At 38.2% G+C, this 57,671-nt stretch carries 51 protein-coding genes (2 of these 51 cut by a window edge); 19 read left to right on the top strand and 32 right to left on the bottom strand.

Features of this window, described 5'->3' with window-relative positions:
* Positions 1-278, top strand: partial view of a hypothetical protein gene (locus tag EZ444_RS03745; RefSeq protein WP_131607395.1) — the 3' portion only. 142 nt of this gene lie to the left of the window's left edge; 278 of the gene's 420 nt are visible here — the last part of the coding sequence; the start codon falls outside the window, past its left edge; it ends in the stop codon at positions 276-278.
* Between the two features lie 58 nt (positions 279-336).
* Here the strand turns inward: EZ444_RS03745 and EZ444_RS03740 are convergent, their stop codons facing one another.
* From EZ444_RS03740 to hemA, 11 genes are all read right to left on the bottom strand, one after another.
* Positions 337-2,907, bottom strand: a complete 2,571-nt coding sequence (locus EZ444_RS03740; protein WP_131607394.1) for a DUF5686 and carboxypeptidase-like regulatory domain-containing protein — start codon at positions 2,905-2,907, stop codon at positions 337-339.
* A gap of 161 nt (positions 2,908-3,068) precedes the next feature.
* The gene (locus EZ444_RS03735) at positions 3,069-4,061 is read right to left on the bottom strand and encodes an ABC transporter ATP-binding protein (RefSeq protein ID WP_131607393.1); all 993 of its coding nucleotides are present in this window, start codon (positions 4,059-4,061) and stop codon (positions 3,069-3,071) included.
* 22 nt (positions 4,062-4,083) lie between these two features.
* Positions 4,084-4,632: a protoporphyrinogen oxidase HemJ gene (gene hemJ, locus EZ444_RS03730; RefSeq protein WP_131607392.1), complete on the bottom strand. Its 549-nt coding sequence runs from the start codon at positions 4,630-4,632 to the stop codon at positions 4,084-4,086.
* A gap of 7 nt (positions 4,633-4,639) precedes the next feature.
* The gene (gene hemE, locus EZ444_RS03725) at positions 4,640-5,662 is read right to left on the bottom strand and encodes a uroporphyrinogen decarboxylase (protein ID WP_131607391.1); all 1,023 of its coding nucleotides are present in this window, start codon (positions 5,660-5,662) and stop codon (positions 4,640-4,642) included.
* A 27-nt stretch (positions 5,663-5,689) separates the two neighbouring features.
* A complete protein-coding gene (locus tag EZ444_RS03720; protein ID WP_131607390.1) occupies positions 5,690-6,205 on the bottom strand; it encodes a tetratricopeptide repeat protein in 516 nt (171 codons plus the stop codon).
* On the bottom strand, positions 6,205-6,909 hold the full coding sequence (locus EZ444_RS03715; RefSeq protein WP_015809248.1) for a response regulator transcription factor: 705 nt from the start codon (positions 6,907-6,909) through the stop codon (positions 6,205-6,207). The genes EZ444_RS03720 and EZ444_RS03715 overlap by 1 nt, the downstream gene beginning before the upstream one ends.
* Positions 6,910-6,911: 2 nt before the next feature.
* On the bottom strand, positions 6,912-7,778 hold the full coding sequence (locus EZ444_RS03710; RefSeq protein ID WP_131607389.1) for a sensor histidine kinase: 867 nt from the start codon (positions 7,776-7,778) through the stop codon (positions 6,912-6,914).
* A 37-nt stretch (positions 7,779-7,815) separates the two neighbouring features.
* Positions 7,816-9,189 (bottom strand): glutamate-1-semialdehyde 2,1-aminomutase, encoded by a 1,374-nt coding sequence (gene hemL, locus EZ444_RS03705; protein ID WP_131607388.1) that lies wholly within the window; start codon positions 9,187-9,189, stop codon positions 7,816-7,818.
* Positions 9,190-9,237: 48 nt separating this feature from the next.
* Positions 9,238-10,206: a porphobilinogen synthase gene (gene hemB, locus EZ444_RS03700; protein WP_131607387.1), complete on the bottom strand. Its 969-nt coding sequence runs from the start codon at positions 10,204-10,206 to the stop codon at positions 9,238-9,240.
* 12 nt (positions 10,207-10,218) lie between these two features.
* Positions 10,219-11,796 (bottom strand): hydroxymethylbilane synthase, encoded by a 1,578-nt coding sequence (gene hemC / locus EZ444_RS03695; RefSeq protein ID WP_205945204.1) that lies wholly within the window; start codon positions 11,794-11,796, stop codon positions 10,219-10,221.
* Positions 11,797-11,821: 25 nt separating this feature from the next.
* Positions 11,822-13,048 carry a glutamyl-tRNA reductase gene (gene hemA, locus EZ444_RS03690; protein WP_131607385.1) on the bottom strand — a complete coding sequence of 409 codons (1,227 nt, stop codon included), beginning with the start codon at positions 13,046-13,048 and terminating at the stop codon, positions 11,822-11,824.
* Between the two features lie 173 nt (positions 13,049-13,221).
* Here hemA and EZ444_RS03685 point away from each other — a divergent pair, with 173 nt between their 5' ends.
* Positions 13,222-14,076, top strand: a complete 855-nt coding sequence (locus EZ444_RS03685) for an alpha/beta hydrolase family protein (RefSeq protein ID WP_131607384.1) — start codon at positions 13,222-13,224, stop codon at positions 14,074-14,076.
* Here the strand turns inward: EZ444_RS03685 and EZ444_RS03680 are convergent.
* The 4 genes from EZ444_RS03680 to EZ444_RS03665 form a co-directional block, all read right to left on the bottom strand.
* Positions 14,039-14,683, bottom strand: coding sequence for a hypothetical protein (locus tag EZ444_RS03680; protein WP_131607383.1), 645 nt, complete (start codon positions 14,681-14,683; stop codon positions 14,039-14,041). The two genes, EZ444_RS03685 and EZ444_RS03680, sit on opposite strands and share 38 nt — an antisense overlap.
* A gap of 70 nt (positions 14,684-14,753) precedes the next feature.
* A complete protein-coding gene (locus tag EZ444_RS03675; RefSeq protein WP_131607382.1) occupies positions 14,754-15,986 on the bottom strand; it encodes an MFS transporter in 1,233 nt (410 codons plus the stop codon).
* A gap of 31 nt (positions 15,987-16,017) precedes the next feature.
* Positions 16,018-16,242: a hypothetical protein gene (locus EZ444_RS03670; RefSeq protein WP_131607381.1), complete on the bottom strand. Its 225-nt coding sequence runs from the start codon at positions 16,240-16,242 to the stop codon at positions 16,018-16,020.
* A gap of 42 nt (positions 16,243-16,284) precedes the next feature.
* Positions 16,285-16,875 carry a TetR/AcrR family transcriptional regulator gene (locus tag EZ444_RS03665; protein ID WP_131607380.1) on the bottom strand — a complete coding sequence of 197 codons (591 nt, stop codon included), beginning with the start codon at positions 16,873-16,875 and terminating at the stop codon, positions 16,285-16,287.
* Positions 16,876-17,064: 189 nt separating this feature from the next.
* Here EZ444_RS03665 and EZ444_RS03660 point away from each other — a divergent pair, with 189 nt between their 5' ends.
* The 4 genes from EZ444_RS03660 to EZ444_RS03645 all read left to right on the top strand — a co-directional run bounded on the left by EZ444_RS03660 (position 17,065) and on the right by EZ444_RS03645 (position 20,432).
* A complete protein-coding gene (locus EZ444_RS03660; protein ID WP_131607379.1) occupies positions 17,065-18,081 on the top strand; it encodes a lipid A deacylase LpxR family protein in 1,017 nt (338 codons plus the stop codon).
* 212 nt (positions 18,082-18,293) lie between these two features.
* A complete protein-coding gene (locus EZ444_RS03655) occupies positions 18,294-19,103 on the top strand; it encodes an outer membrane beta-barrel protein (RefSeq protein ID WP_131607378.1) in 810 nt (269 codons plus the stop codon).
* Positions 19,104-19,159: 56 nt separating this feature from the next.
* On the top strand, positions 19,160-19,450 hold the full coding sequence (locus EZ444_RS03650) for a hypothetical protein (RefSeq protein ID WP_131607377.1): 291 nt from the start codon (positions 19,160-19,162) through the stop codon (positions 19,448-19,450).
* Positions 19,451-19,667: 217 nt separating this feature from the next.
* Positions 19,668-20,432 carry a LuxR C-terminal-related transcriptional regulator gene (locus EZ444_RS03645; RefSeq protein ID WP_131607376.1) on the top strand — a complete coding sequence of 255 codons (765 nt, stop codon included), beginning with the start codon at positions 19,668-19,670 and terminating at the stop codon, positions 20,430-20,432.
* On the opposite strand, the gene ispG is transcribed toward EZ444_RS03645, so the two are convergent.
* Genes ispG through EZ444_RS03620 form a run of 5 tightly spaced genes read right to left on the bottom strand, consistent with a single transcriptional unit; the run spans position 20,429 to position 25,515 of the window.
* Entirely contained in the window at positions 20,429-22,423 is a 1,995-nt protein-coding gene (gene ispG / locus EZ444_RS03640) for a (E)-4-hydroxy-3-methylbut-2-enyl-diphosphate synthase (RefSeq protein WP_394365946.1), read from the bottom strand. The two genes, EZ444_RS03645 and ispG, sit on opposite strands and share 4 nt — an antisense overlap.
* Before the next feature lie 46 nt (positions 22,424-22,469).
* A complete protein-coding gene (locus tag EZ444_RS03635) occupies positions 22,470-23,087 on the bottom strand; it encodes an RDD family protein (protein WP_131607375.1) in 618 nt (205 codons plus the stop codon).
* Between the two features lie 44 nt (positions 23,088-23,131).
* Positions 23,132-24,073 (bottom strand): LiaF transmembrane domain-containing protein, encoded by a 942-nt coding sequence (locus EZ444_RS03630; RefSeq protein ID WP_131607374.1) that lies wholly within the window; start codon positions 24,071-24,073, stop codon positions 23,132-23,134.
* Between the two features lie 2 nt (positions 24,074-24,075).
* A complete protein-coding gene (locus tag EZ444_RS03625) occupies positions 24,076-24,804 on the bottom strand; it encodes a PspC domain-containing protein (RefSeq protein WP_131607373.1) in 729 nt (242 codons plus the stop codon).
* A gap of 21 nt (positions 24,805-24,825) precedes the next feature.
* Complete coding sequence (locus EZ444_RS03620; RefSeq protein WP_131607372.1) at positions 24,826-25,515, bottom strand: SDR family oxidoreductase; 690 nt, start codon at positions 25,513-25,515, stop codon at positions 24,826-24,828.
* Positions 25,516-25,694: 179 nt separating this feature from the next.
* Between EZ444_RS03620 and EZ444_RS03615 the strand changes: the two genes are divergently transcribed.
* Genes EZ444_RS03615 through EZ444_RS03600 form a run of 4 tightly spaced genes read left to right on the top strand, consistent with a single transcriptional unit; the run spans position 25,695 to position 29,159 of the window.
* Entirely contained in the window at positions 25,695-26,429 is a 735-nt protein-coding gene (locus EZ444_RS03615) for an MlaE family ABC transporter permease (protein ID WP_131607371.1), read from the top strand.
* Positions 26,426-27,178, top strand: coding sequence for an ABC transporter ATP-binding protein (locus tag EZ444_RS03610; protein ID WP_131607370.1), 753 nt, complete (start codon positions 26,426-26,428; stop codon positions 27,176-27,178). The genes EZ444_RS03615 and EZ444_RS03610 overlap by 4 nt, the downstream gene beginning before the upstream one ends.
* A gap of 12 nt (positions 27,179-27,190) precedes the next feature.
* Complete coding sequence (locus EZ444_RS03605; RefSeq protein WP_131607369.1) at positions 27,191-28,075, top strand: class I SAM-dependent methyltransferase; 885 nt, start codon at positions 27,191-27,193, stop codon at positions 28,073-28,075.
* Positions 28,076-28,100: 25 nt separating this feature from the next.
* Positions 28,101-29,159: a hypothetical protein gene (locus EZ444_RS03600; protein ID WP_131607368.1), complete on the top strand. Its 1,059-nt coding sequence runs from the start codon at positions 28,101-28,103 to the stop codon at positions 29,157-29,159.
* A gap of 217 nt (positions 29,160-29,376) precedes the next feature.
* Here the strand turns inward: EZ444_RS03600 and EZ444_RS03595 are convergent, their stop codons facing one another.
* The gene (locus EZ444_RS03595) at positions 29,377-29,853 is read right to left on the bottom strand and encodes a DUF6702 family protein (RefSeq protein ID WP_131607367.1); all 477 of its coding nucleotides are present in this window, start codon (positions 29,851-29,853) and stop codon (positions 29,377-29,379) included.
* Between the two features lie 66 nt (positions 29,854-29,919).
* On the opposite strand from EZ444_RS03595, the gene EZ444_RS03590 reads away from it, so the two are divergent.
* Positions 29,920-30,507: a HupE/UreJ family protein gene (locus EZ444_RS03590; RefSeq protein WP_131607366.1), complete on the top strand. Its 588-nt coding sequence runs from the start codon at positions 29,920-29,922 to the stop codon at positions 30,505-30,507.
* 21 nt (positions 30,508-30,528) lie between these two features.
* The gene (locus EZ444_RS03585) at positions 30,529-32,856 is read left to right on the top strand and encodes a M1 family metallopeptidase (RefSeq protein WP_131607365.1); all 2,328 of its coding nucleotides are present in this window, start codon (positions 30,529-30,531) and stop codon (positions 32,854-32,856) included.
* A gap of 5 nt (positions 32,857-32,861) precedes the next feature.
* Here the strand turns inward: EZ444_RS03585 and EZ444_RS03580 are convergent, their stop codons facing one another.
* Positions 32,862-36,014: a DNA gyrase/topoisomerase IV subunit A gene (locus EZ444_RS03580; RefSeq protein ID WP_131607364.1), complete on the bottom strand. Its 3,153-nt coding sequence runs from the start codon at positions 36,012-36,014 to the stop codon at positions 32,862-32,864.
* 265 nt (positions 36,015-36,279) lie between these two features.
* On the opposite strand from EZ444_RS03580, the gene EZ444_RS03575 reads away from it, so the two are divergent.
* The 3 genes from EZ444_RS03575 to EZ444_RS03565 are packed head-to-tail and all read left to right on the top strand — an operon-like array spanning position 36,280 to position 44,783.
* The gene (locus tag EZ444_RS03575; RefSeq protein WP_131607363.1) at positions 36,280-41,421 is read left to right on the top strand and encodes a translocation/assembly module TamB domain-containing protein; all 5,142 of its coding nucleotides are present in this window, start codon (positions 36,280-36,282) and stop codon (positions 41,419-41,421) included.
* Entirely contained in the window at positions 41,405-43,756 is a 2,352-nt protein-coding gene (tamL, locus tag EZ444_RS03570; protein ID WP_131607362.1) for a translocation and assembly module lipoprotein TamL, read from the top strand. The genes EZ444_RS03575 and tamL overlap by 17 nt, the downstream gene beginning before the upstream one ends.
* Position 43,757: 1 nt before the next feature.
* Complete coding sequence (locus EZ444_RS03565) at positions 43,758-44,783, top strand: YihY/virulence factor BrkB family protein (protein WP_131607361.1); 1,026 nt, start codon at positions 43,758-43,760, stop codon at positions 44,781-44,783.
* 2 nt (positions 44,784-44,785) lie between these two features.
* Here the strand turns inward: EZ444_RS03565 and EZ444_RS03560 are convergent, their stop codons facing one another.
* Positions 44,786-46,795 carry an ATP-binding protein gene (locus EZ444_RS03560; protein WP_165503516.1) on the bottom strand — a complete coding sequence of 670 codons (2,010 nt, stop codon included), beginning with the start codon at positions 46,793-46,795 and terminating at the stop codon, positions 44,786-44,788.
* Positions 46,796-47,023: 228 nt separating this feature from the next.
* A complete protein-coding gene (locus EZ444_RS03555; RefSeq protein ID WP_131607359.1) occupies positions 47,024-48,925 on the bottom strand; it encodes a DNA topoisomerase IV subunit B in 1,902 nt (633 codons plus the stop codon).
* Between the two features lie 181 nt (positions 48,926-49,106).
* On the opposite strand from EZ444_RS03555, the gene EZ444_RS03550 reads away from it, so the two are divergent.
* Complete coding sequence (locus EZ444_RS03550; RefSeq protein WP_131607358.1) at positions 49,107-50,417, top strand: DEAD/DEAH box helicase; 1,311 nt, start codon at positions 49,107-49,109, stop codon at positions 50,415-50,417.
* A 130-nt stretch (positions 50,418-50,547) separates the two neighbouring features.
* Here the strand turns inward: EZ444_RS03550 and EZ444_RS03545 are convergent, their stop codons facing one another.
* A complete protein-coding gene (locus EZ444_RS03545; protein WP_131607357.1) occupies positions 50,548-51,420 on the bottom strand; it encodes a sigma-70 family RNA polymerase sigma factor in 873 nt (290 codons plus the stop codon).
* A gap of 335 nt (positions 51,421-51,755) precedes the next feature.
* Between EZ444_RS03545 and EZ444_RS03540 the strand changes: the two genes are divergently transcribed.
* Together EZ444_RS03540 and EZ444_RS03535 are read left to right on the top strand one after the other, a co-directional pair.
* Positions 51,756-52,259, top strand: coding sequence for a BON domain-containing protein (locus EZ444_RS03540; protein WP_131607356.1), 504 nt, complete (start codon positions 51,756-51,758; stop codon positions 52,257-52,259).
* 15 nt (positions 52,260-52,274) lie between these two features.
* The gene (locus EZ444_RS03535) at positions 52,275-52,697 is read left to right on the top strand and encodes an SH3 domain-containing protein (protein WP_131607355.1); all 423 of its coding nucleotides are present in this window, start codon (positions 52,275-52,277) and stop codon (positions 52,695-52,697) included.
* A 183-nt stretch (positions 52,698-52,880) separates the two neighbouring features.
* On the opposite strand, the gene EZ444_RS03530 is transcribed toward EZ444_RS03535, so the two are convergent.
* The 6 genes from EZ444_RS03530 to EZ444_RS03505 all read right to left on the bottom strand — a co-directional run bounded on the left by EZ444_RS03530 (position 52,881) and on the right by EZ444_RS03505 (position 56,900).
* The gene (locus EZ444_RS03530) at positions 52,881-53,612 is read right to left on the bottom strand and encodes an acyl-CoA desaturase (RefSeq protein WP_131607354.1); all 732 of its coding nucleotides are present in this window, start codon (positions 53,610-53,612) and stop codon (positions 52,881-52,883) included.
* Positions 53,613-53,677: 65 nt separating this feature from the next.
* On the bottom strand, positions 53,678-54,175 hold the full coding sequence (locus tag EZ444_RS03525; RefSeq protein WP_131607353.1) for a cupin domain-containing protein: 498 nt from the start codon (positions 54,173-54,175) through the stop codon (positions 53,678-53,680).
* Between the two features lie 57 nt (positions 54,176-54,232).
* Positions 54,233-54,829, bottom strand: coding sequence for a hypothetical protein (locus tag EZ444_RS03520; RefSeq protein WP_131607352.1), 597 nt, complete (start codon positions 54,827-54,829; stop codon positions 54,233-54,235).
* Between the two features lie 82 nt (positions 54,830-54,911).
* Positions 54,912-55,595, bottom strand: coding sequence for a GNAT family N-acetyltransferase (locus tag EZ444_RS03515; protein WP_131607351.1), 684 nt, complete (start codon positions 55,593-55,595; stop codon positions 54,912-54,914).
* On the bottom strand, positions 55,579-56,061 hold the full coding sequence (locus EZ444_RS03510) for a MarR family winged helix-turn-helix transcriptional regulator (protein ID WP_131607350.1): 483 nt from the start codon (positions 56,059-56,061) through the stop codon (positions 55,579-55,581). The genes EZ444_RS03515 and EZ444_RS03510 overlap by 17 nt, the downstream gene beginning before the upstream one ends.
* Before the next feature lie 149 nt (positions 56,062-56,210).
* A complete protein-coding gene (locus EZ444_RS03505; protein WP_165503515.1) occupies positions 56,211-56,900 on the bottom strand; it encodes a DUF4377 domain-containing protein in 690 nt (229 codons plus the stop codon).
* A gap of 121 nt (positions 56,901-57,021) precedes the next feature.
* Between EZ444_RS03505 and EZ444_RS03500 the strand changes: the two genes are divergently transcribed.
* The gene (locus tag EZ444_RS03500; protein ID WP_131607347.1) at positions 57,022-57,270 is read left to right on the top strand and encodes a hypothetical protein; all 249 of its coding nucleotides are present in this window, start codon (positions 57,022-57,024) and stop codon (positions 57,268-57,270) included.
* A 42-nt stretch (positions 57,271-57,312) separates the two neighbouring features.
* On the opposite strand, the gene EZ444_RS03495 is transcribed toward EZ444_RS03500, so the two are convergent.
* A protein-coding gene (locus tag EZ444_RS03495) for a glycerophosphodiester phosphodiesterase family protein (protein WP_225874620.1) crosses the window boundary here: on the bottom strand, positions 57,313-57,671 show its final stretch. The gene runs 559 nt beyond the window's last position; 359 of the gene's 918 nt are visible here — the last part of the coding sequence; its start codon lies off the right edge, out of view; it ends in the stop codon at positions 57,313-57,315.

The following is a 57,671-nucleotide window of genomic DNA, read 5'->3' as shown; positions in this document are numbered from 1 at the left end:
TGGGTGCCGAGGTTAAAGACTTTAGTGTGGTAAACCAAAGAACCGGAGAAAAAGTGTATGCAAATTCTGCTGCAGCATCCAATCTAATAAAAGGTTCTTTTATAATAGTGGATGACGGGAATACCAAAAGTCTGTCTGAAGCTGGAGATGATTTAAAAATCACTGGTACATCTGTGGAGACTAATCAGACAAAATCTGCTATTATTAAAGTAAAAGGTGGTAAATGCGCCTGTCATATCGAAAAAGTATCCGGACCAGAACAGATTGCTTTCGATTAATCATAAAAAAAGCAGGGTGACTAAACTTTATGCTTAGTCACCCTGCTTTCTATTTTGACTAAAAATCAAATTTTACCCTGGCACGGAATCCCCAGCTCGAAACACCTGGATTATCCAGGTAATTGAAACGCTTTACAGCGTCAACCCTTAGTACTTTAAAGATGTTCCCAATACCAACACTTCCTTCGATATAAGGCTCGCTACTTAAGCCGTGAGTAATTGGCAAGCCGTCCTGATTACGCACAAACTGCATCGCATTAGGATTTTTATCTGGATTGTTCTCATCACGTAAACCACCATATAAAGCTTTAAACGACATTACCTCCCTTAATTTTAATTTTTGAAGCAATGGGATCTTGTTAAAAAAGAATCCATTAAAATTCTGGTCGATATTAATGCTGGCATAATGATCACTCACAAATTCAAGGAAGTTCATCAAATTATACGATTGCAATTGATAAGCATAAGTTTGATTGGCTCGATGAATAGACAATAGTGGAAAAGGCAACTTACCCACATTATAACCGCCTTCTAAAGTCACATCAGTATAGCCCAATTGCGACAAATAAAAACGCTTTTCAGCACTAGCCATAAAGTTATGGTAATTGTATTCACCTCCTAAAACACCTTTCAAACCCGCCGTATAGCGTAGGTTAAATATTGGATATTTATCAACGAAAGGTGTACGATATAATTTACCCTGATAAAATTTCTCATGCGGTGCATACCTTAGTCCTACAGTAATCTCTGAAGTATTGATTTGATTGGTCCTTGAAAAAAGAGTTTGTCCCGAGTTGTTAAAATATAAACCTCCACCTGGAGTCTGACTCCATTTACGCAAACCTAAACTATAAGAGAAGTGATTTTCATATTCATGAACATAATCCAACCTATAAATATCATTATACGTCATCATGCTGTTGTCCCCCCTTTTAAATGATAAAAGAAAATTGTCTTCCTGAACAAACTCTAACTCCTGGCCTGGAATCTTAGTATCCCGCTGAAAACTTGCCCTTAAGTAATTTTGCGGAAAAGAATAAATTGACTTGTTGTTTAATGAATAAGTACTACTTAGGAAATATTTCCATTTTTGGTCATCAAAGCCATAAGCAGCATAGGTCTCAAAATAATATCTTTTACTTAACGCAGTTGTTGATCTACCCCCTAAACGTAAACGAAAACCTTCTACACTGTTAAAGCTGTAAAAAGTATTTACAGGTCCCATTTCAAAGGGGCCAAAATCCTTGTAGCCCGCAAAAAATAGCGTTACAATATCCATGGTTCGCTTAAAAGATGGAATAGTTTGTAACGTATCTAAATTCCGATATATTTTGGAGCTGTTAAGATTCAAGGCTTCAGGCCTGTTATCTATCCAAAACTGATCAGACTTCTTAGTTGCATCCGGTGCAACAGCCAATGCAGCTGAGCCTTTATAAACGTCTTCTGCTGGTGGCTGGTTAATTTCGTAGTCCTTATAAGTAACCGTACGTTCACCCGTAAATCCAGTACCATTTTTTTTAGTGATTCCAAAATCTACAATCAAGTTACTTTTACTCAGATGATATCGCTTATCAGGGTTCTGATCAAACTCAAGTTTCACTTCAAGTCCTCTAACAAAATTCAGGTTAATATCTTTATTAACGGTAAGATATGCGTTTTGAACAGCATAATTTCCATCCATAGTAACATACAACTTACCTTCAAACAACATATCCATTTTACCTCGTGGTGTAAAAGAAAGCTCTATCAATTGAGGTTGCTGGGTTTTGATCGTATCTGTAATAAAAAACTTATAGAAAGTTGGAGCACCCTCGGCTATCGGACTTAACAACAGGTTACTAATGATAGAAATATTATTATCGTAAATATCAATATCCTGATACATCCTATCGAAATAAGCAGTAAGACCTTGATTATCAACAAAAAGCGGATCAAAATTCACTTGCTTATCAGCAACTACTACAGTTTTCATCTTTTCGGGGCTTTTACGGAAATAATTCTCCGAAAGCTTTTCCTGCTGAAAAACCGGCAATAGATTTTTACCCCCAATTTTATTAGAATCCTGTTCCTGAAACAAGAACTGATAATTGCGGAATATCTTTTTATTTTTAAACTTATCAGAAAGATTGCTCATAGAAAACAGCATCCTTTCATATTTTTTATAATTCACATAGTCGTAACTTTCCATACGGTTCTTCGACTTATTGGCGATTACCTTACGAATCAGTTCTACAGCGGGGTTCTCTTTGTTGCGATACTTTGGCTTTTTACCGCCCTTGATCACCACTTCATTCATCTGCATCGCCTCGCTTTGCAATTGAATATTAATTGTCTGGATAGTCCCCGGCTTAATAGTCCTTACCTGTGACTTATAACCCACATAACTAAATTTAAGCTGGGTATAATTACCATCTATGGTGATGTTATATCGACCATCGGCATCCGTACGCCCGCCTTTACCGCTACCTACAACGATATAAGAAGCATAAGGGATAGTTTCTTTAGTACCTACATCGGTAACAATTCCCTTTACAGCTGTTTCTTGTGCAAAAGACGACAAGCTGCACAAGATTATGGTGAACAAAAAAATGATTCTTACTATTATGGATTGAGGTTGTCCCTTCTGCATCTGCTTTTATACTTTAAGATGTATCGCTTAAACTGATTAAGCGCTGCAAAGTTAACACTCAACTCCTGAATATTTTAGTAAAAAAGTCAGGATGACTCCACAAACAGATGTTATGACACGAAAATGAAAAATGAAATTTTAGCAGATTGATTTTTATGGCTTTACAAAGTCAAAAAACGAGTGATGTTGGCCTGAACATGATCGTTCTTTTTATGTTCGCCCCGGTTTAGCTGGATAGCTCTGATCACTACTCCGTTCCGCTCCAGCAACAACTCTTCATAAAAACCTTTATAGTACACATCTTTCACTTCAAAGCGTTTGCTGTTCCAGGAGTTCTTTAACTCTACCCATTCCGGATAAAAAACAGCTTGCCCTGTTTTTATTTCTAAACCTAGCTTTGCTGCATCTTCCGCATTTAAAACAACGGCATTACCTAGTAGCTGTGCAGTATAAATGTGATCAGGATGATTATATACATAAGCAGGATTGCCCAGTTGCAATAACTTTCCATCCTTAAGGATAAGTAATTCATCAGCAAGAAATAAGCCGTCAGCGGGATCATGGGACACCATAACTACCGTAACACCAGTTTCAGCAGCTACTCTTTTAATATCAGCGCGCAACTGGTTTTTCAATAAGGCATCAACCTGACTAAAAGGCTCGTCCAATAACAATACAGCGGTATCGCTTACCATTGCCTTTGCTATAGCTACACGTTGCTGCTCTCCCCCACTTAATTGCGTAATTTTCTTGTCTTTAAGATGCTCGATGTGCAGGTGTTGCATCATCTCCATGGTCTTTTCTTGCTTTGCTTGTATATTGGTATTGGAAAGCATGGATGCTATATTATCATATACCTTAGCGTATATGTTTAAAGAAAAGTCCTGCGTAACCATTTTCATTTCCTTATGACCAGGGATAAGCTGCTCATCAGGTCCAAAAATACGTTTACCTTTAAAAGACACCTCGCCACTATCTACCTTCAGCAAACCGTAAATACATTTCAGTAATGTCGATTTGCCACTCCCACTTTCACCTAGAATAGCGATAATATTTCCTTTTTTGATGTCGAAACTGACATCACTAACACCAGATGATTGTCCAGCTTGATGCTGCTTTGTTAAGTTTTTAACGGTAATGATAGGTTCTTCCACAGCTACAAAGATAAAAGCAATTTTAGCAATCGTGCTTTTTCCGATAGTGTTTATACCATTTTACAGCCATCATAATTACAACAGCAAAAACGATTAAACCAATAAGCCCATAAACCCAGTCTACAGCGCTTTTTAAAACTACGGTAAATACAATGGCAACCAACAAAATAGTGGCTACCTCATTCCACAAACGAAGCTTAAAAGAGCTATGCTTAAATTTACCAAGCTTTAGCTGTTTCATGATGTTCTGGCAAATAAAATGATAAACCAGTAATGCCGCTACAAAGCCTAGCTTTACATGAAACCAAGGCGTAGTTAACAGATATGGTCGTATGCAAACCATGCCTACACCAGCAAGTACCGTAAGGGCCATAGCAGGTGTAGTAATGATGTGCCAGAGCTTATGCTCTATTTTTTCGTATTCTTTTTGGAGGATATTGCGTTCAACTTCAGGCCGATCATTAGCTTCAGTATGATAGATGAATAAACGCACACTATAAAACAATCCAGCCATCCAACTAACCACAAAGATGATGTGAACGGACATGATGTAGTAATAGTATTTCTCCATTTTTAACCTAGTATTTGAACTCCTTAATAACCTCTATCGCATATTTTACATTGTCAAAAGGAATATCAGGCATAATACCATGACCAAGGTTACATATAAAGCCCTTCTCCCCACGCATACGCTCAAACAATCTAAGGATCTCTCTTTTGATCACAGGTTTGTTTGCATATAAAATATGCGGATCAAGATTTCCCTGAACTGCAATACCTGCAGGTAGGCTATTTTTAATGTTTAAAAGATCCGCATTCCAGTCTACAGAAATTACATCTGGTTTAGCAGTTGCCATAATTGGAGCAAACACAGAACTTCCTTTACAGAAAGAAATTACTGGAATATCCTTTCTATTTAAATTGGCAATAATTTCCTGAATATAACGGTGAGAGAATTCCTGATAGTCGTTCCAAGATAAAGCTAAAGCCCAGCTGTCAAAAATTTGTACAGCATTAACACCAGCAGCAATTTGCAAGTTCAGATAATCAGCAGTAACCTTTGCGATTTTAGCCAATAATTTATGTGCAACCTCTGGCTCATTATGCATCAACAATTTAGTTAATTTAAAATCTTTTGATGAACCACCTTCTACTAAGTAACTCATCACTGTAAAAGGCGCACCTGCAAAACCAATCAGTGGAATACTACCATTTAAGCGTTGTTGTATCACTTTAATTGCATCGGCAACATACTGTAACCTATCCAATACATCTACTTCCAAAGCATCCACATCTTTCAATGTACGTACTGGATTCGCAAACCTTGGTCCAACACCTTGTGTAAAACTCAGGTCCCCCCCCATAGCCTCTCCGGTAACCAGGATATCAGAAAATAAAATAGCAGCATCAATACCCAGCAAATCAACTGGCAACATCGTTACATCAGCAGCAATTTCTGGTGTTTTGCACATTTCAAGAAAGGAGTACTTGTTTTTAATCTCCCAATACTCTGGCATAAAACGACCTGCCTGGCGCATCATCCATACCGGTGGACGTTCTGTTTGCTTTGAAAATGCTGCATCTAAAAATAACGTGTTCATTTGTTCTTAATTTATCCTCTATTTCTTTTATAAACTGTTTACTTCTTTCTCTATTTTACTAATTATGTCAAGTGCTTTTGGCGTTACCGCCAGCTCTTTTGCTTTTTCAAGGTAAGCACTACTGCGTACTTTATCCTTCTTCCTTAAGGCTAGATTGGCCAAATGGATCATCACAAAAGCCTTGTCATTCTTTCCTCCTAATGGAAAACGGCTGGCGATCTGAAAATGATGCTCTGCAGCCTCATAATCTTCCTTTTTTAAGGCAATATTAGCTCGCATAAACTCATAGTACCCACGTCTGTTTCGGGCTAACCGATCAGCATTAGGTACCTCATTCAGTAATTTCTCAGCACGTGTATGGTCGCCATTTTTAAAATGCTTTGAAGCCAGCAATATAGAACTGTGCTTAAAGTGGCTCCACAAAACAAAGGCAAACAAAAAGCCGGCAATTGCTGCCAGCTGATATTGATCATAAAAAAGGCATACCAAACTAGCGATAGCAAAAACTGCCATCAGGGCATACCTGCCTTTTGAATTATACATTAATGAATATCAGTGAATTTATAACCTACACCTCTGATGGAATGAAAATAAACCGGATTCTTTTGGTCTGGCTCAAAATACTTACGGAAAGTTAAAATGAAGTTATCTATCGTTCTTGTAGACGGATAAACGTCATAATTCCAAACCGTTTCCAAAATCTGCTCGCGGGATACAGCTTCATTCTTACGCTCTATCAGCAATTTCAAAAGCATGGTTTCCTTTTTGGTTAAAGGAACAATAACACCATCATCTTGTTTCAATTCAAATGAATTAAAATAGATAGTTTTATCACCAATTTTATAAGAATTTATTTCTTTTAAATCGTCAGCTTTCATGCTGCGTTTCACCAGGATGCCTACTCTTAAGATTAGCTCTTCCAGGTTAAAAGGTTTTACCAAATAATCATCGGCTCCTTTTTTAAGTCCCATTACTCTGTCTTCACTGGTGTTTTTAGCAGTTAAGAAAAGAATAGGCACTTCAGTATTTTCTAATCTAATGGTTTCACATACCTGGAATCCATCCATTTCTGGAAGCATTACATCTAGAATGATTAGGTTAAAACGTTCTTCCTTAAAAACCTTCAAGGCCGTTTTACCGTCTTTTACGGCATGTACTTTATAACCTTCAAGCTCAAGGTTTAATTTTATCGCATCTAATAAATGGTCTTCATCTTCAACCAGCAGTATTCTTAATTTCTGTTGCATAATCAACTAAATGTTATTTCAAAAATAGCACCTTGCGGTACGTTATCTCTAACGCTGATATCAGCGTCGTGGCTTTGTAATACTTCCTTAACAATAAACAGGCCTAAACCTGTTCCTTTTGATTTTCTGACATTCTCATCACCAACACGGTAAAATTTATCGAAAATAAGCATCTTTTCTGCATCAGGAATACCTGGCCCTTTGTCAGACACTCTTAAAAACGCATGACCATCTTTCTCCGTCAATTCGACCGATACATCCGCACAAGGCCCCGAATACTTCACCGCATTTTCAACAAGGTTAGTGACTACCGAAGAAAGTGCAAACTGATCCCCCATTACTTTAATGCCGGGTTTAATTACAGGTGTAATCAATTGCTCACATCCACAGGAATGCACCTGCAGCCTGTCAGTAATCTTAGTTACCAGTTCAGAAAAGTCAAATTCCTCCTTTGGGAAGGAATAGGAGCGGTTTTCAATCTTAGTAGCCAACAACATATTCTCCACAAGATCATCCAAACGCTCAATATCCTTTAGGGAATTATTCAACAATGAAGTCTGCCTTGCTTTATCCAGATCGCGCTTCACGATCGTTTGTATAGACAACTTTATAGCTGCCAATGGCGATTTTAACTCATGCGTTACAGACAATAAAAAGTTCTGTTGTTGCTCACGTAAGCGTTCTTCTTTTTTAATAGACTGGTGTAAAAAATAGGCACCTATACACAGTAAAAATAAAAACACCGATCCTTCTCCCATGACCATTGCCATTCTGGCAGGTTCCAACCTTACCACCAATGAGCCCCATGAAATCAGTTGCACCATTGCGTAAAGCAACATGAAATAAAATATAATGATCGATTTTTTCAAGATTACCAGCGTTTTACTTTATAAATATACTATTTAATTACTTGTTCCTGAAAACAACATCAAGACTATCAAAGATGGCCCTTTTAGCTTTTTCAAGTTCTATTTTTGAATGCGCAGCAGAAACAAAACCTACCTCATATCCTGAAGGACCTAAATAAATTCCTCTATTCAGTAATTCTCTGTGCATTATTTTGAATTTCTCCATGCTATTGTGGTCAATATCTTCTGCAGACTGAATCTTGTCCTTATCTGTAAAAGCAATCCAGAAGATAGAGCCCACATAAAATACTTTTACCTTATAATTTCTGGCAGTTGCAAAACGCTGTATGCTCTCTGCAAACTCGCTTGTTTTATTGTTCAGGTCTTTATAAAACCCAGAACGCAGCAATTCTGTCAGTTGAGCTATTCCAGCAGCCATAGCTACAGGATTACCAGAAAGTGTTCCTGCCTGGTAAACGCCTCCATCAGGAGAAATGTGTCCCATAATTTCAGCAGAAGCGCCATACATACCCACAGGTAAACCACCACCTATAATTTTACCATAAGTAACAATATCAGGTTTCACGCCATAGTAAGCAGCAGCACCTTCAAAGCCTATCCTAAAACCAGTAATTACCTCATCAAATATCAATAAAGCATTATTTTCCTCACAAATGCCCTGCAAAAACTCGATGTAAGCGGCATCCTGCATCAACAAACCGTTATTTGCCGGAATGCCTTCAATAATTACCGCAGCCACCTCATCTTTAAACTGATCAAAAGCCTGTTTCAAAGCTTCTGTATCATTTAAAGGCACTACGATAGTTTCTTGTGCAAAAGCTTTAGGTACACCCGCAGATGAAGTTTCGCCGAAAGTAACCAAACCAGAACCAGCTTTCACCAATAAAGAATCACTGTGACCGTGGTAACAACCTTCAAACTTGATGATCTTATCTTTACCTGTATATCCACGAGCCAACCTAATGGCCGACATCACTGCCTCTGTGCCAGAGCTCGTAAAACGTATTTTTTCAACAAATTTATTGTTCTTAATGATCAGCTCTGCCAATTCGTTTTCCAAAGCAGTTGGTGCACCGAAGCTCATGCCACTTTGCATCACCTCAGTCACTTTCTCCCTCACCTTAGCATTGTTATGCCCAAGAATTAATGGCCCCCAGCTAGCACAAAAATCTATAAATTGATTACCATCTGCATCCCATACAAAACAGCCATCCCCTTTTTGAATAAAAAGTGGAGTACCATAAACCGACTTAAAAGCCCTAACTGGAGAGTTTACACCACCCGGGAAATAGTTTTTCGCCTTTTCGTATAACTCTGCAGATTTTTCTCTGGAAATATCCGGTTTGCTCCCTGTATTTACAGGTACTTCGCCTTCATTTCCTGAAAACATTTTTTTTAAAGATTCTAACATATGCTTATTTCAATTCTGTGTGTCCTATTGTTTCCAGCAAACCACAACTTACATCCAATTATTCTCTACAATATCCCTAATGTGGTAAGTTGTAATAATGCTTGCCCCAGCACGCGCAAAAGCATGCATGGTTTCCATTACCACTTTTTGTTCGTCTATCCAGCCCCTTTGTGCTGCTGCTTTAACCATCGAGTACTCACCTGATACATTATAGCAAGCAATCGGTAAATCAGTATGCTGTTTTAAGTTATGCATAATATCAAGGTAAGCCAACGCGGGTTTTACCATTAACACATCTGCACCTTCACTTTCATCCAGCAAAGCCTCTCTTAAAGCTTCGTTAGGGTTTCTGAAATCCATTTGGTAAGCTTTCCTGTCACCTTTACTCGGCGCACAATCTGCCGCTTCCCTAAACGGACCGTAATAGGCGGATGCAAATTTGGTTGCGTGCGACATAATAGCTGCGTTCACATAACCAGCTCCATCTAACACACTCCTCATTGCAGCTACACGTCCATCCATCATATCAGATGGAGCCAACATATCTGCGCCAGCCTGTACATGTGTAAGTGCCATTTTTGCGATAACCTCAACGGTTTCATCATTTTGTACGTAATCGTTCTTTAATATACCACAATGCCCATGCGATGTATAAGAACACACACAAACATCAGTAACAATATAAAGGTCGTCACCAAAGTTTTTCTTCAATAAACGTACTGCCGAAGGAACTAAAGAATGATCATGATAAGCAGATGCAGCATTGTCACTTTTCTCATCGCCCACGCCGAAAAGCATAATCTTGTTTACGCCAAGTTTTAATCCCTTCTCTACATCCTTGATCAGCGTATCCTCTGAAAAATGACTGATGCCCGGCATTGCATCCAGGGGATGAACAACATTATTTCCAGGAACAACAAAGTACGGATAAATGAACATGTCTTTAGATAACCGAGTTTCGGCTATCATCTCTCTCACAACAGGATTTTTCCTTAATCTACGTGGACGTTGTAACATAGTAACCTTTTTTTATATATCAATTCCGAAAACGGCTTCAGCTAAACCGATTTCATCAGGAGAATAAGGTAAAATCACCTTCACTCCCATTTCTTCAAACTTTTTAGCGGTAGAGTTGCCTATAGCAATTACCTTTTGTCCCGGATCCAATAGGTTATCCACAAAATACGCATCCACATTTGATGGACTTGTAAATATGAGTACCTCAGCATAAGTCTGATCTATATTTTCTTCAATAACCGTTTCGTAAATCGGCAGATCAACTACTTTTGTATCGGACTTTAATGCCTTTTGAATGCTCAACAATGAATCCTGCGCCCTTGGAAACAATACAGTTTTTCCAGCAACAGCCTCAGCAAACAATTCAGCAACCTCTTCTATATCTCCACCTTCACCAACATAATCAGCCACATGGCCCATTCGTCTCAATGAATCCTCAGACCCACGACCTGCTACACCAAACTTTACATGTTTAGGCAACATCGGTTTCAGGTTAAAGAAATAATCCACACTATTCCTACTGCTAAAGAAAATCCATTCTATATGCTTTAGATAAAACGGATCCAATACAGTTACAATCGGAAAAGTACGGATCAATGATCTGGCATCTATTTCAATATTGTGTTTTTCAAGCGCTTTTCTAAAGTAATTGTGCTCGCCAACTTCTCTCGAAATGAATACCTTGGCGGGGAATTTTCTTTCCCCACTAAACTTAGCAACAATTTTTTCGGCCAGTCCATCCAGGTTTTCCACACGGTAGAACAAACGGTCAGGAAAGTCTTCATCAGTTTCAGCCTTTGAAGTCCATACCTCATATTGCTCCTCTTCCTTTTTGCAATAACAGCCTAAAGGCATATGGCAGCCACCTTCGAAAAGGTTTAAGACCTTACGTTCCACAGCAATCTCATCTGCAGTTTCCTTGTGATGTATTTGCTGAAGCGTATCAAACAATTCGCTATCATTTTCCCTGATCTGAATAGCAAGAGCACCTTGCGCAGGAGCAGGAACTATATCCGTAGGATCTATCACCTCGACATGAAATTCAGAAAGATCTATATTTAGACGATTCACTCCAGCCTTAGCGATCATGATGGCATCATAATCCTCGTCCCTTAACTTTTGGATACGAGTAGGTACGTTACCTCTTAAATCTTCTATATTTAAATCCGGGCGAAGCGCAAGCAATTGAGCTTTACGTCTGTTTGATGAAGTTCCAACCATTGCTCCCGTTTTTAGAGAGAGCTTATGAGTGATGTTTACACAATCCTTAAGGATTAGCAACAACTCCGATGGATCTTCGCGCTCGGTTACCGCAGCAATAGTTAATCCATCAGGATGTACAGTTGGTAAATCTTTATGCGAGTGTACGGCAATGTCAATAGTGCCACCTAAAAGTTCCTCTTCCAGTTCTTTGGTAAAAAAGCCTTTCCCCTCCAGTTTATCCAATCTAAGATTTAAAATCTTGTCACCCTGAGTTTTAATAATTTTCAGTTCAGCTTCAACACCGATAGCTGCTAATTTATCTTTAATGAAATTGGCTTGCCATAAAGCCAGGTCGCTACCTCTTGTACCTATAATAAGTCTTTTCACGTTGATTGCTAATTTTTTGGCAAATTTAGCTATTCTTTACCAATATCTCCTTTGCCATTACCATTGGAACGCTGATGTATTTTTTTTCCATATAATTCATCACCTTTTCCAATACTAATCTTGAATTCTCATCCAGATTACTGATCTCTTCGGCAAAGATCCCATTGATAGCAGTATGCTTAATTTCCTTAATTTTCTCGGGAACGCAGCTCATAGCGATTTCAATTTTGCGTTGGCGTAATACCAATCCAAAATCTTTGATGTTTTCATCGATAATGTGCTCGGCATTTACCAGCTCATCATAGCGCTCCTGAATATTTTTACGGGCAGTCTCTTTTAAAGACTCAACCTCGATATAGTGCATTGGGAAGTCCCTAACCACTTCTGGCGCGACATCGTTAGGAATAGCCAAATCAACGATTACCTTTTTACTGGTATCGCCATTCAGCAATTTTTTATAAATCTCTTCTGTAATGATTGGCTCAGTGGCTCCGGTACAAGTAATAATCACATCAAATCCCTGATTGTAATTTTCAAGTTCTGTAAGCGGGTAAGCAGTACCATTCAAATCTTTAGCTAATACTTCTGCATTTGCAAGTGTTCTGTTGAAAATAGAGAAGTTCGAGTATTTATGTTTTTTAAGATATTGAGCTAAGTTTTTATTCGTTTCGCCCGCACCAATAATCAGCAGCCTTGAGTTGGCACACATCTTAAGGTCGCGCAGCTTACGGTAGGCCAAAGAAACAACAGAAACAGGGTTTTTAGAAATATTGGTATGTGTATAAACTTCCTTAGCAGTTTTCACTACCCTGTTCATAATCATCCGCATATAATCTCCGGTAAATCCGGCAACGCGACAAGCTTCATAAGCCTTACGAATCTGTGCAAGAATTTCTTTTTCCCCGACCACCAAGCTTTCCAATGAGCAAGAAGTACGTAACAGATGATTAAAAGCTTCCAGCTGTTCGTATACAGAAACGTTTTCAATAAACTGCTCCATATACTCCGGCGGCAATCCCATATCCAGGACAGTTAAAAAGCGAAGAATAAAATCTCTATCTAAATTCCCTGAGGCGGTGAATACAAATTCTACCCTATTGCAGGTTCCTACATAGAATATTTCCTTAACACCTAACTCTGATTGAATGTTTCTCAACCTATCGTCCAATGTCTGCTCACATATTACCAATTTACCTAAGGACTTTAGGTCAATCTGTTTATGCGTGAAAGCAATGATCTTTAAATATTCCAAAATTATAGTATCCTGTTTGTTTTTAGCGTAACAAAAGTAATAACACAAGGCTGTTCCACTGTCATTATGCTGTAATTAAGAGCTATTTAGAAAGATTTTAAATAACCAACATCACCGAAACAACCCGATTTTAATTTTGTTATATTGCTTAAACACCATACAGGTAGCTATATATGATCAAAAAGGAACACTTTACATTAAGCGGAGCCGCAGGAAAAATGATTCTTGGCGATTGGACTTATGACGATAAAAACACAAATCCTGACACTATAATTTTCATCCATGGCTTTAAAGGCTTTAAAGATTGGGGAGCTCACAACTTAACCGCGGCATTTTTCGCTTCAAACGGTTACAGATATCTAAAATTTAACCTGTCCCACAGTGGAGTTACCATCCAAAATCAAAATGACGTAACGGATATGGAGGCCTTTGCGGCCAATACCATAAGTATAGAACTATCAGATGTGAATACAGTAATTGATTATGTCAGCATTACGTTTCCATCTACCTCCATTTATCTGGTAGGCCATAGCAGAGGTGGCGGTTTAGCAATTATTCAGGCCGCAAGAGATAAGCGAATCAGTAAACTCATTACCTGGTCTGCCATTGCAGATTTCTCCAGCCTTTGGAAAAAGGAGCAGGAAAAAGAATGGATCCTCACAGGGAGAATCTTTGTAGAGAATGCACGTACTAAAGAAAAAATGCCTTTAAATAGTACATTATTGGATGACTTCAATAAACACAAAGCTCATTTCAATATCCTAAATGCTGCAAAACAAGTCCAAATCCCTTGGTTAATTTTGCATGGAGATGATGACGTTAATGTCAAATTTAGTGTTGCTCAAGAGTTAGCACAAAACCAATTAAACGCCGAAATTCAAAAAATTGAGGGGGCCAATCATGTGTATGGTGCTTCGCATCCATATACATCAGATCAATTACCCCCACATTTATATCAAGTTGCTGAAAAAAGCTTAGTATTTCTACAATCTACATCGGCAATAAACCATCTTTTGCCATCTGGTTAATCAAAATTTTAGGGTAGCTATTTACAAAAGCATCAATTGATCCAGGATTAACAGTTTCTGTCTGTGCTGACCAAACCAACTTACTATTGGCCATATCATACAAATTCGTTTCCATGAAATAGGTTTTGTCAGTTACATAATATCCCGGCTCATAAAACATAGGACGCCAGTAATTATAGTAGCTATAAAATCCACCATACCATCCATAATAAGGGTAAGGTGCATAGCCGGCCGATCCCGGAACATACCTGGTTTCACTCTGCTTGTTAATCAATGAAATAGTAAGGATATAATTGGCACCTGAATTCTGAATTTTCGACATCAATGTGGTCTCTGTTGGCGATTTTTGATAAAAATCCGGACTAAAAAAATCCGTACTCTTCACTACCTTAACGTTTTTTAACGCAGCTTCTGACGCAAGCGCATTTTCCAGTTTGGTCCTGACTTCCATATTTCTAGTCAGTGAGGCGATAAAGACAGTCTTTCCGCTTAACATTGTTCCTCTTGCAGAAGAGTTAACCCAAGATCCCGTTACTCTTGTCGTTGGGCTGCAAGACCAAAGTACTCCACTTATCAGTAGAATAGCAAAGAATTTTACTTGTTTCATAATCTAGATTTTTAAACTTACAACATTTGAAAACAAAAAATGTTTCTAACTTATTAAGCTTACACCCTGATTATTTAGCCTTTACTAACTCACTGACCCTATAAACGAAAAATATACAAATCACAATCATTACCGAAACTACTATCCCCAAAATGTCATAATTCTCTAGCGGACTCGTTTTCGTTTCCTGGGTCACAATTAAACCGGCGCTTAATGCAGCTATCCCTCCTGCCATTTGTTGTAATGAAGCATTCACGCTCATAAATGCACCCCGGTCCTTCACATCAGGAACACTCATGGTAAGTGTCGTAGCCGGTATCATCCGGCTCATGATCCCCATAAACAATACCATATTAACCACCACCACTTGCCATAACGGAATCGGGCCAAGGTTTGTATAGATCAAAATAAGTATGATGGCCAAAACTGAGCCGCCTGTAAACAACATAAACTTATCTACTTTATCACTTAATTTCCCAACTAAAGGCATAATAACAATAGAGGCCAAACCAGTAAACATAAATACCAACGGCAGTTCTTGCTGTGTGATGTTAATGTTATTGATCAGGTATGCGCTTCCAAAAGGCATCAACATAAAACCACCTACGCTCATTGTAGCAGTTGCAATAAAGCCCATTTGATAAGAACGATTAGATAGTGCATGCCATAGATGTAAAAACGGGCTCTTGTCTGATTGCAAGGCAAGATGTTTGTCAATAGGCTTCATCATAAACAAAATCGTTAGCCCAATCATAATAGCCAAGATAACGATCATTAAAAATGACGAATGCCAACCCCAGATATTGGCTAGATAAAGACCTATTGGAATACCCAAAACCTGACTTGCAGCAAAGCCCATTTGCACAACGCCCATCACACGGCCACGCTGATGAACAGCAAAAATATCAGTAACAATTGTCATGGATATCGCACCAATTACTCCACCAAATAATCCAGTTACAATCCTTGCTCCTAAAAGCATCTCGTAATTAGTAGAAAGTGCGCAACATAATGTGCCGACAATAAATCCCGCGTAAAAAAATAAAAGCAGCTTTTTACGATCAAACTTATCAGCAAAACCAGCTGCCAAAATACCGGAAGCTCCGGCACTAAAAGCATAGGAAGAAACCACAAGTCCAAACCCTTTAGGCGTCATGGACAAAGATTTCATTAAAAAATCGCCAAGTGGCGCAAGTACCATAAAATCCAGTACTATAGTAAACTGTAATAAAGCCAATAAAGCAATTACCAGAATCTGATAAGAACTAAAAGGTTCGGCTATAGGCTTTGTAGATTGTTCCATTATTAAATATGTAATTAGATCTTATTCATTTTTAAGTTAACACCTCGCAGGTGTAACCATTTTTCATCACCAAGGTAATGACGTCTTGGTGCTTAAGCACAGGTGATACAATGCGTAATACACAATCTACATCATGCAAATCTACCGTCCACTGCCCAATTTTATGCTCCTCCATAATTTTACCAATATGCTTTTTATCATCTTCGGTTCGTATATTGGTTTTAAAAAGCAGGATCTCGTTAATATTAATTTCCATTTCTTAATTTTTAGTTTTTATGAGTCCACCAATAGACTCTTTTTATTTTTTAAATCCCTTTAATACCAAATCAAAAGCGCTCCAAAGTACCTCATCTGTTAAAACAAACGGTTTTCCACTTAAGCTTTTTCCCTCGTTATGAAAACGCAATAGACTATACAAAGGCCCAAAAGCCACACTCCAGTAAGTCTCCAAGGGCATAGCAGCGATTTCGCCTCTTTCAATCGCATTGTGCATAAACTTTCCAAGTGGCTCCTTAAAAATCTCCCCGAAAGTTTCAAAAATCTTCTCCTGATAAGTAGAACTACGCAACTGCTCTATCATCTGTGCAGTTAAGGGATTTTCGAGGATACATTTTGCACGGTTTTTCCACTGTTGTCTCAACCCCTCTGCAAAAGAACTTTCAGGATCAAAATCTTCCAACATAATTGCACTCATCCGATGCACCTCTTCCGTACCAATATTAAGAATCAAATCGTCCTTATCCTTGTAATAAATGTAAAGGGTAGCTACGGATATCCTACAAGCCTTAGCCAGCTTATTCATCGTAAAGCCTTCAAATCCAACCTCGACTAGCAACTCAATAGCCTTTTGTTTTACCAGCTCTACTTTATTTATATCCCTTGCACGCATAAGATCTTTAATTATCCGTCAAATATAAATGAATATTCATTCACTAATAGAATTAATTTGAAAAAATAGTTTTTAGCATCAAACGCAGTCGATTGCTATCTGTAAAACACATTTAATAAAATGGTAAGAAATTAGTAAAACTATTTCCACAAGCGTTGGTTATAGCCTCAGTTTTGAACACTATGGTTTATGAAAAAGCTATTGTACATACTCCTCCTGCTTGGGTTCAAGACATTCAATAGCTCCTTGGCCCAACAAGAAACTCCCAGTCGGCTGTTACAAGCTTATTTCGACGACGATTATATAAATTTTTACGGAAATGGCACTGATAAGGCTTACACCAATGGTACACGTTATACCTTATTTTACACCAAAAAGAAGCCTTCCCAGTTTCTAATCGACCGCCTTCTTCCCAAAGCAGGAAGCAACAGTCGAAATGTATTTGGCATTGGGCTGGCACAAATGATTTTCACGCCCAACAATATCTCTAACCCAAACTTCCAGCCAAATGATTATCCCTGGTCTGGAACCTTGTACCTTACACATAGCCTTTATTCTTATAATGAAGAGCAGAAATATGATTTCCAAACAGAATTAAATCTTGGTGTCAGCGGCCCTGCTGCTTTGGCCCGACAAGTACAGCAAACAGCCCATCGTATTGTTCGTTATCAACAACCAGAGGGATGGAGCAATCAATTCGGAAATAGCTTAATCATAAACCTCAATTTTACTGCAGAGAAACAACTGCTTCATTCTGGCAAATCCCTGGAAATGATTGGTGGCGGACAGGCACAAGTTGGAACAGAAATAAATGCCATGTCGGCATATTCCATGATCCGAATTGGAAAAATGAATCCTTATTTTCAAGGGTTAATGACACAATTCAATCGTTCGGAAACAGGAAGCAAAATACAGTTTTATTTCGTTTTCAAATTTAGGGTACAATGGATGTTGAGTAATGCGATATTACAAGGCGGAATTAACGCTTCCCGCCCAGCCCCAATCCTCGTCCCCGGAAAAAATGGCGCTACTCCCAATCTGGAATATTATCACCCGATCAATAATCTTATAGCCAGCTATGCTTATGGACCTGTCTTTGTCATTAACCGATTCAGCGTCTCCTCAATTCAGACCACCACAACTCCATGGATGAAAGACCTATATGGTCATACCTGGGGAAACTTTACGTTTACCTATAAATTTTAAAATCTATCACACCAATAAACATCAAAAAAAATTGGCGGCAAAGAAATTAAAACTCAGATAATGAGAAATATACCCATTTATAGGTATTGAATATTAAAACAACAGCAAATACATTTGCTTACTGTAAAAGTATATTATTCGAAAGACATATTGGATTTCGACAGGAATTACATTATTCACAATTAAATTAAAAAACAAACTTTAACCAAAAAATGAAAATCATTAAATCCTTGATTATTGGAATGTGTCTTATTACAGGTATTAACTTGAAAGCACAAGACGTAATTGTCAAAACAAACAAAGAAGAAGTCAAAGCGAAAGTTTTGGACGTGGAAGAATCAGTAATTAAATACAAAAAAATTGACTTTCAAGACGGTCCAACCTATAGTATTAAAAAATCAGATGTCTTTATGATCATCTATAAAAATGGGAAACGCGAAACATTTGAAGCTGAGGCACCAACTAAACCGCAACAAAAAAACGGTTTACAAAAAGTCCTGGCAAGCAATACTACAGCTGCCGCTAATGAGGACCTCGCATTTCACAAAGGCTCAAAATTTCTTCAAATAGGATTCGGTCTTGGTGGTGGTTATTATGCCTCTGGACTTAAAACATCGATACCCGCAATACAAGCTAGATATGAATTTTCTGTAACGGATAAAATTTCAGCAGGTGTTGTTTTAGGCTATTCATCAGCTAAATACGATTACCCGGGCATAGAATACGATGATGAGATGATCGGTTCATCAAGCTTGAGCTATAATTACTTGCTTGCCGGCGTAAGAGGTAATTATCATTTCAGCACGAGCGAAAAATTTGACCCTTACGTTGGAGCAACTCTTGGATACAACGCCGTTAGCGTAAGCGAGGATGACGACGACGAAATAAGTGGCGCGGATGGAAAAGTACTATTTGGAGCTCAAGTAGGTGCAAACTATTACTTCAGCAAAAAAATTGGGGCATGGGCCGATGTAGGCTATGGTTTAGGATATATTAACCTTGGTATCGTATTTAAATTTTAAAATAATTTAATGCTCTTAAAAACCAATAACAGCTTTAGAACCATAATCAAATACATATGAGAAAATCAACTACTATCCTTTTCATGCTTCTGCTAGGTATCATGACTTTTGTTTCCTGTAAAAAAGATGAAAAATCAAATGAATGTGATCTTACCGCCGAAACTGAAATGTATCAAAAGAAGCTAAACGCATTTATAGAGAATTCTACAGTAGCGAATTGCAACGCACTTAGACAGTATGGTCTCGAGGTAACAAAAAAAGCAGAAAAATGTACCGGCCATAGTAAAGATGCATTTCTTAAGGTTTATGAAATCTATGAAGAAATGGACTGTAGTCCATTTAAATAAAATTAATTAATAAGGGGGCGCTATATACTTTATGAATGCCCCCTTATTCACGAATTGTTTAAATTTTAATTTGTACCCGTATTAAAAATACATCTTTTGGCGTATTTTTTCATCAAATCCAGACCATTACATTTGCTTTCAATTAGTGCTTTCTGCGCCTAACGGTATTATATACCCAACTGCAGAGGCTCATCATAAACATTGTAATTAAGGTAAAATGGGATGCGTTGAATACAATAAGGCCATAGAAATATGGCACAAAATAGCAAAATACAATAAAAGTGAGAAGCCCTCATTTGAGATAGAATTGTATAAAAAAATGCTAAACATCTTCCATGTAGGCGATTTTTACTATTTCATTTTCAACTGCCCAACTGCCCAGATAGAATGGGCAAGTAATTCAATTACAAAGATACTGGGATTAGTTTGCCCTAAGGATTTTACCATTGAGTTTATCCTTAACCATATACATCCAGATGATCTACCTTATTTCATTGACTTTGAAAATAAGGTGACCACCTTTTTCAACCAATTGCCACCGGAAAAAGTATTAAAATATAAAGTAAGCTATGATTATCGGATAAGGCGCCTCGATGGAAAATATATACGCATTTTACAACAAGCCATAACCATACAAACAAATGAAAACGGTGCCGTTTTAAGGGTTATAGATGTGCATACAGACATTAGCCACTTGAAAAAAGAGAATGGCTCTACGCTATCTTTTATTGGTTTGGATGGTGAACCTTCCTACCATAATTTCGCTACCAGCAACGAACCATCAGTCCCAAAAGACAAATTAACCAACAAGGAGAAAGAAATATTAAATTTACTATCAGCAGGGAAAACCAGCATTGAAGTTGCCGATACTTTATTCATAAGTAAACACACCGTAGACACCCACCGCAAGAATATGCTTAAAAAAACAAAATCCAGATCAATGATTGAGTTGATGATGAACCGTATGGGAGATAATTATTAAGCAGTCACTTCAACCCAATTGCCATCTTCCTTAATCAGGTCAATCAGATCATCCAACGCCCGTGCAGCGTTCACATTTTTCTTTACCACCTCTTTACCACGGTATAAAGTAATTTTATCGGGTCCAGTGCCAACATAACCATAATCGGCATCAGCCATTTCACCGGGACCGTTTACAATACAACCCATAATACCTATTTTAATACCTTTCAAGTGATCAGTACGAGAGCGGATCAATTGCGTAGTTTCCTGCAAATCAAACAGCGTACGGCCACAACTGGGGCAAGAGATATATTCCGTTTTAGAAATGCGAGTTCGTGTAGCTTGTAGAATTCCAAAACTAGTTGCATTCATTAAAGGCAAGCCGACAGAAGCATCAGCATCCATCCATATACCATCCCCCAATCCATCTGTAAATAATGCCCCTATATCGGTTGCAGCATACAACATCAGGTCATCGGCTTTTACACCAGGATATGTCCTTTTGATGATCACAGGTACCTGAATATTTAATTTCATCAATGAAATAAAAAAGCTCCTTTGTTCAGCCATTCCATGTATAGCCGAGGTTTCCACAACCAACACCACATTATCTTTTAAAATAGAAAAATCTTGTTCCGTCAATCCGGCAGCATCTACTTTAACCAGATTCAGCAGCTCGTCTTTAAGTGTCGCAGTCTTATACTCCTCAAATGATAAAAGTGGGTGACAATTATTCTTATCCTTCAATAAAAGCCAGGTATTGTAATTATATACTTGTTTTAAATTCCCCGGAAAAGAGAAAGAAGGTAGCTGGTCTCCCAGATAAACCATATCGCAAGCCTGATCGGCAAGGTTATATTTATCCAATCCAGCACTATATTTATACCCAACAGCAGTTAAAAAGTAAGGATCTTTTAAGTTCTCCGCACTTACATCCAACATCACTATAGGGTGGTGGTGTCCACCAATATGTTGCACTGCAGTAGTGTGTCTTCTATTGTATTCGTAAAGACTATAAGGTAATTCTTTGGAGCTGATTTTCTTCTCTGGATTAAGACGCTCATTTTGCACAGTTGCAATAACCCTTTTCTCATACCGCAAAGCCATAGCCTTTGCAACAGGAGCTTCAAACTCAGGATCCTCCGTTAAAGACACTCTAATGGTATCACCAAGACCATCTTCCAATAAAGTCCCTATACCAACAGCAGATTTAATACGGCCGTCTTCGCCATCACCAGCCTCAGTTACGCCCAAATGCAAAGGATAATTCATCCCTTCTTTCACCATGGTTTCAACAAGTAAGCGATAAGCCTGCACCATCACCTGTGTATTGCTGGCCTTCATAGAGATCACCAGGTTATAGTAATTCAAATCTTCGCACATACGGATAAACTCCATTGCCGATTCGACCATCCCACGTGGGGTATCACCATAATGACTCATGATGCGATCTGACAAAGAACCATGGTTGGTGCCAATACGCATGGCCGTACCATACTCTTTACAGATTTTTACAAGAGGAGTAAATTTCTTGTATATACGTTCCAGTTCGGCCTGATAAGCCTGCTGCGTATATTCAATGTTTTCAAAACGTTTTTTATCGGCATAGTTACCTGGATTTACCCTTACCTTTTCAACAATTCGGGCTGCCGCCTCTGCTGCATTTGGCGTAAAATGAATATCAGCGACCAAGGGAACGGTATAACCACGTAACCTAAGCTCCTTTTTAATATTAGCCAGGTTCTCTGCTTCCTTCATACTCGGTGCAGTAATGCGCACATATTCGCAACCAGAATTTACCATCCTGATGGTTTGCTCAACAGTCCCCAATGTATCCATGGTATCTGTAGTCGTCATAGATTGAATACGTATTGGATTCAAGCCACCCATGGGAACATCACCAATGGCAACCTCCCGGGTCAAAAATCTTGAGTATTGTGTTAAACTATTGCAATACCCACCATCTAAAGTGCTCAATAACGTATGTTGACCTAATACTTCTTCCATCATTTATAAATCTGACACAAAGATAAAGATTAAGTTTATAACTGTAATGTCAGATCAGCCGCTCTTTTATTACCAGCGTATTTGCAATCAAGTCGTGCAGGCATTGTTGCTTTTTATTTAGAAACGAAGCCAAATAACCTGTGAATAAAGGAATGATAGATATAACCTTCGCAGCATTACGCGCAAATGACTTCTCCATACTCAACCTCTGCCCTTCCATATCCGTTACTTTGATCTTCAATAGCCTTTTCCCAATAGTACCTTGTTTCTCTCCGGCCTCTGCAATACTGCCATAAATAAACTTGGCAACAACAATCAATGGCATCGCCGAAAAAATGAGCATAATCCGTTGCTCTTTTTCTCTTACAAAGACAAAGCTAAGCAATACCAAAACAACAAAAACAAGGGTTAAAAAGAAATAATCGATAACCGATGCCAGCAGGCGCTGATCAAAAGAAGCAAAATATTGCGGCGCAGTAATCTGTTTACCAAAACCAAAAAGCTCACGGAGTTCTGGTAACTCGTGAGCTTCTTTATAATCGTCCATCCCTGGCTTTCTTACAAAAGTTTCAGGATGTATATATTTTGTTTTTAATTCTTCAAGCAGATATGGCCCTTCAGGTTTTCCGTTAATAACTATAATATATTCAACATTTCCATTAGGCATCCTTCAATCATTTATATTCTTCATAAATAAACATTAGGACAAACCTAATATCTGTTTACCTCAAAGCTACTCAATCCACCATCAAAATTGATAAATATTTTATTCGTTGAAGTTTTAAAATTCGGTGTTTCATAAATGTTATCATCCAATTTGGTAAAACCAGTAAATTCTTTAGAAGAAAGACCTGTTTTAGCTTTAATTCTACATCCAGAAGCCGTAGGAATTTTTATCTCCACATCTGCCATTCCTGTTTTAACATTTACATCAGTAATCGGCAACAAAGCGCCCAATTTAACATCCAGTGCAGCAGCGCCACCATCGAAATTAAACTCCCTAACTTTATAGTCAGATAGATCAAAGTTGGCTTCTCCAGCCCCCATATTCATCTGAACTTCCCATATAGGATTGGTATTTAACATAAGATCTACGTTATTACTACCTGTATTCCAGTTCCCTTTGCCCCTCATTTTTAAATCCAAAGTAGTAACACTATCCTTACTTACATTTTTCACTAATATGAAAGCATTCCTTCTGGTATTTACATCTGCCGAAATCAAACTGTCTGTATGTCCCTTCAGCTCAAACGTCGTCCCGCCTCCAGAGATTTTCAGAACTGTCCTTTTCGTCATCGAATCCGCTTCATACGGTAAAAATAAGTGCTGATTATTAGCCTGATCCTCAGTCAAATCACCATCTGAAGTACGACCCTCCAATTCGTCGATAATCGTTATTCTCCGATCAGGCTGTTCCTGTCCTTTAAAAAACAACAAAATCAAAGTAACAATCAAAATAGCAATAGACACCATTCCACCTAACTGCGATTTGTTCTTATTAAAAAGGATATTAACCCCGGCGATGATTAAAAATATTGGCCAAAAACGCCATATACTACGCCAGTAAAAATCTATTACATTAAAATTTTCTAAAAGAAGTACGCCACCAACAAAGAGCAGCACAATACCCCACATTATTCTATCCAGCCTCATAACTATATATCTTTTTTGGTAAATCGATCATTAGTTTCAGTATCTGTATCCGGGTTTTGTCCCGGGGTAGCATCAGGCGTAATTGGGTCTACCGTAGTAATTGGCTCTTGAGGGCTAACCGGCGGTTGCTCCGGACTCATCGGATCCTGATTCTGATTTTTCCAACTTTCCCAGGCATTATGGTTTTTTGCTTTAATAATAAAACTTGCACCTATGGCTACAAAAACCAACGGCCATAACTTAGTCAGCCTAAACCCATAAGGAATCAAGTCAAACTCGTCCATCAAAAAATACATACCAATTACAAGCAAGAATAACCCCGCAACAGTACGCCCAGTTTCATTATTTTTTTTGTAGGGTTTAAATTCAGTCGTTTTCTTCCACGCTTCAAAACTATCATCTTTTACTGTTGAGGATGTCCAATTTTGAAATGGATCGCTACTTTCCGCACTACTTTTTGAACCACCAAACGGATTTGGAGATTGAAATGCATTATTTTGATCTTTAAAATAATCGTTAAATTTTGAAAACCGTGCTTTAGGATCCGTGTTAACGGGTACAACTATCCACATAATGATATAAACCAATATCCCTGTCCCCACTAAAAAGATGGTTGAAAGCACAAAAAGCAATCTGATTATCGTTACATCTACCTCCATATATTCAGCAACTCCAGACGAGACGCCTGCCACTACCTTATCGTGCTCATTTCTAAATAATCTCTTTTCCATGATAATTTCCTTCTTCTAATTTTAAAATTGCAGCGGCTTTAAAACTACCTCGTCAACGTTTACACCTTTACTTAAATTTAAAATGGTGTACAAAGTTTTAGCGATATCTTCTGGCTGTACAAAACGTTCAGGTGGAATTTGAGTTCCCTCCCATGATGAAGTTAATGTAGATCCCGGCAATATCGCGGTTACCTTTACATTGTGTATCGATAGTTCCTGCCTCAATACATCATTAAGACTAAGCAAGGCTGATTTAGTTACAGAATAACTGCCTCCATTTTCTACAACCTGTTTGGCGGCTATGGAGCAAATGTTAAAAACATGGCCTGATTGCTGTTCACGCATCATTTTCCCTATATATTTCGACATATAATAGGCAGCATTAAGGTTTAAATTCAGCTGTTTTTCCAAAATATCATCCCCCTCATCCAACAAACTACCCGGCAGATAGGTCCCTGCATTGTTTACTAAAACATCTACCTTTCCCATTTTTTCTTTAACAGCATCACAAAAGGCATACACCTCATCTTTGATGCTGCAATCGGCCTGATAAATAAATACATCTGCCCCGGTATACTTCAGCTCTTCAGCAAAGTTTTCCAGTTCTTTGGTATTCCTGGCACAAATAGCCAAATTATATCCATGTTCTGCCAGGTTAATTGCTATGGCTTTTCCAATACCTTTGGTACCTCCGGTTATGACTGCATTCATTGTTTTACCTATTAATAAGCCGCAATATTATAAAAAAGGGCTGTCCAGCAAAACTTTGGGCAAAAGATTTGTCAAAAAGCCGTTTAAGCCGGTTTGTAAAAGCAATCTCATGGGGTTTCAACTTTTTATTGTTTCTTTGTACTAATATTGCGTAAATACTATAGCTAATTTTTCATTGCATGAATTTCACCAATTTTGGCAGATATCTCCTTTTGTTAAAGGCAGTATTTAGAAGACCTGAAAAATTTAAAATATACCTGCAAGCCATCTTTAAACAAATGGATTTCATCGGCGTTGGCTCATTAGGGCTAATCGCTATCATATCTACGTTTATTGGTGCAGTAATGACTTTGCAGATCGCTTTCCAATTGGTTAGCGACTTTATTCCGAAAACGATTATAGGTTCAGTAAACCGAGATTCTACTATATTAGAGCTAAGTCCAACCATCAGTGCCATTGTATTAGCCGGTAAAATTGGTTCTGCTATATCATCAGAAATTGGTACCATGCGCGTAAGTGAGCAAATTGATGCTTTAGAAATTATGGGCATCAACTCCCCCGGGTATCTGATTCTTCCTAAAATTATTGCCGGCATTACTATGGTTCCTCTACTCGTGATCGTATCTATGTTTTTAAGCATTACCGGTGGTTATCTAGGTGGTACTTTATCTGGTGCCATTACTCCCGCAGACTATATGCAAGGGATTACAACAGATTTTAACCCTTATACCATTACTGTATCTTTGGTTAAAGCATTTGTATTTGGCTTTATCATTACCTCTGTACCTGCTTATGAAGGCTTTTATGTAAAGGGCGGTGCCTTAGAAGTTGCGCAAGCCAGTACAAGAGCAGTTGTAGTAAGCTGTATATCTATTTTGGCATGTGATTACATTGTAACCCAGTTATTGCTATGATCGAAATCAAAGACATCTATAAATCATTTGGCGATAATGAAGTCCTAAAAGGCATATCTGGTAAATTTAAACCAGGGGTAACCAACTTAATCATTGGTGGTTCCGGTTCGGGAAAAACAACCCTGTTAAAATGTATGATTGGCTTACACCAGCCTGAAAAAGGTACTGTAGAATACGACGACAGGGAGTTCACAACCATGAACTTTGAAGAAAGGATACAGATCAGAAAAGAGATCGGAATGCTGTTTCAAGGATCTGCCTTGTTTGATTCCATGACGGTTGAGGAGAACATCATGTTTCCTTTAAATATGTTTACTGAGCAGAGTCGCAAAGAAAAACTCGAAAGAGTTAACTTTTGTCTGGAACGCGTAAACCTGGAAGGCAAGAACAAGCTTTTCCCTGCCGAACTTTCTGGAGGGATGAAAAAACGCGTAGGTATTGCCAGGGCCATTGCCATGAACCCGAAATATTTATTCGTTGATGAGCCCAATTCGGGACTTGATCCTAAAACATCAATTGTAATTGATGAGTTGATCAAGGAACTAACTGAAGAATATAATACAACAACCATTGTAGTTACCCACGATATGAACTCAGTAATGGGTATTGGCGACTATATAATTTTCCTTCATGAAGGAAAAAAATTCTGGGAAGGTTCTAATAAAGAAATTGCCCACACAGATGTTCAAGAACTAAATGACTTTGTTTTTGCCAGCCGCTTTATGAAGGCAGCAAAAGGAAAATTTTAATATATCCATTTTATGATAAGCCTGTTAACCCCCACTCACTGGAAAGATTATGAGTTAATTGATTGTGGTGATTTTGAAAAATTAGAACGTTTTGGCAATTTGATATTGTCCAGACCAGAGCCTCAGGCTGTATGGAAAAAAACAATATCAGATCAGGAATGGAAAAAGCTTACCCACATCAGATTTAAAGGCCGTTCGGCTACTTCTGGCGAATGGGTAAAAAGCTCTGTACAGCTGCCGGACAGATGGAATGTTGAATATACCAACAATGATGTAACCATCAATCTGCGTCTTGGATTAACCTCTTTTAAGCATGTTGGGGTATTTCCCGAGCAAGCGGTAAACTGGGATTACATTTCTTCTTCCATCAAAAAGTTCAAAACTCCCGTTCCGAAAGTATTAAATTTATTTGCCTATACCGGTGCTGCGTCTTTAATCGCTAAAGCTGCCGGAGCAGATACAACTCACGTAGATTCAATAAAGCAAGTTGTAAACTGGGCCAATGAAAATCAAGAACTTTCAAAGTTGAAAGATGTACGATGGGTAGTTGAAGATGCCTTAAAGTTTGTAAAAAGAGAATTGAAACGCGGCAAAAAATACAACGGAATCATCTTAGACCCACCGGCATTTGGACATGGTCCTAATGGCGAAAAATGGAAACTAGAAGATCATATTCAAGAAATGATGATGGAAGTGGTACAACTGTTAGATGAGCAGGAACATTTTTTAATCCTAAACACTTACTCATTAGGATTTTCATCAGTAATTGTAGAGAATTTAATTAAAACTTCATTTCCGCAAGTCAAAAACCTGGAAACTGGAGAGCTTTACCTTCAAGCCAGTTCTGGTATTAAATTACCATTAGGTGTTTTCGGTAAATTCAACTCGTTTAAATAAAATTAATAGCTAAAACATTATATCTATGAAAATACCTCATCTGGCGGCAATTCTTTTAATCAGCACAGCAACAATGGCTTTATTAACCAGCTGCGCTTCTGATGCAAAAAAAGCAAAAGGACAAATCAAAATAACCGCTACCGGCGATACTGTAACGACCGACTCTGTGGAAACCGAAGAAGTGGATACCCGTAAACCGGTTGACACGGCGAAGTATAACGCCCTATTAACGAAACTAGCTAATGGCGACACAACTGGAAAATGGCCGGTAAAAAATCAGCCTTATCCATTAGCAGGTGCAATTCTACCATTTAAACGTATTGTTGTTTATTACGGAAATTTACATTCAAAAAAAATGGGTGCACTGGGCGAATATGCTCCTAAAGAAATGTGGAAAAGGCTAAATACTGAAATTAAACATTGGGAGAAGGTAGATCCATCTACCCCAGTACAAGCAGGTCTCCATTATATTGCTGCTGTAGCAAGTGGCACCCCAGGCAGAGATGGCAAATACATCAACAGGATGGCCAATAGCCAGATTGATTCTGTACTAGCCATTGCTAAAATGCGTCCTAACACGATTGTATTCTTGGATCTACAAGTCGCACTTAGTAACATTAAAGCAGAACTTCCGCACATAGAAAAATACTTACAATTGCCTTATGTACATTTAGGCATTGATCCGGAATTCTCTATGAAAGATGGCACTTTACCAGGCAAGAAAATCGGTACCTATGACGCTGCAGACATCAACTTTGTTTCCCAGCATTTGGCTGATATCGTAAAAAAATACAATCTGCCTCCTAAAGTATTTGTAATCCACCGTTTCACCAAAAAAATGGTTACCAATTACCAGAGCATTAAACTTCGTCCAGAAGTTCAAATTGTAATGCATATGGATGGTTGGGGTGAACCTGAACTTAAAAAAGGTACTTATCGCCACTTTATCTATTCTGAACCCGTTCAGTTTACAGGGTTTAAACTGTTCTATAAAAATGATTTGAAAAAGGCCCCAAACAGGTTAATGACACCTGAGGATTTAATGAAATTAAAACCAGTACCGATTTATATTCAGTACCAATAATTGCAAAAAATCAGCTACAAAAAAGCGGCTTTCCTTAACTAGGAAGCCGCTTTTTTGTAGCCTATAATTTCCGGGGCCTTGCTGGGGCATTACTGGGGTGTTGCCGGGCCTTGCTGGGGCCATAGCCTAACCAACACCCCGGCAAGGCTCCAGTAATTAACGCTTAATTATTCCCGCTATGTTTTAAAAATGGCATTTCTATACTATTATAAGAAAATCAATAGGTAAAATCAGCTTCGCTTTTTGGATTATCTAATTTGGTACTTTTTCGCTTTCCATCTACGACTACATGAATCATATTACTTTGTGAGCTGTGCTGCTCAAATAGAATGTCATTTTTAATGTGAAGTTGCTTTATGCTTCCAACTTGTGACGTTTCGAAATAACACCAGGCAGCATCCTCCTCTATTTCGTAACCCTGGAATTTTAAATCCAGACTTTTATCATTAGCATTAATTTTTAAATGATCTTTTATATAAGCCGCAATCATAGCATTAACCTGTTTTCTATCCGTCGGCTTTAAAATATTCAATTGAGTTTTACTTCTTTTTTCTAATGCTTTTTCAAAATCATCAAAGAAAATTCTCACACTCACTTGTACGGTTCCAGAATTTTTATTGTACACGATTTCAGTTACACTAACATAAAATGGGTGGAATACATTTAACCAAAAAAGCAGTAACAATTGCCACATAGTTGTTTTTCTTAATCTAAATAAGGATATTGCTATAATTAATTAGCTAATTTACGATTTTATTCGATGCAGGACTTCTCCCTTTACTTTCAATTAGGCTGGCAACATATTTTAGACTGGCAGGGATATGATCACATTTTATTTGTAATCGCACTCTGTGGGGCTTATACATTCACCGATTGGAAAAAAGTATTAATCCTTGTTACTGCATTTACGTTAGGTCATAGTCTCACACTAGCTTTAAGTATATTTAAAGTGATTAGTGTAAATACACCTTTAATCGAATTCCTTATTCCTGTTACCATCCTGGTCACAGCGATATCAAACATTTTGAGTAAACGTCAAAAGCCCAAAGGCCAGCGCTTTAAATACACAATAGCGTTGTTTTTTGGCTTGATTCATGGATTAGGCTTTTCAAATTACCTAAGAAGCTTATTGGGCAAAAGCAGCAGTGTAACAGCCGAATTGTTTGCCTTTAATGTCGGATTAGAATTTGGTCAGCTGATCATCGTTGCTGGAGTTTTAATATTATCATTTATCCTGATCTGGATTGTAAAAATAAAGCGATGGGATTATAATTTCTTTGTTTCATCGGCTATATTTGGAATATCGTTTGTAATGGCGGCAGAAAGGCTTCCAGCATTACTTCCGTAAAAACCCAAGACCAAACTCCCCATGAATAAGAACTTCTTGTTTTTTGTTGCGCTTATATTCAGTACAAATGCTTTCAGTCAGTATATAAATAACCCAGGTTCCAATCATGGAAGCAAGTTTGAACAATTGGGCACCATTATTTCTGATCCAAACCTATACCGTTCTGCATCTGGAGCACCAGGCCCGGCATACTGGCAACAACGTGCAGACTATGAAATCAATGCAGAGCTTGATGAGAAAAATCTTCGATTAAATGGTGCTGAGACGATTACCTATTACAATAACTCTCCCGACCCTTTAAGTTATTTATGGGTGCAACTAGATGAAAACCAACATAAATCAACCAGCGACAATAAACTCACTGAGGGTAGCAGAATGGCAGAGCAGGTGGGCTACAAAAGATTGTCTGACATCATCAATCCGCCGAACGATCTTGGCGTAAACATATTAAAGGTTACCGACGAGAAAGGAACAGCTATAACTTATACCATCAATAATACGATGATGCGTATAGATCTTCCTTTTGTTTTACAACCTAAACAAAAATATAAACTTAAAATAACCTGGAATTATAAGATTGCTGACCGAATGTCTGATGGTGGCAGAGGTGGTTATGAGTATTTTGCCGAGGACGACAATTACCTGTTTACCATTACACAATGGTTTCCGCGTATGGCTGTTTATTCTGATTTCCAGGGATGGCAAAACAAACAATTTGAAGGCCGCGGCGAATTTGCCCTTGCCTTTGGCAACTATAAAGTAAACATGACAGTTCCTGCAGATCACGTTGTGGGTGCCACGGGTGAGTGTCAGAATTATGCACAAGTATTAAATGCAGGTAGTTTAAAAAGATGGAATACTGCACAAACTGCAAAGACACCAATAGAGATTGTAAACCTGGCTGAAGTAAAATCGGCAATAGGCAAGAAATCATCTGCTAAAAAAACATGGACTTATACTGCCGAGAATGTAAGAGATTTTGCCTGGGTATCATCCCGCAGATTAGTTTGGGATGCCATGGCAACACATATCAATGGAAAGAAAATCATGTCAATGTCTTACTATGGACCTGAAGCATATCCACTTTACAACAAATACTCTACGAAAGTAATTGACCATACCTTAAGAGAATATTCAAAACACACCATTCCTTACCCCTACCCTGTAGCTATTTCTGTAGAGGCGGCCAACGGAATGGAATACCCAATGATATGCTTCAATTACGGCCGTGCAGAAAAGGACGGCACTTATACCGAAGCGATTAAATACGGCATGATTGGTGTAATCATCCATGAAGTAGGACACAACTTTTTCCCTATGATTGTGAATTCAGATGAGCGTCAATGGTCCTGGATGGATGAAGGATTGAACACTTTCTGTCAATATATGGCTGAACAGGCCTGGGATAATAACTACCCTTCACAACGTGGCCCAGCACATAAAATCGTTGATTATATGAAGATGCCGAAGGATCAGCTGGAGCCCATCATGACCAATTCTGAAAACATCATTAACTTTGGGCCAAATGCTTATGCTAAACCAGCAACGGCTTTAAACATTTTAAGGGAAACCGTTATGGGCAGGGAGCTTTTTGATTATGCCTTTAAGGAATATGCAAAACGTTGGGCCTTTAAACACCCTACTCCTGCTGATTTGTTCAGAACCTTAGAAGATGCCTCAGCAGTTGACCTTGACTGGTTCTGGAGAGGCTGGTTCTTTGGGACTGATCCGGTAGACATTTCTCTTAATGACGTTCGCTATTACCGCTTAGACAGCAAGAACCAAACGCTTGAAAACAACGAAGCCAAAAAAGCATATGACAAGGACCTATATAATATTGGAAGGGAACGTAATCGTAAAGAAGGCATTAAATTCGCAGTAGAACAAGATACTAGCTTACTAGATTTTTATAACAAATTTAACCGTTTTGAAGTCAGCAAAACTGCTGATCAGGAGTTTCAAAATTACATGAGTAGCCTAACTGCCGATGAGCGAAAACTCTATGAAAGCAAAAAGAACTTTTATGAGTTGGACTTCTCTAATGAAGGTGGATTGGTGATGCCTATTATTATTGAATGGACTTTTAAAGATGGCACTAAAGAGGTAGACCGTATCCCAGCGTATATCTGGAGAAAAGACGAAAATAAGGTAACTAAGGTTTTTGCTAAAGATAAGGAAGTAGTATCGGTACAGCTTGATCCTTATCGTGAAACTGCGGATATCGATGAGCAAAATAACTCATGGCCAAGAAAAAGCCAGCCTTCGCGCTTTGAATTGTTTAAACAACAACAAGCGCCGCGTGGATCATCTACAGGATCAAACCCTATGCAACAATCCAGGCAGCGCTAGTTTATCTAAAAGAAGCCTAATTGACCTTTATCATCAATCTTGATATCCTCAGGATTGGTGATTTCGAAATCTATTTTCTTTACAGGTTTTTCTTCCTTTTTAGGTTCCTCTGCTGGCTTGGCCGCAGGCTCCTCTTTTACTTTTATATCTTCTTCCGATTTCTCTTCAGCAGGCTTTACAGTTTCAGTTTCTTTAACCTCTTCAGGCTTAGTTGCTTCTTCAGATTTAGTTAACGCTGCAGGTTTTGCAACAGGACTACCCCATGCCTTTTTCGGTTTCTCAGGAGCAGGAGCTTTTTCCTCTTCCACAATAACCTCCTTTTCAACTATCGGTTGTTTAGGTTCTTCTATATCTGCTTCTGGCACTCCAGGTGTTTCAACAGGAGCTTTAACTGCCGACTTACTTTCAAAAACTTTCTTAGGTTTTGGTGCAGGCGCTTCATTAACAGGCGTAGGTTCTTCTTCCGTTGCTTCATCTGCGACTTCCTCGTCAGCCTCAGGCAATGGAACCTCTTCTTCATCCGCATCTTTACTCATTGCCGGATCAACAAGTTCTTCCTCATTAGTATCCTGAACTACGTCTCCAACAGGCACTCCTGACTCATCCATTGGATCTTCTGCAGTTTCAGCAACTGCCTTAACTTCTTCTTCCAGTTCTATCTCTTTATGATTAGAAATGGTAATGTTTTTAACATCATGGGCAGTCAGTCTGTTTCCATTTGCCTTAATCCCTTTCACATCAATAAACTCAGACAGTACAATCTCAAGTGTCTCCGGAGTTTGAGTTTTACCTTTCAATACATCTACCGTTAGCACAGCAGCCGAGTTACTCGTTAAGTATAAGAATTTAGAACCAGTCTCTTCACTAATCAGGCTTTGTTTTTTACCAACTCCAATCAGTTCAAAAACAAACCTTTTTATAAAGTAGTTTTTCGCCTTACCTTCATACTGTACTACAGCAAAAGGCTTTTCAGGATCAAACTTTTGAATCAATATCAAATCGGCATCAAAGTGGTTGCTGAGTTCGAAAGTACTGAGTTCGTACCAACCATCTTTGTGTACCTGCAAGATCTTATCATCCCCATCAAATTCACCAAGATACTTACCCCTGCCGTCAACATTAAGTCTTCTCAACAAATCATCGTACCAAATTTTTAGCCCAGATAAAGTAGATACACCTTTGCTCTTCAGCAGAATCTTTTTAACCGGATATTTGGATACGATATTTCCCTGTGAACCACGTCCCTTAATTGCAATTTCGGCAAAGTCCAGATCAAATTGTAATTTCTTTAATTTGGTATGAGGCTTAAGCTGTACGGTTATAATTTCTGCCTCTCCATTTGGATTAGCTGTAAAATACAACACTTTAGAACCCTTACTGCCCTTCGTTAAATCGTACTCTTTATCGCGCGTAACTCCTACTACAGCAAAACGCTTGATGTAAGAAACCCCACTTGCACCATCCTTATAGATCATGTTATAAACAGTACGTTCATCCCCTTTTTTAAATACCTGGGCATGTAATATTCCTTTACCAACAAAGGTTTTATCGGCTACTTTGGTAATGATGCATTTTCCATCTTCCCTAAATACAATTACCTCATCAATGTCGGAACAATCTGCAACAAACTCATCCTTACGCAAACCTGTACCAATAAAACCGTCTTCACGATTCAGGTATAATTTCACATTGGCCAAGGCCACTTTAGAAGCTTCAACACGGTCAAACAAACGAATTTCCGTTTTACGTTCTCTTCCCTTGCTATACTTGTCTTTCAGTTTTTGAAACCAGGCAATCGCATATTCAGTAAGATGACGCAGGTGATTTTTAACCACCTTAATCTCATCCGACAGCGCTTTCATCTGATCATCCGCCTTTTTAACGTCAAAGCGGGTAATGCTGCTCATTGGTTTATCAATCAGCTTTTTAAAATCCTCAGGTTGTATTTCTCTATACAAATCTGGTTTAAATGGCTCAAACAACGAGTTTAAAACCTCAACAACGATGTCAAAATTACCTGAATTTTCGTATTCAGCATTTTTGTACATCCCTTCCTGAATGAAGATCTTTAACAAAGAGCTAAAGAATATTTTTTCCTGCAGTTCATGCAGTTTAATTTCCAATTCCTTCTTCAGTAAAGCCTTGGTGTGCATCGTATTCTGCGTTAGAATATCATTTACACTTAAAAACTGAGGCTTTTCATCTTTAATGATACAGGTATTTGGAGAGATAGAAACTTCGCATGAAGTAAAAGCATACAAAGCATCAATAGTCACATCCGGAGAAATGCCGGGAGCAAGCTGAATAACAATTTCTACATGAGCAGCAGTGTTATCTTCTATCTTCTTGATTTTAATTTTACCCTTATCATTAGCAGATAAGATACTATCGATAACCGAACCCGTAGTTGTACTGTAAGGAATTTCGGTAATTACCAGTGTCTTTTTATCCTTCTCGGTAATCTTTGCCCTTACCCTAATCCGACCTCCACGCATACCTTCGTTATAGGCAGAAAAATCGGCCATACCACCGGTAAAGAAATCGGGTAAAATATTAGGTCGCTGCCCTTGTAAAGCTTCTATAGAAGCATCCAGCAATTCGATAAAATTGTGGGGCATTACCTTTGTCGCCAAACCTACAGCAATACCTTCGGCACCCTGTGCCAGCAGTAAAGGAAACTTAACAGGTAAGGTTACAGGTTCATTATTACGTCCATCATAACTCAATTGCCAAATGGTTGTATCGCCATTAAATACCACTTCGTTGGCAAATTTAGATAGTCTGGCTTCAATATAACGGGGAGCAGCAGCATTGTCCCCAGTAATTGGGTCTCCCCAGTTACCCTGACAATCGATCAATAAGTCTTTCTGACCAATTTGTACCATTGCATCACCAATAGAGGCATCACCATGCGGGTGATACTTCATGGTATTTCCGATCACATTGGCAGCCTTATTAAAACGTCCGTCATCCATCTCTTTCAAAGAGTGCATAATGCGTCGCTGTACCGGCTTCAAGCCGTCATTGATGTGTGGTACTGCGCGATCCAGAATTACATATGAAGCATAATCGAGGAACCAGTTTTCGTAGAGTCCATTGATAGGAATTACGGTATGTTTGTTTTCTTCGTTTATGTTGTTTTCTATTTCTTCGCTCATCAAAAAAGGATTGTTATGCTGTAAATATAAGGGTTGAAAACGGAATTCTAAGAACTGAGTTTTTAACAGTTCTATGTTGATATATTATTTTTGCTCAAAGAAGAATAATTACCTGCTTTCGGCTGCAAAGTTACAAAACATACAAATTGTTTATACTTTTGAACAATTAATTCGATAGATTGTAATATAATAAACAACACCAAACTCCCCCCGGTGGCATGATTTTGGTGAAGTTGACCATACATAAACTTTCAATACTGCTCAATTGAATAAATATATACGAATAAGTCTTAAAGTTTTACTCTGGATTGTAGCAAGCGTTATTTTGTTGCTCGTACTGGTTATGCTTTCCTTAAAAATTCCTATTGTACAAAATTTCGTTAAAGATATTGCCGTTAACTACCTTAAAGGCAAGACAAAGACTGAAATTAGGTTAGAAAGCATCGGACTAGATTTACCCAATGACATTGTCCTTAACAAATTCTACATTGAAGATAAAAAAGGCGACACTCTAGTTTATGCACAAAAACTAGCTGTTAACATTAGCTTGTACGAGTTACTAAACAACAAAATTGAAGTAAACTACATCGGTTTACAAAAAATACGGGCAAATGTGACGCGTATTCATCCTGATACAACATTTAATTTTTCCTTTTTAGTAGACGCTTTCTTATCCGAACAGACAAAACCGGAAACCGAAGTTCAGAAAGATACCACTTCCACTTTAAAATTTTCGATCAGTAAAATTAATCTGGAAGATATTGGTATTGTTTATCGGGATGATGTTGCCGGTAATGACATGAAGCTGAACCTTGGGGAATTTAAAGCAAACATTAAAGATTTCGATCTGGATAATCAGCATTATGTAATCCAAAAACTGTCCTTAAACAACACTTCTGTTAAATATCTGCAGCAAAAACCCTTAACACAGTTGCAGACGCAAATCGCAAATAGCATTGATACTGCAAAAACCGAATCAGGCAAATTGCCACTTGTTGAAATACAAGACTTTGCATTCAATAAGGTTAATATAGGTTTTGACGACAGGCTTTCGAAAACTAGCGCCGACCTTGATTTAAATAACCTAACATTAACTAAACTGTTTATCGATCTTACCAACAATCAATATAAGATTGAAGATGCAAAAATCAATGACAGTAAAGTTGATTTTAAAACTTCAACCTCGGATATGCGTGCACAGGTTAACCTTAAGGAATTCTCCTTAACCAAACTGATTGCTGATGTAAACCACAACAAATACCAGTTGGATGAAGCAAAACTAAACCAATCGGATGTAGCATTTGCATTTAAACCAGCTACCCCCACTAAAATACCTCAAAAAACAACATCAGCTCCTACAGCTCCCGGAATTGCCTTTCTGGCAAAAAAACTAAGTCTGGCAGACAACAATATAAAGTTTGATAACCTGGCTGAGAAACCAGCCAAAGGAATGGACTTTAACCACCTGAATATAAAAAAACTTGGCTTACAAGCCGAAAAACTGTCCTATAGTGACGCCGGCATCCTCGTTAATGTAAAATCAGGTAGCTTTAAAGAAAAAAGTGGTTTCGAGTTGTCGAAATTACAAGGAGATGTGGCTTATACTCAAAAGCAGACAAAGGTAAACAACCTGGTGTTGAAGACTCCAAATACCAGCATTGAAAACAATACCCAGCTGGACTATACGGCTATGGAAGACCTGACCAAACATCCTGAAAGGGTGAAAATCTATATGCAGGTAAAAAATACCACCATAGGTTTAAAGGACGCGGGCTATTTTAGCGATGCCATCCCCGAAAACTATCGAAATGAGAAGCTAAAAGTGACTGCACAGGCTCGTGGATATATGAATAACCTTGTGATTCCAAAATTGCAGGTTGACGGCTTAAAAAGCACACACATTGATGTCAATGGAACGATAAAAGGCTTGCCGGATGTAAATAAAACTATACTTGATCTAAACATCAAACGCTTCTCTTTAACTAAAAATGACCTGCTCGTTGTAATTCCTAAAAAAACACTACCGGCCAACATCACCCTACCAAATGCGATTAATGCAACCGGTAAGTTTACAGGATCCATGACCAATTTCAACACTGGTTTCAACATCAATACCGACATGGGATCAGCCAAACTATTGGCCAATATGAAAGGTCCCAAAGGAAGAGAAAGCTATACCGCCAACATTGATCTAAATAATTTTAATGTGGGCCGCCTATTAAAAATGGAACCTCAACTAGGTAAAATCACTGTAAAAGCAAATGTTAAAGGAACAGGCCTCGATCCTAAAAAAGCTTCAGCCATAATAAATGGACAAGTGGTCAATGCTTATTATAACAAATACAACTACCGGAACTTAAACCTAAGCGGCACTTACAAACAACAAAAGCTGGATTTAAAAAGCAATATGGCAGATAGCAACGCCAATTTCGAATTGACTGCGCATGTAGATCTATCACGTAAATACCCAGCAGTAAAGACCAATGCCAATCTAAAACAAATAGACCTACAAAAACTTAACTTTAGTACTACAGAATTTAAGCTTGCAGGTTTAATTAAAGCCGATATACAAACTGCCGACCCGGATTACCTAAATGGCGACATTACAGTAAACAGCTTGCAATTGGTTAAAGAAGGTCAACGTTTTAATGTAGACACGATCATTGTACATTCAGAGGCTTCTGCCGACCACAACCTCCTTACCTTAAAATCTGAGTTTTTAAGAGCAAAGATTGATGGTAAATACCAGATCACCAATTTGGCAAGCGCGGTGATCAATCAGATTAATAAATATTATCAGTTTGGTACGGTCACTAAAATCCCTGATCAAAGATTTAGATTTTATGTAAACTTCTACAACCCGAAGATCTTAAAAAATCTTGTGCCAGAATTGAGCACCTTCGCCCCTTCCAGGATGAATGGTCTACTGGACACAAAAAAAGATAGTTTGGTAATGAACGCTGTATTTCCACAGGCGGTTTATGGTAGCTATCGCGTAGATAGTACCCGATTAAACATCAACAATACGGATCAGAAACTAAATTATAAGCTAACTATTAAAAGTTTTCAAAGCCCATCGTTATCCTTCTTTAACAATGAAATTAGCGGCACTGCCGTTAACAACGATCTGGATTTGAATATCTACTTGCGCGATAGTAAACGGAAGGACAAGTATGTATTAGGGGGTATATTCAAATCTATTGATAAGGATTTTAGATTTAGCTTCGATCCTCAAAAGGTACGATTGAACTATGAAAAATGGACTGTATCGCCTCAGAACTACCTACAATTTGGGGCATCGGGTATACTTGCCAATCAATTTAACCTAAGTAACGGTGGACAACTACTCAGCATCAACAGCGAAAGCAATACACCAAATGCTCCGCTTAAAGTTGAATTTAAAGATTTCAGGATAGAAACATTAACCAGGTTTGCAGAAGCCGACAGTGCTTTGGCCGGTGGAGCCATTAATGGAACAGTAAATGTAAAAGACCTTACCGGGACACCTAAATTTGAGGCCAACCTAACCGTGGACCAGCTTCGTTACCAAAAGGATATGCTTGGAACTTTGCGCATTGCGGTAAACAACAACACCGAAAATGCTTATGAAACCAACATTGCCTTATCAGGGACACATGAGTTAAGGGCTAGTGGCTTCTATTACACGGCTCCCCAGAGTGCGCTCGATATGACTTTAAATATCGACAAGATAGACCTGAAAGCCGTTCAGAGCCTATCAATGGGACAAATTAAAAATGGAACCGGAACCGTAAGCGGAGAGCTTTCTATTAAAGGCGCTCTTGATGCACCTAAAATACTTGGAGATGTAAAATTTAACCAAGCCGGTTTTAACGTTGCTTATGTAAATTCTTACTTCCGCATGCCTAATGAAACCATTAAATTTACCGATACAGGCATTGATTTCAATAGGTTTACGATCCTTGATTCCTTGAACCAAAAAGCTGTAATTACAGGCGGCATTTTAACCACCAATTACCGCGACTTTAAGTTTAATATGGACATTAGGACCAACAACTTCAGGGCCCTAAATTCTACTGCTCAAGATAATGAAATGATCTATGGAACCGTTTATTTAACCAGCAACATTAAGGTGCGTGGTGATTTAAACCAACCGGATGTAAACATGACAGTTAAGGTGGAAGATAAGACAAAGTTCTTCTTCGCCATGCCTCCTGATGACCCCACAATTATAGACCAGGAAGGAATTGTTCAATTCGTTGATTTTAATGCTCCCCCTGCCAATGGCAAAAAAGCACTTTCCGTAGCCGATTCAATTAGTAAAGCGCCAATCAAAGGAATTAACCTGAGTGCCACAATTACTATAGATCCTGGTGCAGAATTAAATATTGTGGTAGATCCGGCAAATGGGGATAACCTAAACGTTAAAGGAGAGGCGACGCTTGCTGCCACAATGGACCCAAGTGGAAAAACCAGCTTAACGGGCAAATACAATGTATTAAGTGGAAGCTATAACTTATCTGTAGGCCCGGTTAAAAAAGAATTTAAATTTCAGCAAGGTAGTAGCATTATATGGACAGGAGAACCAACCAGCGCCAATGTTGATTTAACAGCCTTAATTGAGGTAAATGCGGCTCCCATGGACTTACTCAATACTCCGGATGACCCTACGTCTAAAACAAAGCTTCCTTTCCAGGTATATCTGATGATGACCGGTGAATTGCTAAAACCAATTATTAAATTTAAAATCGATTTACCTGAAAATGAAAGAGGAGCATTGGGTGGATCTGTATATGGAAAGCTTCAACAAGTAAATAATGATGAAGGCGAGCTAAATAAGCAAGTATTTGCTTTATTAGTTTTAGAACGTTTTATAACTGAGAATCCTTTCCAAAGTCTGGCAGGGGGAGGCAATGGGCTTATTACTAACTACGCACGATCGAGTGTAAGTAATTTGCTTTCCGATCAATTGAACAAATTGGCTTCTGACTTGATAAAAGGAGTAGATATTAACTTCGGAATTAATTCATCCGAGGATTACTCTAGCGGTCAGCTTCAAAACAAAACAGATCTGGAAATAGGCTTATCTAAAAAACTGCTAAGTGACAGGTTGATTGTAACCGTAGGCAGTTCATTTGGTTTAGAAGGACAAAACGCAGGAAAAAACTCCGCTAATATTGCAGGTAATGTAAACATAGAATATCTGCTATCTAAGGATGGAAAATACAGATTGAGAGCCTACAGGCGCAACCAGAATGAAGGTGTAATTGAAGGCGAAATTATAGAAACCGGTGTAGGTTTTGCACTGGTGGTAGATTACAATAAATTTAGAGAGGTATTTAGAAGTTTCTCTAAAAAGCAAAGAGCAAGACAAGAGGAACAGCGATTAAGACAAGAAGAACAGCCTAAAAATGACAAGACTAATTAAATCCAACTTACTTATACTTGCCTGTTTAATTTGGGCTTCCTGCAGCACAACAAAAAGTTTGAAGCCGGGGCAATATCTATATACGGGTGCAGAAATAAATATCAATCCCGATTCGGCAGTAAAAATTACGGATCAAAAAGAAGTAAAAGAAATACTTCTGGATAAAACCAGACCCCAACCCAACAAGTCTTTTTTGGGAATTAAATACAAATTGGGTTTTTATAATCTTGCAGGAGAAACGACAAAGAAAAAAGGTTTTAAACATTGGTTGCGCACCAAAATGGGCGAGCCACCCGTATTATTAAGCGAAGTAAAAATCCCTTACAACAATGCGGTATTAAAAAGCTATCTAATTAGTCAGGGTTATTTGCAATCGGATGTTGTGGGCGATACCGTCATTAAAGGAAAAAAAGGCAAAGCTGTTTATACCGCGGAAACCGGTCCACGCTACAAAATCAACAGTGTTTTATTCCCTAATGACAGCTCGGGTATTGCAACAATTATCAATAACAACAAAGCCAACAGTTTATTAAAAGTCGGCGACAACTACGACTTAGACGTTTTTAAAAACGAACGAGACCGCATAGACAACGACCTAAAAGAACAGGGCTACTTCTACTTTAGCCCCGATTATCTGATTTTACAGGTAGACAGTACCATTGGCAAGAATAGTGTAGATATCCGTTTAAAAGTTAAAGATATAGCCCCCGACGCAAGCTTAAAACCTTATACGATTAATCATATCAACATCTTTCCAAACTATAGCTTAAGGAGAGACAGTGCCTTAAGAACAGCAAGCCCTGAGATTTATAATGACTTTAGAATCTATGATCCCAGGAAGACTTTTAAAGCTCCACTATTTAATCGTCTCGTTTTCTTTAAAAAAGATGAGTTGTACAATAGAAGAGATCATAATCAATCGTTAAACCGAATGGTTAATATTGGTGCATTCCAGGCTGTAAAGGCCGAGTTTATACCACTCGACAGCTTTAAAAACAATCAACTGGATTTAAATATTTACCTGACACCTTTAAAGAAAAACTCCCTTTCTTTTTCTGTTACCGGAACCAGTAAATCAAACAACTTTGTCGGCTCAGAATTGAAACTGACCCAAACTACACGTAATGTATTCAAGGGAGCAGAACAACTGGATGTAAGTGCAAGTGGGGGCTTTGAAAGTCAGGTAGGCGGACAATCTAAAGCTTTAAACTCTTACTCACTTACACTGGAGAGTAAACTCACTTTCCCAAGGTTTATCACTCCGTTTAAAGGGATCAATACCACCAATGCTTTTATTCCTAAAACAATAGCTTCACTTTCTTACCAACTACTGCACAGAGGTTCTTTGTATGACATCAACTCCTTCAAAACTCAATTTGGTTACAAGTGGAACGAAAACAAATACAAAGAACATTCATTTAACCCAATATCTGTAAACTATGTTACCTCTTCACTGTTAACCTCAGTACAAACAGAAATAGATAGTATATTAAAGGTAACCCCGGGCTTAAAAAATGTACTGGAAAAACAGTTCATTATTGGAAGTACTTATGGCTTCACCTACACCAATCAATTTGAAGACTTCAGAAGAAATAACATCTATTTCAATGGTACCCTGGAAACTGGTGGAAATGTATGGGGTTTGTTTGCAGGCAAAAATGATAGAGGAGCCAAAGTTATTGCCGGTCTGGAGCTGAACCAATTTATTCGTTTAGAGGCCGATTTCAGAAATTATTATAAAATCACAAAGAATGTAATCTGGGCTAATCGTATAGATCTAGGCTATGGTTATGCCTACGGCGGTCAGACGACACTACCTTTTGTACGTCAATTCTTTGCCGGCGGAACCAACGATATCAGGGCTTGGGCAGCAAGATCCATTGGCCCCGGAACCTACTACTATAAAAATGATCCATTGGTTGCTAACGGCAACTATATTGATCAAAGCGGAGACATTAAAGCCTTAATCAGTTCGGAACTACGATTTAAACTATATGGTCGTTTATATGGTGCTACCTTTGTCGATGCAGGTAATATATGGCTCAGAAAGGAAGATAAAGGGAGTCCAGCTATTGGTAATCTTCCTGCAACTGTCGGACGCGTCGGATCAGGTTTTGAATTAAAAAACGCATTAAAGGAGCTTGCTGTAGGTACAGGAGTTGGACTTCGTATTGATGCAACAATCTTCGTCATTCGTCTAGATGTAGCCTTCCCTATCCGCAAACCGTACAATGAAGAAGGTAAACGTTGGGTATTTGACCAAATTGATTTTGGCAACAACACCTGGCGTAAAGAAAATTTAGTTTATAACATTGGAATAGGATATCCTTTTTAATATGACATTTTTAAAAAAAGTTAAACACTTTATTAAAGCAACTGCACATTTATTTATCGCTGCCGGAAAGGGCTTTATAGAAGACCGCGTAATGAAATTGAGTGCAGCCCTCGCTTATTATACCATTTTCTCCCTTACACCACTTATCATCATCGTCATTTCTGCTGCCAGTTTATTCTTGGGCGATGTCCCAGATTCTGACAGCACAAAACTGAACCCTAAAAAAGAACTCTTCTCAGAAATCACTGAACTCGTTGGTCCAGAAGCCACAGCCCAGATCCAAACGTTTGTAACCAATGCCAATACCACTGGAAAAAGTACCCTCGGACTAATCATCGGTATCGTTACGTTAGTAGTTGGTGCTACCGCTATTTTTATTGAAATTCAAGATAGCATCAACCTGATTTGGAAGGTAAAGGCGGTCCCGAAAAAAGGATGGAAAAAGTTGCTCATCAACAGGCTCCTATCTTTCTCTTTAATTGTTTCTTTGGGTTTCCTACTACTGGTTTCTCTGGTTATCAACAGTATCGTAGTTGCCATTGGTGATAAACTAGGCTACCTCATCTCCTCCAGCAAAATTGCCAAATACCTACCTGCTGTAGATGACACAACCACCTTGTTAATCAACATATTAAACAACGCGATAACGCTAGCTGCAGTAACAGCTGTTTTTACCATTATTTTCAAGGTATTGCCCGATGTAAAACTAAAATGGAAACCTGCAATTATAGGCGCCTTATTTACGGCATTACTGTTTGGTTTAGGTAAGTATCTAATAGGGATCTATATCGTAGAGGGTAACCCGGGTTCTGCATTTGGGGCAGCAAGTTCATTAATTGTAATCTTGCTTTGGGTTTATTATACAGCCATCATTCTTTACTTCGGTGCCGAATTTACACAAGCTTATGCCGAACGTTATGCAAAAGGGATTACACCGAGTAAATATGCGGTACATACTAAGATTGTCGTGGTTGAAAAAGATGTCGACACCTTACCTCCACAACATCCGGAAGACACTAAAATATAAGGTTATATATATTTACTGATCTTATCGATGAGTTCCTGTTCAAGAAATGGTTTTAAGACCAGATCATTCATTCCAGCTTTTAAATAGGCATCTCTATCTTCCTGTAGTACATGGGCCGTTATCCCCAAAATTGGAATTCTAGATTTGCCGAAGTCGCCATTGTATCTCACCTCATGGGTAAGCTCTACGCCCCCCATTATTGGCATTTGAATATCAGTAAGAATGAGGTCGTAATTGTTCTTTTTAAACAACTCCAATGCTTCTTTACCGTCATAAGCGCAATCAAAGCCCATCTCCCATTTTTTCAGCACAGTTTGGGCAAGCAACACATTCATCTTATTATCGTCTACCAATAAAATATTCTTGCCTGTCAACTTTTTGCTAATCGGCACCTCTTCAGCCTTTACAACCTTTACTTCCTTCACCTTAGTGATCTCGTAAGGAATTTCAAAACTGAATATAGAGCCTTTGCCAAGAACGCTACTTACGTCAATTTTACCCCCTTGCAGCTCTACTATTTTTTTACAAATAGCAAGGCCTAAGCCCGTTCCCTGCTTAGTGGTAGAGTATACTTGTGCAAATTCATCAAAAATAAACTCCAAATCCTCCGCCGCAATCCCAATCCCTGTATCCTCAACATGGACTTTTAATACCCCATGTTTTTTGCCATGCATAACTAAATTAACTTTTAGGGTTACCTTACCACTTGCCGTAAACTTAATGGCATTAGTTAGCAGATTCATCACCAACTGCTTTAACCGCAAACGATCACCCAACAAGCAAACATCTTTTTCGATAGACACTTTATCCTCCAATAGAAGATTCTTATTGACAGCAAGCACATTCATACCGTTAAACACTTCCATGATCTCATTTTCCGGATGGAAAGGCTCATTTTCAAGATTTATCTTTCCAACTTCATATTTAGAAAAGTCAAGAATCTCATTTACAAGTGCCAGCAACATCTCCGATGAATTACGGATGGCATCAACCTGATCGATTTGCTCGTTGGTAAGCTCACTTTTACTTAGCTGTTCTGAGAAACCAACTACCGAATTGAGCGGAGTTCGTATTTCGTGACTCATATTGGCTAGAAAACGACTTTTTGAATGGGAATCTTGTGAGGCACGTTTGCCTAACATAATGAGCACCTTTTCGTTTTTATAAAGTTTAATAATGTTATATAGAATGATGATCACCAAACTAACCAATAACAATACATTGATCATCGATATCCAATCCAGCTCCTTAATTTCTTCGAGAAGCTCCTCACTAAGCAAATTCCTGGTATCCATAATATAACCAATTTCTTCCTTTTTGAAGGTCTGCAAAATAGAAATGATCTCCGATACCAGTTTACTATTTAACATCAGGATCGCCTTTTCATCACTCTTTAACTTGTTGGCATTGGCATACAATTTCTTATAATAGTCTTCTATCCTTTTAAGCTGCTCCTTATTAAAACTTCTTACATCTTGATTTACGACTGTATTTTTCTCCGTTTTAATAATGGTAAGAGAAGTGTCCTTTTTCTTATTCTTCCCAGCAAAGGCCGCTGCAAGTCGTCCAAAGAATTTTTTTTCAGGAAGGGGCTGATGTCTAATCGTATCAAAGCTAGTGACTGTTTTAAACTGCTTCTTTGCTGCCGGAAGTTCAATTTTATCGGCGACCTCCCTTTCAACAAGGCCTAACTGCGAAAACCCAATTACCAAACTGTCTGTAAGTTTTCTCAGTTTTAAATAGCTTTCAGTCTTTAACTTCTTCTGTTTAATCAGTCGGTTAAAATCAGGAGTTAACACATTATCATCAACATTGATATTGAGTTCCGTCAAAAAGGTAGATACTTTTTGAATCTGCAAAGAGAATTTCTTAATGTACTCCCTATCGGCTGTTACCGCATACAAACGTGAGTTATTCTCGGCTTGGTACAATGTATAAATACAACTGTCTACTTTCGAATAATCTTCCTTAATCTTTACCAGTTCAGCAATATTGCGCTTCAGCGCATTCATTTTGCTGAATCTCAGAAATAAAAAAAATGCAAAAAGGAATAAAATCAGTATTAAAAATACAGTTAGATAATAGCGTATTGGCGATCTTTTTGTGGCACTAAGAGGCATAAAGTTTTTAATTTACCACAGCCAAGCTGCAGAACTAGTAAACTATTCTATCAAAGGGGATCGATCAGAATACAAGTATAAATCAAAAAATTTACAATTCGCCTATTAGGACCTTAAAAATTAAGCCAGCTCTGCTGCGTCTTCAATCCCGTCTGTATCAACAGGATCAGCTATTATTGCCATATCATCTACCTCATCTTTCTCTATTCTTAGATTTCTGATGATATGCTGTTGTCTATCGGGTGTATTTTTACCCATATAGTACTCCAACAAACTTTTTATGGTTTGATCTTTAAGAATCACTGGGTCCAGCCTAATATCTTTACCGATAAACAATCCAAACTCATCTGGAGAGATCTCGCCCAAACCTTTAAATCGTGTGATTTCTGGCTTATTACCTAGTTTCAATATGGCTTTTTTGCGCTCGTCATCACTGTAACAGTAAATGGTTTCTTTTTTGTTACGCACTCTAAATAAAGGCGTTTGCAAAATATACACATGTCCTGAACGAACCAAATCCGGGAAAAACTGCAAAAAGAAGGTCATCATTAGCAACCTGATGTGCATACCATCCACATCGGCATCGGTAGCAATTACAATATTGTTATAATGCAAACCATCCAGTCCATCTTCAATATTTAAAGCATGTTGCAAAAGGTTAAATTCTTCGTTTTCGTAAACTACCTTTTTGGTCAGCTCATAGCAGTTTAAAGGCTTTCCTTTTAGACTGAAAACCGCCTGACAATCTACATCCCTTGATTTAGTGATAGAGCCCGAAGCCGAATCTCCCTCCGTAATAAACAAGGTCGTTTCATAGCGTTTATCATGGGTACTGTTAAAGTGAACCTTACAATCTCTTAGTTTTTTATTATGTAACGAAGCTTTCTTCGCCCTGTCGTTTGCCAGTTTTTTTATACCAGCAATATCCTTACGCTCGCGTTCAGATTGTAGGATTCTTTTCAACAAAGCGTCAGCTACATCAGAATGTTTATGCAGATAATCATCCAGTTCTTTCTTAACAAAATCGTTGATAAAAGTTCTTACCGATGGCCCATCTGGCCCCATATTTTGTGAACCCAGTTTGGTTTTAGTTTGCGATTCGAATACAGGCTCCTGCACGCGCACCGAAATCGCGGCAATGATAGATGACCTGATATCTGAAGCATCATACTCTTTTTTATAAAACTCACGAATAGTTTTTACCACAGCCTCTCTAAAAGCAGCCTGGTGTGTACCACCCTGTGTGGTATGCTGACCATTTACGAAAGAGTGGTAATCTTCACCATATTGCTGACCGTGAGTCATCGCAATCTCAATATCATTCCCTATAAGGTGAATAATTGGGTAACGTATACTTTCTACATCTGCATGTTTATGCAACAGATCGTAAAGCCCTCTTTCAGAAAAATACTTTTGCCCATTAAAGTTAATGGTTAAACCAGCATTTAGGAACACATAATTCCAGATCATGCTTTCTACAAAATCTGTAATGTAATGGTAGTTTCTAAAAATGGTTTCATCAGGGTAAAAAGTAATGGCAGTACCGTTACGCTGTGTAGTATCTATGATGTCATTTTCTAAGACAATCTCGCCTTTAGAAAATTCTACTTTTTTTGTTTTGTTATCACGGTAAGATTGCACCATAAAGTTTGTAGACAATGCGTTTACTGCCTTGGTACCTACTCCATTCAATCCTACTGATTTTTGAAAGGCCTTACTATCATACTTACCACCGGTATTAATTTTAGAGACACAATCAATTACTTTACCCAATGGAATACCTCGTCCATAATCGCGAACATTTACCTTCTGGTCGGAAACAGTAATTTCTATAGTACGGCCAGATCCCATTACAAATTCATCAATAGAATTGTCGACAATCTCTTTCAGCAATACATAAATGCCATCGTCCTGAGCTGATCCATCGCCTAGTTTTCCAATGTACATACCGGGACGTAATCTAATGTGTTCCTTCCAGTCGAGGGAGCGTATACTATCTTCGTTATAATTCGGTTCTGCCATGATGTAATTGAGTAGTTTACAAATTTAAGCGAATATGCATGTGAATCAACCATAAAATTTCAACAAATGCACATTTATCGTGTAAAAGTACCCCATAAGTAAAAGCCGAAAGTTATGTGTACCTTTGCAGCGAAACAAGAATCTTTTGTTTCTATATATTTTACATTAAAATAAAAAAACATTGTTATTCAACGAATTAAATCTGATTGAGCCTATTTTAAATGCGCTGCAAACAGAAGGTTATACACAACCTACCCCAATACAAGAACAATCCATTCCATCTATATTACAAGGCAGAGATTTATTAGGCTGCGCGCAAACAGGAACAGGTAAAACTGCTGCTTTTGCTATACCTATGCTGCAATTGTTAAGTAAACCACACACCAACACGAAGGTTCATAAAGCCATCAAGGCTTTGATATTAACACCAACTCGTGAGCTTGCCATTCAAATTGAAGAGAGTTTTAAAGCCTATGGCAGAAACCTTCCGTTAAAACATTTGGTAATCTTTGGTGGTGTTGGACAAAAAGCACAAACTGATGCACTGCACAGAGGTGTAGACATTTTGGTGGCTACCCCAGGGAGATTATTAGATCTAATGAACCAGGGCTTTGTAAATTTACGTGACATAGAAATCTTTGTATTAGATGAAGCAGATAGAATGCTCGACATGGGCTTTATCCATGACGTGAAGAAAGTAATTGCCAAATTGCCAGCTAAGAGACAAACACTATTTTTCTCGGCTACTATGCCTAAAGAAATACAGACGTTGGCAAATACCATTCTTACTGATCCAATTAAAGTAGAAGTAACGCCAGTATCCTCTACTGCCGAAAAGATTCAACAACAAATTTTCTTTGTAGAGAAGAATGATAAAAAAGGCTTGTTACTGCATATCCTAAAAGATAAAACTATAGAAACAGCTTTGGTATTTGCTCGTACTAAACATGGATCAGACCGTATTGTTAAGGATCTGATTAAGGTTGGTATAAAAGCAGAAGCCATACATGGAAATAAATCACAAAATGCCAGACAACGGGCATTGACTAATTTCAAAGCGAAAACTACGAGAATTTTAGTAGCTACAGACATCGCTGCCCGTGGTATTGATGTGGATGAGCTGGCCCACGTAATCAATTACGAATTGCCTAACATTCCAGAAACTTATGTACACCGTATTGGCCGTACTGGCCGTGCAGGATTAAGCGGTACTGCTTTTTCATTCTGTGATCCAGAAGAAAAGGAATTCTTAGATGATATTGAGAAATTGATTGGTTTAAAGATTCCGGTATCGGAAGACCATCCTTATGCGATGAGTTGGCAAAGCCTAATGTCGGGTGCCGCAGCAGCAAAGTCGAAAGGAAAAGTAAAACCTTCAAGAGGCGCACGCCCTGAAAGAGGTGCTCGTCCGGAAAGAACCGAACGTCAACCTAACTTAAGTGGTGCCAAGAAAACTCCTAATGGTGGCGGAAACAGACGCTGGTCAAAATAATTAGCATCTAATCTTCTAAAGAGAAACAAAAAACCGCACATGAAAATGTGCGGTTTTTATTTATGTACGCCTTTTGCATTAATCTCATCAAGATAACCATGAAAGCGTTCCTTCTATAACAACTATAAATTCATATAGTTTCATTAAAATAGTCTGTCATATTGTTGAGCTTACAAATTGCTTTTAACGATTCGATCCCTTTGTACCTCAACTGCCTCACCCGCTCAGAAGTTAAACCTATTTTAAAACCAATATCTTCATGAGCCAATTCGGGAAAATTATCAAGACCATAACAATACTTTAAAACCAGCTTCTGTTTTTCAGGTAAGGCATCTATAGCTCTGATCAGATCTTTTGTCAAAGAATCTTTAAACAATTGTGCGCTGGGACAGGTAGAATTTTGATTGATCAAAGTATCCAGAAGTGTCGATTCAGTATGTGGACCTGTTTGCATATCAACGGATACCGATATCCCACCATGATATAAAACATCTGCAATTTTTTCTTCAGTTGACTTAAGAGCATCTGCAAGTTCTGTTAGTGTCGGCTCCCGTTCTAACATTTGCTCCAGTTTAATTGAAGCTTTCGAAACCCTACTCATATCATAAATCTGATTACCGGACAACCTTACAGTCCGCTTTTGCTCTGTTATTGCCTGAAGAATACATTGCCTAATCCAATACACTGCAAAAGAGATAAATTTAAACCCTTTGGTATGATCAAACCGTTTCGCAGCTCTTATTAAACCTATGTTTCCTTCACTAATCAAATCAGCAAGATTTAATCCATTATTTTGATATTGTTTTGCTACTGAAACCACAAAACGAAGATTTGTTTTGATCAGTTTTTCCAAGGCAATCTGGTCTCCGTTTTTAACCTTTATTGCCAAATTCACCTCTTCAGCCTTTTCAAGCAGGTCAATCTGAGCGATTTCCATAAGATACCTGGAAACACTATCGTCATTACGATTTGTTATACTTTGCGCTATTTTTAATGGTCTCATATCAAATCTGCCCGCTTTTATTTACCCTTAATCATAGCAAATCTATAAAGCGACTTCAACAATAACCCGACCTCAGCAATATTCGGTTGACAACGCATTTTTGACAATAAAAACCAATACAATATTTTGTAGAGGAACTCAAAAACGTGTTCAACAAAATATAATTTTAAGCCATCATTCCTTCAATTCGATTCAAGCACCTCATTCCAGATAAAATATTACTTAATTATCATTAGTAAAAACAAAATCACTCCTAAAACTATTATGAACTTATATGGAGTGTTCCGTCTAAACCTGAAGAGCTTCTGAACCACTAAAAACAAATTAATTTAACTATGAAAAACACGATGAACAAAATGATTGCTGCCTTAATGGTACTCTGTGTACTGACGGCCGCCTTAACTGGTTGCAAAAGCAAACCAAAAGATGCAGATCTAAAAGCCGCCATTGAAACCGCAATACAAGCAAATACAATGGCCTCCGGTGTTACAGTATCAGTTGAAAAAGGAGTTGCCACACTTAGTGGACAAGTTACTGATGAAACAAGCAAACAAACATTAGACAAAACAACTGCCAGTGTTATGGGGGTAAAATCTGTTGTAAACAACATTACAGTTGCCGCTCCTCCAGCAGGTCCTGTTGTGGTTGCTGCAGATGATGCCTTGACCACAGCGGTTAAAGATGCGACCAAAGACTTCCCTACTGTAGTTGCAACCGTTTCTGATGGAGTAGTTACCTTAAAAGGTGAAATTCAAAAAGCGAATCTTCAAAAGCTGATGATGACATTACAGGCTTTAAAACCTAAAAAAGTAGACAACAGTCAATTGGTAATCAAATAAATAAAAAGGAATAAAATGGCCTTACAAGAAAAATATAAAGAACTAATAGACACTGCAAATACTGCTGGTGTAAGTGGCTTAAATGTACGCGAGCAAGATGGCGTATTGTATATCGATGGTTCGACCAACGGCACGGTAAAACAACAGCTGTGGGATACCTATGAACGACTTGATCCAAATTATGCATCAGGAGACCTCGTCATGAACATCAACAGCGTAGCGGGTGTTACAGAAGGCACTAAGCTTAAAGTAACCACCAATAGCTCTAACCTCAACATCCGTAAAGGACCAAGTACCAATGATGACATCGTGGGAAAAGCTGCCAGAAATGAAGTAATAACATTGGTCAGCAAAGCCAACGATCAATGGTGGCAAGTTAAAACAGATCAAGGAGAAGAAGGATACGCTTACACTCAGTATCTAACTCCCCTGGCCTAGTACAAAACTTAGATACCAAAAAACAGTATCCACACAAAAAATAACGCATAAAATATTGTGCATAAAAAAACGAGGGTTGCATAACAGAACCCTCGTTTTTTTTCCAACAAATTCAGTGTCTGGAAGAGGACCTAGGAACAATTGCCTTCTTCAGGCATTTGTTCCAGTCCGAAAACAGATCACTTAATTTGTCTTTCTTATTTTGATAATCCGCATCCAGTGCATCACTTTCATCAACGGATAAGTCGGATCAAACTCAAACCATCGCGAAGCAAAGTTTGGGCTATTCGGTTTTTTATGATGGTTATTCTGAAATAGCTCCCCTAGCATTAAAAAATCAAGTGGCAAAGAGTTTTTACTATGGTCATTGTTATCATGATTAGCATAACCATACTTATGACCGCACCAGTTTACAATTGCACCGTGAAGTGGACCCATTAAAAAGTGGATTGGCAACAATAAAAACATCCACCATGCAGTAGCAAAAGTTACATAGAACCACACATAAAAACCAATAAAAACAAAACGTGTAATCCAGGAATCACCAATTTTATCAATAATTGGCCAAGATGGGTAATTGTCTCTAAACTGCTCTTCAGGTTCAACGTTATATTTCGCGTAATTCAAATAAATATTCTTGGTCTGGATCATCATCCCCCACACATCTTTTACAAAATGCGGAGAGTGCGGGTCTTTTTCTGTATCACTGAAAGCATGGTGCATCCGGTGTAATATCGCGTAAGCGCGAGGATTTAAAAAAGATGAGCCTTGTGATAAAAACGTAATCAGATAAAAAAACTTCTCCCAAAAAGGATTCATTTTAAACATTTTATGCGAAGCGTAGCGATGTAAAAAGAACGTTTGAGAAAAAAGGGAAAGAAACCAGTGTAAAAGGAAAAAAGATAAAATAATCATATATAGTGTTAACGGGTATTATGCGTATTTAGATGTGTTGCAAATAGAAATGACGTTGAGATGTCTTAACGTCCAAAATCATCCTGAACCCTAACAATATCATTCTCATCCGAAGGATTTGTAAGATCTGTATGTTGCCAAATTTCAGAAACAATCCCCCAGTCGTCCAAACCAATTAAACGGTGACGTTCACCTTGTTTTAATTTAATCGTTTGTCCAGGTGTTAACGATTTTACCTCGCCTTGTTCGTCTGTATCACTGGTGATTACACCAACCGTGCCGTTTACCACTCTCCAGATTTCTGCACGGCGATGATGATATTGCCATGAAAGCCTGGTATTTGGGGCAACTATTAATATTTTTGGGCTAAGTTTACCTGATATTTTTAAATCATCAACATTTAATTTATCAAAATATACATTAGCAAACTGCTGTGCTTGTTCTTCATCAATTACAAAAAAACCACCCCAAGGACGGGTCTCATCACGATTAACAACATTAAAGCCTTCAATTTTTAAACGCTGTGCTACACTGTCGAATATTTCTTTTTTCTGATCTGACATATATCTCTGTTATTTATAATCACCAAAGATAATAATATCAATTAAATCGAAGGCCTATTAAGACAATCGGTCAATATCCAGTAAGTCAAGGTTTAAATCCACAATAAGGTCGTACAGCAAAGCTACATTCTTATCATCATCATCATAAAGTTTATGATCTAGTATATCTGAATATTGATTCAAAAACTCATCACTATCATAAAACTCATCTGGTAATTCTATTACGTTGCGTTTTAACTGAGCAGCACAATGGTGCAACAATCTGGCAATGGTAAAATAAACAGCATTCAGATTGACCAATAAATCGTTATAGGACTTATGTTCCCAATCCATGATATAAATGTAATAATTATCAGAAGCCAACTGATTATACTCCTCATTTTCCATCACCTCAAACTCATCCAGGTTATTGATCATGAAAAAGGTTTTAGAACACTCCACAACTTTATCTATGGATCGGAGTAGCAGTTGCACCACCTCATCATCTACAGCCTCCAGCAATTCAAAATCTTCTGCCGCAATCGAATCTGGTTCAATGAGACCTTTCAAATCCGATAAATCCTTCTCATAGGCAATTAAAAAGCCGTACTTACAAAACTCACTAACAATGAAACTTAACACATGAGGCACGAGCCCCTTTATTTCATCTTCCAAATTCTTCCTTCCATTGACATATTAGATTTGAAGGTAATTACATCGGATGACTTTACAAAATCGAATAGCAGGCTTCATTTAATTACTTGACCGAATTTATTTTGATCAGGCAAAACAGAATGCTTCTTCTTTTTACAAAGCCTAAGCGCTCGTAAAGTTGAACTGCTCTTAAATTAGTGCTTAATACATGTAAAAAGGGAGTATTGCCCTGTGCGATCATATTTTTGCATACGACCGAAACCAAGTGGGCTGCAAAGCCTTTTCCAATATGATCGGGCTGGGTACAAACTGCGCTCACCTCGCTCAGACCTGTCATTTTAAGTCTCTCACCAGCCATAGCCACCAACTTCCCTTCTATTCTGATCCCGTAATAGCTTCCAAGGTTTGCTGTATAATCCTTATAAAAACCGGGCTGAATACTGTTGATCAGTTCAAACATCGCTGGACCATCCTCCTCTCCCAGCTTCAAAACTTCAATGCTGTCATCTTGTTTCAGGGATATCAATTCGGAACAAACCATTTGGTCACATTCCAATTTTTTAAATACAGTCCATGTAGAAGGAATCTCAGGAAGATCTCCAATGATACAAACACCTTCGTTGGTTACTATATCACCCAACGTATCCAATGGCTCAGTCGCATTGGGATCAAAAGCTACAAAAGGTAAAACATTCGCCGGATACCTTTTAGCGGTATTTGAGCCCAACGCAAAGTGTTTGTGTGTGCTGGTTAAAGCACTCCAGGTAGGATTATCTAGCTGTATCATTTTGAAATCTTTTATAATAGGACCTTTCTTCCAATGTCTTTTCTATCGCTTCAAGCGTTTGCAACAACTGGTGCTGCTGCACAAAAAGCTGTTCATTTAAAGTGTTAATCTTCTCCCATACCTTTTTAAAAGCGGGAAGACTTTTTTTCCCTTTAGCAGAAAGCTGCAGCATTCTTTTTCTGCTATCGCCAGGAGCACTCGCAGATTCGATGTATCCCTTTTTTTCCAACTCTTTGGCTAAATGGATAATCGCTGGATGTGTAAGGCTCAACTCTTCAGCAATATCCATTATCCCAATCTGTTTTCTTTTACTAATGATATAGAAAAGTGTGAAATATTTGATCTCAAATTGCAATTCATGATCTTCATAAACCCTTGCTGCATCTTTAGACAAAGCGTCATAAAGCCGCCTCATTCTAGAACCAATAGCTAAAGCACCCAATTCATTGATAATATTCTGCGCCATATAGGTAAATACTTACGTAAATATTTACCAAATGTAAGAGATAAAGATTTAGCTTCCAAAAGAAAAATAAAAACGGCTAGATGGATAGGTCAAAAGCCCTATCTATCTAGCCGTTTTATTGATCAGATCTAAAAAGATCCAGGATAAACTTATTTTAAAGGTGCCATTCCAAACATTAACACCAGCTTATTACCCTGATAAAGATTAAGCGTTTGGTCTGCAACATCGTATCTAAAGGTTTTATCTCCTATCAATGTTAAAAACTCATGCTCTAGCTTATTCAATTCCGGACCACAAGCCATCATCGTACCAGCCATCTGATTAAAAGTTAACGTGTCATCACTTTTCTTAAAGCCTCCAAAGAAAGAATTACAACCCGATTTTCCGCCAACACGTTTTTTCTCTCCATCAAATGTCATGTATACCGGAGATTCGCTCTGCGTCACACCATTCATCTGAATCAGCTTCCATTTGTGTTTCAATACAAAATCCCATGCAGTTGTAGTATTCTGTTTCATTCTCACTTTCTTTACCACCCTTTTTAGCTTATACTCATAAGCCGAAGCATCTGCAGGAACATTGGTTCTTTTGGTACGATTTACCAGAAGTACATAACGATAACCCGGCTTATATTTAAACCCAGAAATCTGGCTATAAAACAGCTCCCAGTTCTTACTGGTCTTATATTTTACCTGCATACAGGTCATAGGTGCAACACCGGTACAACTGGCAAGATCTTCTTTAACTACTAACCTAATCTCATCAGCCTTGCTGATCATATTGATCCCTATGATTAAAACAAGGGTTAAAACCAATTTTACTGCGATACTCTTGATCATGTTTCTTTTCATTTTATTTGTGTTACAACAGCAGGATGCAACAATTGTTCCGTTTCCATAACGACCAAAAAACAACAGATCTTTAAAGGAATGTCCTTAACTTTATAAAAAGAAAAAAATCATGGGAAAATATCAACAGGAATGGAAGCAAATGCTACAAAAAGATGAAACATTTGAAGACTGGAAAGTAAGGAGTAGCGGTGGTGATCTTTTGATCCGCGTTCCAGAAGAAACCGATATGGACATGTTAAAGGTGCAATTTTCGGATCTAATCTCTCCAATTGCACCTTTAATAAAATCGCCTAAAACCACCCTTAAATTTTATGTAGGGAATTCGGATGAGGCAGACTTCATTTTCACCTTAAACTAAGGCCTTATAGCGAACGGCCGCAAGCAGATAAGGGAATATTCCCTAAAATTTAGTCTGAGGCTTGATCGATTTTATAGCCTCTGCAACCTCTATTGGCAAATCAGATTCCAAAATATCTGCTCCTTGCACAAAAGTCTCTCTATAATTTTTTGCGCGTTCAGCAGCATCAGCTAGTTTATCATAAGTTGGTGCAGCCGAAATCATACACATTACTCCTTTAGCATGCAGCATATCAAACAATTCCTTATTCTCGGGCTTATTTTCCGGACCGATATAAGCAATAATATTTGACCATGGAATCCCGGCGCCTTCATATTCCTTAAACGCCTTTTTAGTTTTCACAAAAGCAGAAAGCATCCACTTAGGATTATAATCATAATAAAACTTGGCCTGTTCCGCGT

Origin of the sequence: Pedobacter hiemivivus, assembly GCF_004331685.1 — a bacterium.
GTDB classification, from domain to species: Bacteria; Bacteroidota; Bacteroidia; order Sphingobacteriales; family Sphingobacteriaceae; genus Pedobacter; species Pedobacter hiemivivus.
The sequence above is the reverse complement of the archived record's forward strand: the minus strand, read 5'-3'. Positions and strand labels throughout refer to the sequence as shown.

What these genes read in the sequence shown, in the direction of transcription:
- EZ444_RS03620 (WP_131607372.1), bottom strand. Translation starts at nt 25,515, where the DNA reads ATGAATGCAGTCATAACCGGAGGTACCAAAGGTATTGGAAAAGCCATA.
- EZ444_RS03535 (WP_131607355.1), top strand. Translation starts at nt 52,275, where the DNA reads ATGGCCTTACAAGAAAAATATAAAGAACTAATAGACACTGCAAATACT.
- EZ444_RS03605 (WP_131607369.1), top strand. Translation starts at nt 27,191, where the DNA reads ATGATAAGCCTGTTAACCCCCACTCACTGGAAAGATTATGAGTTAATT.
- hemJ (WP_131607392.1), bottom strand. Translation starts at nt 4,632, where the DNA reads ATGGAGAAATACTATTACTACATCATGTCCGTTCACATCATCTTTGTG.
- EZ444_RS03565 (WP_131607361.1), top strand. Translation starts at nt 43,758, where the DNA reads ATGACATTTTTAAAAAAAGTTAAACACTTTATTAAAGCAACTGCACAT.
- EZ444_RS03740 (WP_131607394.1), bottom strand. Translation starts at nt 2,907, where the DNA reads ATGCAGAAGGGACAACCTCAATCCATAATAGTAAGAATCATTTTTTTG.
- EZ444_RS03685 (WP_131607384.1), top strand. Translation starts at nt 13,222, where the DNA reads ATGATCAAAAAGGAACACTTTACATTAAGCGGAGCCGCAGGAAAAATG.
- EZ444_RS03585 (WP_131607365.1), top strand. Translation starts at nt 30,529, where the DNA reads ATGAATAAGAACTTCTTGTTTTTTGTTGCGCTTATATTCAGTACAAAT.
- EZ444_RS03645 (WP_131607376.1), top strand. Translation starts at nt 19,668, where the DNA reads ATGGGATGCGTTGAATACAATAAGGCCATAGAAATATGGCACAAAATA.
- EZ444_RS03720 (WP_131607390.1), bottom strand. Translation starts at nt 6,205, where the DNA reads ATGTATAATTCAAAAGGCAGGTATGCCCTGATGGCAGTTTTTGCTATC.
- EZ444_RS03580 (WP_131607364.1), bottom strand. Translation starts at nt 36,014, where the DNA reads ATGAGCGAAGAAATAGAAAACAACATAAACGAAGAAAACAAACATACC.
- tamL (WP_131607362.1), top strand. Translation starts at nt 41,405, where the DNA reads ATGACAAGACTAATTAAATCCAACTTACTTATACTTGCCTGTTTAATT.
- EZ444_RS03715 (WP_015809248.1), bottom strand. Translation starts at nt 6,909, where the DNA reads ATGCAACAGAAATTAAGAATACTGCTGGTTGAAGATGAAGACCATTTA.
- EZ444_RS03530 (WP_131607354.1), bottom strand. Translation starts at nt 53,612, where the DNA reads ATGATTATTTTATCTTTTTTCCTTTTACACTGGTTTCTTTCCCTTTTT.
- EZ444_RS03505 (WP_165503515.1), bottom strand. Translation starts at nt 56,900, where the DNA reads ATGATCAAGAGTATCGCAGTAAAATTGGTTTTAACCCTTGTTTTAATC.
- EZ444_RS03515 (WP_131607351.1), bottom strand. Translation starts at nt 55,595, where the DNA reads ATGATACAGCTAGATAATCCTACCTGGAGTGCTTTAACCAGCACACAC.
- EZ444_RS03680 (WP_131607383.1), bottom strand. Translation starts at nt 14,683, where the DNA reads ATGAAACAAGTAAAATTCTTTGCTATTCTACTGATAAGTGGAGTACTT.
- EZ444_RS03590 (WP_131607366.1), top strand. Translation starts at nt 29,920, where the DNA reads ATGCAGGACTTCTCCCTTTACTTTCAATTAGGCTGGCAACATATTTTA.
- EZ444_RS03675 (WP_131607382.1), bottom strand. Translation starts at nt 15,986, where the DNA reads ATGGAACAATCTACAAAGCCTATAGCCGAACCTTTTAGTTCTTATCAG.
- hemL (WP_131607388.1), bottom strand. Translation starts at nt 9,189, where the DNA reads ATGTTAGAATCTTTAAAAAAAATGTTTTCAGGAAATGAAGGCGAAGTA.
- EZ444_RS03510 (WP_131607350.1), bottom strand. Translation starts at nt 56,061, where the DNA reads ATGGCGCAGAATATTATCAATGAATTGGGTGCTTTAGCTATTGGTTCT.
- EZ444_RS03650 (WP_131607377.1), top strand. Translation starts at nt 19,160, where the DNA reads ATGAGAAAATCAACTACTATCCTTTTCATGCTTCTGCTAGGTATCATG.
- EZ444_RS03540 (WP_131607356.1), top strand. Translation starts at nt 51,756, where the DNA reads ATGAAAAACACGATGAACAAAATGATTGCTGCCTTAATGGTACTCTGT.
- EZ444_RS03630 (WP_131607374.1), bottom strand. Translation starts at nt 24,073, where the DNA reads ATGAGGCTGGATAGAATAATGTGGGGTATTGTGCTGCTCTTTGTTGGT.
- EZ444_RS03660 (WP_131607379.1), top strand. Translation starts at nt 17,065, where the DNA reads ATGAAAAAGCTATTGTACATACTCCTCCTGCTTGGGTTCAAGACATTC.
- hemE (WP_131607391.1), bottom strand. Translation starts at nt 5,662, where the DNA reads ATGAACACGTTATTTTTAGATGCAGCATTTTCAAAGCAAACAGAACGT.
- EZ444_RS03665 (WP_131607380.1), bottom strand. Translation starts at nt 16,875, where the DNA reads ATGCGTGCAAGGGATATAAATAAAGTAGAGCTGGTAAAACAAAAGGCT.
- EZ444_RS03670 (WP_131607381.1), bottom strand. Translation starts at nt 16,242, where the DNA reads ATGGAAATTAATATTAACGAGATCCTGCTTTTTAAAACCAATATACGA.
- EZ444_RS03525 (WP_131607353.1), bottom strand. Translation starts at nt 54,175, where the DNA reads ATGTCAGATCAGAAAAAAGAAATATTCGACAGTGTAGCACAGCGTTTA.
- EZ444_RS03545 (WP_131607357.1), bottom strand. Translation starts at nt 51,420, where the DNA reads ATGAGACCATTAAAAATAGCGCAAAGTATAACAAATCGTAATGACGAT.
- EZ444_RS03655 (WP_131607378.1), top strand. Translation starts at nt 18,294, where the DNA reads ATGAAAATCATTAAATCCTTGATTATTGGAATGTGTCTTATTACAGGT.
- ispG (WP_394365946.1), bottom strand. Translation starts at nt 22,423, where the DNA reads ATGATGGAAGAAGTATTAGGTCAACATACGTTATTGAGCACTTTAGAT.
- hemB (WP_131607387.1), bottom strand. Translation starts at nt 10,206, where the DNA reads ATGTTACAACGTCCACGTAGATTAAGGAAAAATCCTGTTGTGAGAGAG.
- EZ444_RS03635 (WP_131607375.1), bottom strand. Translation starts at nt 23,087, where the DNA reads ATGCCTAATGGAAATGTTGAATATATTATAGTTATTAACGGAAAACCT.
- EZ444_RS03610 (WP_131607370.1), top strand. Translation starts at nt 26,426, where the DNA reads ATGATCGAAATCAAAGACATCTATAAATCATTTGGCGATAATGAAGTC.
- EZ444_RS03595 (WP_131607367.1), bottom strand. Translation starts at nt 29,853, where the DNA reads ATGTGGCAATTGTTACTGCTTTTTTGGTTAAATGTATTCCACCCATTT.
- EZ444_RS03625 (WP_131607373.1), bottom strand. Translation starts at nt 24,804, where the DNA reads ATGGAAAAGAGATTATTTAGAAATGAGCACGATAAGGTAGTGGCAGGC.
- EZ444_RS03555 (WP_131607359.1), bottom strand. Translation starts at nt 48,925, where the DNA reads ATGGCAGAACCGAATTATAACGAAGATAGTATACGCTCCCTCGACTGG.
- EZ444_RS03500 (WP_131607347.1), top strand. Translation starts at nt 57,022, where the DNA reads ATGGGAAAATATCAACAGGAATGGAAGCAAATGCTACAAAAAGATGAA.
- EZ444_RS03600 (WP_131607368.1), top strand. Translation starts at nt 28,101, where the DNA reads ATGAAAATACCTCATCTGGCGGCAATTCTTTTAATCAGCACAGCAACA.
- EZ444_RS03560 (WP_165503516.1), bottom strand. Translation starts at nt 46,795, where the DNA reads ATGAATGCGCTGAAGCGCAATATTGCTGAACTGGTAAAGATTAAGGAA.
- EZ444_RS03615 (WP_131607371.1), top strand. Translation starts at nt 25,695, where the DNA reads ATGAATTTCACCAATTTTGGCAGATATCTCCTTTTGTTAAAGGCAGTA.